Here is a 56,072-nt window from a genome sequence, read left to right on the forward strand (position 1 = left end):
ACAGGCGTATGCTCACCTGCAGATGACAGCCGGCCAATACCCGATTGCGGAAGAACTGGCCGCTACCAGCCTCAGCCTGCCCATGTGGCCCGGCATGACGGAGGAGCACGTACTGGTAGTTGCCGAAGCAGTCCGGTCGTTTTTTAATTAGATCATGGTGCCTACTCCCCAATTATTTCCGCTTAAAAAGCTAGGCGATGATTCCATCGGCTTTCTCAGCATAGCAGAAAATAAGGCTTTACCCTTCCCTGTTAAGCGTGTCTACTGGACTTACCTGACGCCTACTACTATTGTCCGGGGCCATCACGCGCACTATGAGCTGGACCAGTTGATTTTTGCGGTGAGTGGTTCTATCCGCTTTGAGTTGGAGTGGCCCGGTGGCCATAAGGCTTCCGTAGAGTTGACGGACCCGAGCCAAGGGTTACTGGTACCTCGGTTGTGCTGGCACACGATGACCTTTACCGAAGGCGCAGTGCTGCTTAGCCTCGCCTCAGAAGAATACCAGGAAGCCGATTACATCCGTGACTACGAGGTGTTCCGCGCATTGCCCCCTATCACTCAGTAAGCCTTTCCTATGGCCGATAAAACGCCTTATTACATTCATCCCAGCTCTATAGTCGATACCAAAGACATTGGCTCCGGAACTACTATCTGGGCGTTTGTGCACGTACTAGATGGAGTTCGGATTGGCGCAGACTGCAATATCTGCGACCATTGCTTCATTGAAAACGGGGTGGTAATCGGCTCCAACGTGACGCTTAAATGCGGCGTCTACCTCTGGACTGGTATTACAACCGAAGACAATGTATTCATTGGTCCTAACGTGGTGTTCACCAATGATGTACGGCCGCGTAGTAAAAACAAGGACTTTGTCTTGGCTAAAACCGTTCTCAAATATGGCTGCTCTTTGGGTGCCAATTCCACTATTCTGGCGGGCGTCACGGTGGGGCGCTACGCGCTTACCGGCATTGCCTCGGCGGTTACGCGGGACGTGAAAGATTATGCTTTGGTGTACGGTAACCCCGCCCGGCAACATGGCTGGATCGATGAGCAGGGGCAGAAACTAGTGGCGGCCGAGGAGTCCGGCTATTGGGTGTCGCCGGCTACGGGCCGGCGCTATCGTGAAGCTGCGCATGGCCTAGTTCCAGAAAGTCTGTAAATGATGAATTATCCCGTTGTCAGTATTGGTATTGGCTCTTATAACAACGCACGCTATTTAGTAACGTTACTGGATAGCGTACAGGCGCAAACCTATCCGGCAATTGAGCTGATTGTGGTGGATGATTGCTCTACTGATGATTCTGCTGAAGTAATAGAAAACTGGATCAAGCAAACCGGCTATCCGGTCATCTTCGTTCAGCACGAAAAAAACCAGGGCGTAGTCCGCACATTCAGCGACTGCACCCAATTAGCAAACGGGCAATACGTTTCGCTGGTGGGTTCCGATGATGTGCTTGATCCGGACCTTATTGCGCAGACGGTTGCGGAATTTGACCGCCGGGGCCCAAAATGCGGCGCTGTATACGCTGATTGCCGCTTGATTGATGCTACCGGTCAGGAAATAGCACCTAGCTTCCTGCGCTACTTTAATCCGACTTATGCTGATTCGCCACCCGAAGGCAATCTGATCGTGCCATTGCTACGGGGGCTGTATCTGCCTACGCTTACCACCACTGTGCGGCGGGAGGCATTAGAAGCGGTGGGGCCGCATGATGAGACGCTGTTTTCAGAGGACTTGGATATGTGGTTGCGCATTTCCCGCTCCTTTGATTTTGCTTACCTGCCGGCGGTACTGGGAGCGTATCGGGTACATGACCGTTCGGCTATTCATACTAACAAACTAGCCCTCAACGAAACTTATTTCCGGATCTACCGGAAAGGCTATTTTGAAGGTCCGGAAGAGTGGGCCGCTGCCCGGCACAGCTTGGCGGATCATGCCGAGCATTACTACGCCAGCCAGGGGCCGGAAGCCCCAGCCCGCCTGTGGTTTGCCTTCCAAGAAACCCGCCTGCCCAAAACGGCACTATTCTGGCTGATGGCGCGGCTTGGCGTAAAATACACGGCCCTGCGCCGCGCAACGGGCCGTTGAGGTCCGGTTGGGCTTCTGATTGTTACCAGTAGTTTTTCATGGCTGAAATTTCCCGTACCAAATCTGCCTTCTGGGGTACTGTCTCGACGCAGGCCTTCACCATCATTTCGATGGTGGTGTCTATCGTCAGCACACCTCTGATGGTAAAATACCTGGATAAGGATGCCTATGGGTTGTCTATTATCTTTTTTCAGATTGTTAACTATCTGGCCTTGTTTGACTTTGGTCTTTCCTCGGCCGTCATCCGCAACCTGGCTCTGCACCGGGGCGACGATGAGCACAACCGCCTGATGGTGAACCGCATTATGTCGACGGGGGTGCTAGTGGCGGCGGGATTCGGACTGCTGGTGGCCGTTCTGGGGATTAGTCTGGCGCCGTTGCTGCCCAAAGCTTACGACCTGCGGCCCGAACTGGCTGCCCCGGCCGTGCCCATCGTCATTACCCTGAGTTTGCTCGTGGGCGGACAGTTCATCCAGCGTGGTCTGGGCGGTATATTCTTTGCCCATCATCGGCAGGCGCTCATTGCCACGCCCATCTTTGCCGTCAACCTGCTCACCACTGGCCTGACACTGCTGCTACTGTGGCGCGGTGTGGGCCTGTGGACCTTCGTGTATGCCAACCTGTTTCAGCTGTTCGGTAACGGCGTAGTACAGATCTGGCTGCTGAAGCGGTACTATCCCAACGTGCGCATCAGCCCCAAGTTCTACGACAAGGCCCTGACACACTCCATGCTGGGCTACGGCTTCTTTATGTTTCTGCACGGACTGGCAACGCAGGTTATTCTGTACACCGACCGGCTGGTAATTGGTAAGGTGCTTTCCTTGACACTAGTGGCCGTGTTTTCGCTTACGGTACGGATTCCGGAAGTAGGGATGAACCTGCTGGGTCGCGTGACCGAAAATGCGCTGCCTGCCGTAGCCGAAATTGTGGTGCACGAAGGTTCCGCCCGGGCCCGCGTGTATTTCCACCGCATGATGCTGCTGATTGTGGTGATGAGTCTGGCGGCGTTCTGGCTAATGCTGGCCCTGGATGAGTGGTTTATCCGGTTATGGGTAGGGCCTGATTTTTTTGCCGGGCAGCAGGTGCTGGTGCTGGCGCTGATTATCATGGTGCAGCAGACTATCACCCGTACCGGGGTGTTTTTTCTGAACGCCAAAGGCATTGCCCGCCCTTTGAGCTTCGCCGCCATGATAGAAGCCGCCCTCAACCTGGTCTTGTCCATTGGGCTGGGTTACAAGATGGGCATGAGTGGCATTTTGCTCGGTACCATTCTGGCTGCTTTGTTTACCTCGGTGTGGTACGTGCCGTATCTGCTGCGCAAACACCTCGAAATTTCGATGATGGATTCCTTGGTACGCCCTATTCTGGGGCCTACGGTGGGTGTCAGCGCGGCAGGCATAGCCATTTACTTTCTGATCAGGGCGCTGGATGCGGTACCGTTCTTCAATAACTGGCTGTGGTTCCTGCCTATCGGGGCAGTCGTGTCGTTGCTAATGGGCATATTCGTGTGGCTGGTGTACCTGCGCAAGCCGATGGGCGAATACGTGCCGTTGCGTTTCCGCCGCTACCTGCTCGTTCAATCTTAACCATAACGGCCGCTCACGCGGCCGTTTTCTCGCCTGCTATGACCTCCGTTTCCAGCTTCCTCAACAAAGCCACCCGTACCGTACTCTGGCGTACCGGCCTGGGCCGCAAGGCGGCAGCCAGTTACTGGACCAACCGGGCCGAAGGCGCGGGCTTCCGCTACCTGTACCGCGAAACCGACGACGTATTTGCCAACGTGCCCACCCAGTTCGCCGATCCGGTGTTCACCAAGTTCATTGCCGAGGACAACAAGCGCTGGACTATGCAGGAAAGTTCTGTGGTGGAAGTGGACGATGTGCTGCTAGAGCCGGAACGGCTGCTGGGCATTCGGGCGGGGCGGGAAGTGGTGGAGCAAACCGTGGTGTACAAGCACGACCGGCAGTACCCGTACATTCTGCCCTACCTGCTGCGGCCGAGCAAAACCACGCAGCTGGCCACGGCCATCTGGTATGATGGCTCGGCAACGCGCAACTACTTCCACCATCTGGTAGATGCCCTCATCAGCCTGCAACAGCTGGAACGCAGCAAGCTGCCGCTGGATACACCCGTGCTCATCACCAAGAAGATGTACGACACAGTGTATTTTCAGTATCTGTACCAACGGAGCACCCAGTTGCGGCAGCTGAACTGGTACGTGGTGGGAGACCAGGAGTGGGTGCAGGTGAAAAAGCTCTACAAGCTGCAAACCGCGCCTTACAGTCCGGCCGCCTGGCGCACTATGCGCGAGCTGTACGCCATGCCCGACGTAAAGCCCTGGCGCAAGGTATTCCTGAACCGGGACCGGAACCGCTACGGCCGCTACCTCGACAACGAGCGGGAAGTGGTGGACATGCTCAAGCGCCACGGTTTCGAGGAAATGTTTGCCGAAAACCTCACTATCGAGCAGCAGGCCCAATTATTTCAGGAGACTGAGTACTTAGTAGCGCTGCACGGGGCCGGCATGATCCAGCAGTTCTTCATGAACTACGCCCACAGCCACGTCATCGAAATAATGCCCGGCAACTACCTGCAGCCGCTGTATTACTGGCAGGCCTACACGATGGGCCTGAAGTACTACGATGTGATTGTGGGCGGTACCATGCGCGACGGTAAAGAATACCCGGTGGATGTAGCAGCCGTGGAAGCGGCCGTGGAGCGGATGTTGAATAACCAGCACCCCGGGCGCGTGTATGGCCTCACGGAACTCCCGGCGGCCCCAGCTGTTTCCTAAGGCTATGAAAATCCTCATCGTTCTGGAAGATCTGCGCACCGGTGGCGCCCAGACTTTTGCCTTACGCCTGGCCCAGGCCCTGCACGTGGCCGGCCACCAGGTGCATTTGTATGACCAGTACGCGCACTTGGTTAACCAGAACCTGGTGCGGCAACTGGCCCCGGATGTGCCGGTGGTTTCCTACGGAGCCGCGTCGCCGGGACTGGATGCGGTGTTGCGCAAAGCCGCCGGGCTGGGCCGCCGCCTCGGTCGCCCCGACTGGCTGCGGGAGGAGCAGGTTATCCGCCACCTGCGCCAGACGATTCAGCGCCTGCAACCCGACGTGGTTAACAGCCACACCATTAAGGCCGATTACGTGGCCGCCAAGGCGGTGCAGGGGCTGGCGGTTCCGCTGGTCATCACCATGCATGGCTGCTACGAGCTGTTTCTGCACAAAACCGACGCGCCGGAAGTCACGCCCAAGGGCAACTTCGCGTTGCAGCAGGCGGCAGCGGTGGTGTATCTCACAGCCAAAAACCTGGAAATATTCGAACAGCAGGGCGTCCGGCCGTTGAATAAGCTGCTGAACCGCAAAATCTACAACGGCTTCGACGGCCAGTTCTCGGCCGAAAAGCCTCAGCACACCCGCGCCGCGCTGGGTATTCCGGCCGAAGCCAAAGTGTTCGGGATGGTAGCGCGGGGCATTCCGGAGAAAGGCTGGGCCCATGCCGTCAACTCATTTCTGGCCCTGGAGGCTGCCCACCCCGAGCTGCATCTGGTGCTGGTAGGGGAGAGTGACTACCTCACCCAACTGCGCGCCGAGCACCCGCACGAGCGGATTCACTTCACGGGCTTCTCGCGCAACCCCATTGATTGGGTTGATTTGTTCGATGTGGGGCTGCTGCCTAGCTACTTCCACGCCGAAAGCCTGCCCAACTCCATTGCCGAATACCTCTCGTGCGGCAAGCCCGTTATTGCCAGTCGCATTGGTGAGGTGCCGGCCATGCTGGAATCCGAGGCTGGTCTGGCTGGGGTAGTGCTGGACCAGGCCAACTGGCAGCTCACCGACCCCAACCAACTCACGGAAGCCATGCGCGCCTACCTGACGCAGCCGGCGCTGCTGGTTGAGCATCAGCACCGCGCGCCCCTGGCTTTCGAGAAATTCCGCATGAAGCACTGTCTGGCCGCTTACGAAGACCTTTTCCAGCAGGCCCGCGCCGCCCAACCCCAATCCGCATGAGTACACCTGCCTCCCCAAAGCCGGCCCGCAACCTGCTCCTTCTGATTTCGAACCTGGGCCTGGGCGGGGCGCAGCGCGTTTTCCACGACCACAGCGTGGAACTGGCCAAGCACTACCACGTCACGGAGGCCGTATTCAACATAGAAGGCGGCAATATGTACCCCAGCGGCAATGAAATGCTGAGTCTGGAGGTGGATGGCGGCGGCAGTCCGGCTGATAAAATCCGCAACTTCGGCCGCCGCATCGGGCGGCTGCGGGCCCTCAAGCGCCGCCTGCGCGCCGATGTGTGCGTGAGTCACCTGGAAGGCGCCGACTACGTGAATCTGCTCAGCAAAGGCTCCGAGAAAGTGGTGCTCTGCATTCACGGCTCCAAGCTGCACGACGGCAACATAACCGGCCTGGTGGGCTGGCTGCGCAAGAAAGTGCTCATGCCCGGCCTTTACAACCGCGCCGATAAAATCGTGACGGTGAGCCGCGACATCAACCCGGAGTTGATTGAGGGTTTCGGGGTGAAACCCGAAAAGCTGGTCACCATCAATAACTTCTTCGAGGTAGCCCAGATTGAGGCGAAGTCACGGGAGCCGCTGACGGTCCAGGAGCAGGCCGTGTACGATGCCGCGCCGGTCCTCGTCACCTCCGGCCGCCTCACCATCCAGAAAAACCAGGCCCCGCTGCTCGATTCGTTTGCCGCCCTCATCAAGCGGCGGCCGGCCAAGCTGGTGTTCGTAGGCGACGGGGAGTTGCGCGAAGACCTTACCCGCCATGCCCGCCAACTGGGTCTGCGCGTGTACGAAGCCTGGAACAAGGACGCCCTCACGCCCGACTACGACGTGTATTTTCTGGGCCTCCAGCAGAACCCGTTCAAGTACATCCGGCCGGCTTCTCTGTTCGTGTTTCCCTCGGCCTGGGAAGGCTTCCCGATGGCGCTCGGCGAAGCTATGATTTGCGGTGTCCCAGCCGTAACTACCGACTGCCCCACCGGGCCCCGCGAAATTCTGGCTCCCAGCACCGGCACGCCCCGCACCGGCATCCGGGCCGCCGAAAAGGCCGAGTTCGGAATGCTGATGCCTATGCTCAACCAGCCCGCCACGCTGGCCGCCGACCAGCGCGTGTGGACCGAAATGCTCTACCAGCTGCTCGGCGACGAAGCTGAGCGGGAACGGCTGGGCCGCTTGGCCAGCCTGCGCATGCAGGATTTCACCCGGGAAAAGATTTTCCGCCAGTGGGTGGCCGTACTCGAAGACGTACTCGCGAACTAATGCCTCAGCTGACTACCAAGCCCATTATTCTCATTGCCGATAACTCCACGGCCGTAACCGGGGCCCTCATGGCCATCCGCAACGCTACCGACCGGCTGCGCGACCAGTACGAGTTTGTGTACGTGCTGCCCACCGGGAGCCGGGGCCGCCCCGTGCTGGAGGCAGCGGGCTACCGGGTGCAGGAGTTGCCGTTCGTGGAAATCAGCAAGCGGGTGCGTAACCTGCTGCTGTACGTGCCCATGCTGCTGTTGAACGGCTGGCGGCTGGCCGCGCTAGTCCGCCGGGAGCGGGCGGCGGCCATCCACATGAACGACTTCTACAACCTGACCGGCGTAGTAGCCCGGCTGCTCACCGGCCGGCCGCTAATTACGCACGTGCGGTTTTTGCCCCACACCCAGATGCAGCCGTTGGCCCGCACCTGGCGCTGGGTAGCCGAGCATCTGGCCCAGCGGGTGGTGTGCGTGTCGCAGGCGGTGTATTCGTATTTTCAGCCGCTGCCGCACATCAGCGTTATTTTCGATCCGGTACCGGAGGGCGAAAAATATCCGCCCACCGACCTCACGCCCCGGCCCGATGGGAGCGTGCGGGTGCTGTTTCTGGGCAACTACATTCCCGGCAAAGGCCAGAATTTTGCCGTGGAGGCCTTCAAAACTGCATATGCCCAGCAGCCCAACCTGCGGCTGCACTTTGCCGGCGGCGACATGGGCCTGGAGAAAAACCGCGCGTATCGGCAGCAGCTGGAAACGGCCGTAGCCGCCGCTGGCCTGCAGGAAGTCGTGACGTTCGGCAGTTTCGTGCAGGATGTGGAAGCGGCCATCAAGCAGGCCGATATCGTGCTGAACTTCTCCGAGTCGGAGTCCTTTTCGCTCACCTGCCTTGATGCCCTGTATTTCGGTACGCCCCTGATTGCCACCGACTGCGGGGGACCCGCCGAACTGTTCGAGTCGGGCCGCTCCGGCCTGCTGGTACCCAACCGCGACGTGCCCGCTATGACGCAGGCCCTATTGCAACTGGCCGCCGATGCCGGGCTGCGCCAGCGGTTCGCCGCCGCCGGCCGGGAGTTCGTGCGCCACAAGTTCCGGCCGGAATCCAGCTATAAGCAACTCGGCCGGCTGTATGCCGAGGTGCTTAACTAGCTATCTGAAGGAAGTCGGAGGACTGATAAAATGCGTGAATAGCGGCCACTACTCGTTGTTGCTGCTCCGGGTGCAGATCATGGTAGAGCGGAAGTCGCACAAGCGTCTGGCCGAAACGGATGGCGTGGGGGAGGGGGCGTCCGTCGTGCCGGGCGGTGTAGTAAGGGCTGCTGTGGAGCGGCAGGTAATGGAAAACCGCTAGGATGTGCCGGGCCCGTAAATATGCCAGAAGCGCTTCCCGTTCGGTTTCCGTGCGGCAGAGCAACGCAAACAGGTGCCAGTTCGGCTGGCCTTCAGCAGAAACCGGGAGTAACTGAAAACAGCCAGCGGCTGCCAGCGGAGTCAGGGCCGACTCATACGTTTTCCATAGCCGTTGCCGCTGCTGCTGAATAGCCTGCCGGTTTTCCAGCTGTGCCCACAGATACGCTGCGTTCAGTTCGGAGGGCAGAAAGGAGGAACCCACATCCACCCACTCATAACGGGCGGCCTCGCCCCGGGCGAAGGCAGCGCGGTTGGTCCCTTTCTCCCAGATGATTTCGGCACGAGCGGCCAACTCCGGGTCGTTGACGGCCAACAGACCGCCTTCCCCGGCGCTCAGGTTTTTAGTTTCGTGGAAGGAAAACGCCGCTAGGTGCCCGAAGGTACCCAGTGGCCGGTTGTGGTAAGTAGCCTCAATAGCCTGGGCAGCATCTTCCACCACCCACAGACCGTGTTGCGCTGCCAAGGCCATAATCCCGGCCATGTTGCAGGCCGTGCCGCCGTAATGCACCGGCACGATGGCCCGCGTGCGGGGCGTAATGAGGGCCTCCAGGCAAGCTACATCCAGGTTAGGATGCTCGGGCAGGCTGTCGGCGAAGACAATACGAGCCCCGCGCAGGACAAAGGCGTTGGCCGTGGAGGTGAACGTGTAGCTGGGAACAATTACCTCGTCGCCGGGCTGAATATTGAGCAGTAACGCGGCCATTTCCAGAGCATCGGTGCCGCTGGTAGTCAGCAACGCTTTAGGGATACCGTACTGCTGCTCGAAAAACTGCTGGCACCGTTGGGTAAACCAGCCGTTGCCGGAAAGCTTGCCCGCTGCTACCGCTTGCCGGATATACTCCAGTTCCGGTCCTGCCAGGTGCGGCTGGTTGAAAGGAATGAAATCGGGTGGCAGGGGAGTGGGAATCATGCAGGCGTGGTGGTTTCGGCTACGACATACAGCGGTCGGTTACGCACGCCTTCAAACGTTTTGCCCACGTACAGCCCTACGATGCCCAGCACCGAGATAATAATGCCCGAAAACAGGCTGATGGACACGATGAGGCTGGCGTAGCCGGGCACCGTAATCTGGCCCAGCAGGTAGCGGCCCATCATTATAAGGCCCAGCAGAAAGGCACCACCCGAAAGTAACAACCCAAAATACACCGCCAGCCGCAGGGGTTTATCGGAGTACGTCAGTAGAATATCGAGGGCCAGCTGCAGGCGGCGCGCCAAAGAATAGGAGGAAGGCCGGCTGCCCGCTCCGTGGGTAACCGCCAGCGTAGTTTGCCGGAACCCGGCCCAGCGCACCATGGTAGGGAAGTAGCGCGTGCTTTCGCGCAGGCGCAATACCGTATCAATCAGCCGCCGGTGGTAGATGCCAAAGTTGCCGATTTCGGGGTCCTGTGGTTCGCCGGTTAGGTAGGCCAGTACCTGGTAAAATAACCGCGAACCGCCCCGTACAGGGGCTGTGTCGGTGCGGTGGCCGCGACGAGCCAGCACGGCTTCATAACCTTCCCGGGCCATAGCCAGCAGGCGCGGAATTTCCTCAGGCTGGTCCTGCAGGTCACAGTCCATCACCACTATCCACTCGCCCCGGCTGGTTTCCAGACCGGCCGTCAGGGCATGATGCTGGCCAAAATTCCGCGACAGACGCAGCCCCCGTACGCGGGTGTCCTGGGCGGCGTACGCCTGCACGAGCGGCCAGTCGGCGGGGTCAGGACTGGCATCGTCTACCAGCACAATTTCATACGCTTCTGTCAGCGGCTGCAGGGCTTGCTGCAGGCGTTGTAGCAGTACCGCCAGCACCGCACCGGCCCGATACACAGGTATCACAACGGAAAGCAGCGGGACGTGAGCAGGCATGGAGTAGGGTAAATAGGGCCAAATATAGCCACTCCGGCGTGGCAGCGTGCCTGACGGCTCCGCAGGACGCGGGAATAGTTTCGTACTTTTGTGGCGGGGTATCGTAAGAAGACCCCATTCTGTACCGGCTGAGTGTGAGCCGGCTACTCAGGTCTGCGGACTATTATCAGGTATGTTTTTCGAATGAAGATTCTTTTTTTGACCCCGTACCCGGCCGGGGAGGCACCGTCGCAACGTTTTCGGTTTGAGCAGTATTTCCCGGCTCTGCGGGAACGGGGTATTGCGTACACCGAGCGTTCCTTCCTCGATCTGGCTACCTGGCGAATTTTATACAAGCCTGGGCATCAGGCCGCCAAAATCTGGGGCATCGTGAAGGGCTTCGGACGGCGTGTGAAACACATGCTAGAAGTGCCCGGCTATGATTACGTGTTCATCCACCGGGAAATAACGCCCATCGGTCCGCCCGTTTTTGAGTGGATTGTGGCCAAGCTGCTGGGCAAGAAAATCATCTACGACTTCGACGATGCCATCTGGATGGCCCTCACCTCGAAGCATAACCAGATGGCCGCCATTGTGAAGTGGCACAGCAAAGTGGCTTCCATCTGTGGCTGGAGCTACAAGGTGAGCTGCGGCAATGACTTCCTCTGCGACTACGCCCGGCAGTTCAACCCCAGCGTGGTGCTCAACCCCACTACCATCGACACGGTACACCTGCATAACCGTACCAACCCGCAAACCAGCGAAAAAGTAGTGCTGGGCTGGACGGGTACGCACTCCAACATGGTGTATCTGGCTTCGTTGCTGCCCGTGCTGCGCCGCTTGGAGGAAAAGTACGACTTCACGTTCCGCGTCATCTCCAACCAGGATCCGCAGCTGGAACTCAAGAGCTTCGATTACGTGCCCTGGCAGAAGGCCACCGAAATTGCCGACTTGGTGCAGTTCAACGCGGGCGTGATGCCGCTGGAGGAGAAAGTCAGCCCGTTGTCGTTGGGCAAGTGTGGGTTCAAGGCCTTGCAGTACATGTCGTTGGGTATTCCGGCTGTGGCTTCGCCAGTGGGCGTGAATACCAAAATCGTGACCGACAACGTGAATGGCTTCCTCTGCGAAACTGAGGAAGACTGGTACCAGGCCCTGGCCCGGCTGATTGAGGATGCCGAGTTGCGCCGCCGCCTGGGAGCCAACGCCCAGCGCACAGTGCAGGAGCGGTATTCCGTGCTGTCGAACACCGAGAATTTTATCCGGCTGTTTTCAGCTGCTGGTGTCAGCTTGCCTCTAATAGCCGCCAGTGCAGCCCCCACGTCGGCAACTGCCCATCGGTAGCTGCGTAAGCGGGCCGGCTGCCGGCTGATAGTTCCCTTGGCGGCGCGTCCGTACCTTGCTGCTTCATTTTTCTCCGCTATGTTAGAAATCGGCCAGAAAGCCCAGCTTTCCAAAACCATTACCGACGCCGACGTGCGCGCCTTCGCCCAACTTTCCCTCGATACTAACCCAGTGCATCTGGATGAGGAGTACGCGCAGCAAAGTCTGTTCGGGCAGCGCATCAGCCACGGCATGCTCTATGGCTCGTTGATTAGTGCCGTATTGGGCACGCAACTGCCGGGGCCGGGTGCCATCTATATGGGTCAGACCTTCAAATTTCTGAAGCCGGTGTATCTGAACGACACCATCACCGCCCAGGTAGAAGTGCTGACGCTCAACGAAGAAAAGCACATTGCCACTCTGCAAACTACCTGCGTAAACCAGGATGGTAAGCTCGTCCTGACGGGTGAAGCCACCATGAAATACGCCTGATTCACCTGATTTACCCCTGGCCGGCTCCTTGGATGGATCCAGCCGTTGCTTGCATATATGCGCAAAGTCATTATCAACGCCGACGATTTTGGGCTTTGCAGCTCGGTTAACGCGGCTATTGTTGCCTGCTACCAGGCCGGCAACCTCACCAGCACTACCTGCATGGTAAATATGCCGGGAACAGTGGAAGCAGCCCAATTGGCTGCCGCCAACCCTGGCTTGGCAATCGGGCTGCATTTCTGCCTTACGGAAGGAAAGCCGCTTACGAGCAGTCCTTCTCTTACAGCTGCCAACGGTGAGTTTTATGATCGGGGGACGCTCATGCGCCGGATTGTGCGCGGCCAAGTGAAAACGCAGGAAATAGCGGCGGAATTCGCGGCCCAACTCGCCAAGCTGCGTAGCCTAGGTATTGCGCCTACCCACACCGATTCGCATCAGCACACCCACATGAACCCGTTTGTATTCCGGGCTATCCTGCCTCACATCCGGCAGCAAAAACTGCCTGTCCGGCTGGCCACGCCTCCGCAACTATCGACCAGTTTGCTGTTTACGCGGCCGGCTCGCTATGCCAAACAATGGGTGCTGCAGCAGATGAGCAACCTGTTCCGGAAGCAACTAAGCGTGGCTACGAATGATTGTCTGGTTTCGGTACACCAGCTGCCGGCTGCCGTGGTTCCGACGGCTGATACGTTCCGTCAGTTGGTAGCCACCGCCCCCGATGACTGTGTGGTGGAGTTGATGGTGCATCCCTACATTATGGGACCCGACGTGGCCGCTCTTTACCCGCACGATGCCGCTGCCCGGGAGCCCTTCTTCGCCAAGTGCGTGCAGGAATTCGAGGTACTTCGGCAGGTACCTGTTTTCAAAGACGACGCGCAGGTGCAACTCACTACTTTTCAATCATACTGAACGGCGCAGTTATAGCTACCTGCTTCGTTTCCCCTTTCGTAATTCATTGCCTTTCCCCATGGAACAGAATCTGCTTTTCAGAAGCATGCACAAGGATCCGCAGGATTACCGGCGCTTCAAGGAATGTTTTGACCGCAACGACTCGCCACGCGCCCTGGATAAGGTAGAGTGGCAGTACGACACTGGTTTCGCTGATGAACTGCTGGTAAATGTAGCCGTGGAGCCGACGCCCACCGACGAGGAAATTGCGGCTATTTACGCGGTGTTTCCGGTGCCGTTTTCCTTGCAGGGACAGGCAGTAAAAGCGGCTCAGTCGCTGGATACTATGACCGATACCCGGCACCAGGGTAAGGGCCTGTTCAAAAAGCTGGCCCAGCAGGTGTACACCCGGTGTCGGGAAGGGAATTACCGGCTGGTATATGGCTTTCCGAACGGTAATTCCGCGTATGCTTTCTTCAATCGGCTGGGCTGGAAGGAAGTAGCCGAAGTTCCCTTCATGATAGCTCCGCTGCGTACCAAGTATTTCCTGCAGCGCCTACCGGTTCTGAAGCACTTGGCGGCTGTGCTGCCGGATATCCAGTGGCGGGGTAAAAAGAGCGTGCCCTCTGTGTACAAAGAAGGTATCCGCCCCATTGAGCGGTTTGACGAGCAGGCAGAAACTCTATGGAAAAAGTTTGCGGCCAACATTCCGCTGGCCGTTACCCGCAACGCACAGTACCTCAACTGGCGGTTTCTGCAGAAGCCCGGCGAGAAATATGAGATGCGCGGATACTGGGAGAAAGGGGTGCTGACTGGCTACGTAATCTACGTGGTGAAGGAAAAGCATGGAGGCCGTATCGGCTACCTCATGGAACTGATTACCGATCCGGCCCAGCCAGCCTGTGGCGACGCCCTGTTGCGCACTGCCCTCAATGATATGGTAGCGCAGAAAGCCGATGCATGCCTAGCCTGGAACTTTGCACACTCGCCTAACAATGCGCTGCACAAGCAGAATGGCTTTTATCCCATGCCACCCAAATTACGGCCTATCGAACTGCACTTTGGGGTACTGGCTATGCAGGCCGAGGATGAACCGTTGCTGGCGGAGGAAAAGAACTGGTACCTGAGCTACTGTGATTCTGACACAGTATAACTAAGCCAGCCAGAACCTCAATAAAACGGTTTCCGCCCCAAACGCATTCGTTGTTTGGGGCGGAAACCGTTTTATTGAGGTCCTGATGTTCAACCCGGCTGACTAGCCAGCCGAAGCAATAGTCAGCTCTGGCCGCCGTATGGGCTGAACGACCCGGCGACGCTTTTTGCGGGCCACCGGAATGCCATCCTGCAAAACCATTAGACCCGTGACGTAGAAAGGCCACATGGGAATGCGGTAGCGCACCAGATTGCCAAAATTACCCGCGGTAGCAGCTGTCCCGATGGCAAATATTACGGAGAAAATTATGCAGAATAATGCCAGTGGTGTACTACCGATTCGCCCAAATGTGCGCAGGAAACCGGTTTTACGAAAGACTTGAAATGTGAGGTACGTAATCCACAGAATCTCAAATCCTGACAATAGCATTACGGGGTTGTTCACTTCCCACATAAAAGGCCGGAACAGACCAATAACAAATGCCTTGGGCGCTATTTTGGGAATATCCTGCGGCCCGGTAAAGTCTTCCATAGCATAGCCGGAGTTGCCCATGCCGCGGCCCTTATTAACCTCTGTATGGCTGATACTATTGTGGTAAGTGGAGGCAACGGTAGCGCGGTCCTCAATTTTGTCAAAGTCGTAGTTTTGGTTGCCCGCTGCTACTGATTGGCTGACTATGAACCCAATAGCTCCTCCCAATACAATCATGATGGGCATCGCCAACGCCCGTAACACCCCCGATTTAATACGGGCACTGTATTGCGTAGTGACCCACAGCATAACCGGCGGAATAAAGCTGATGAGGATGTAAATCTTTACCGATTTCAACACGAAGCCGGCAACGAGAATAGCTATAGCTGCCTGCAGCATCTGAGTGCGGGCTACCAGCAGGTTATAGAAGGCATAGAACATCCATCCCAAAGAACCCATGCATAGTGCATCTTTGGAAATGCCTGATCCCCAGAAGAATACGGAGGGAACGAAGAACACAGCAATGGCTAATTGCTTGTACAGACGTGGGTACAAGCGCAGGAACGTGGTGTATAACGCCCACACTCCACTAAAGCTGACAAAGGCAAACATCAATGCAATAACGGAATAGGTGTGAAAGCAGAACAGGCCGAAAAGGCCGGTTACTTTTACCACAAAGTATTCGGTTTCCGAGTGGAACCAGTGCATCTGGGCCACATACTTGGCCATCGATGCATCATACACGTTGTTGCTGGAAAGCAGAAGTTTGATGCCTATAGTCGGCGATTCAAAAAAAGCTTCGTGAATGGTTTTGCTCTCGTTATAGTAATTGAAAGTATCGCCGCCCCCGTAGTAAAACTGGTAAATAAGTCCCAGAGAAATAGCCCCCAAAAACTTTACTGAGAGGGCAGGAATAAAGTACTTTCGGGTAAGTGGATTAGTAAAGCGCTTGCGCAGGGCGAAGGCTAGGGCATAGAACAGGCCCAGATATAGCGGCGTCAGAAATAGATCTTTGAGTTCCATGCGCAGCGGGGCTTACTTCGTCTTCAAATATGCTTTGGCCTCCCGGTACTGCTCCGATTTGCGCTCGGATTTATCCAAGACCACTGTGTAGTAGCGGCGGGCTGCCGGAGCATCTTTGGCCTTATCGGCTAGGCGGGCCAAGGCCAGATTGGCAAACACGTAAAAACCGTACTTAGTTTCCCCATTCAGTTCCGCAAACACGATGCACCGCTGGTAGTATTCCTTGGCCTTGGTATAGTTCTTATACCTGTTCTGCATCAGATACCCCAGGAAATAGGTAGCATAGCGGCCACTGTTGGCTTCGTAGCCGGGCAGGCCCTGGTTCAGCTTCTCCAGCATATCCCGGCTTACCCGCTCACATTCCCGAAACTCACCCTGGCGGAAGCAGATGTTGGCATAGATTCGCTGGAAATAACCGTTGTCGGGATACGTGGTGGCTAGGTAGCGGGCCAGTGGCATGGCTTGCTCGGGCTTATCTTCTTCGTTGAGCAGAATGCGCATCAGGAATACGCGCGCTTCCGGCCCCACGTAGAAGCCGTTGTCGGCCACGTTACGGAGCTGCTGCAGCCCCAGCTGCTTATTACCTTTTGGGAAAAACAGCAATACCGGCTTGAGGAGTGGATAATTATCGGGAATCCAGACGGCGTAGTAGTTGAACAATGCCTGTCCGAACAGAAACTCCGGACTGAGGCCGTTAGCTTCTTTGCTTTTGTCGAGGTAATCCAAGGCCCGCTTGGCACTGACGGTGGCTTTGCGCCAGTCGTGGCGCTCGGCGTGCAGGCGGCCGTCGAAACCATAACCAGCCGCCAAGAAAAAACTGGCTTCGTAGTTCTGATTATCGGCTTTGTACATGGCTTCCCCCTTGGCAATGGTGGTATCCATGTAGGCGAAAAACTGCTTGTCGTAAAGCGTCGTTTGGATGCCGCTCGGCATAATTTTCCACCACGTACTCAGGCCCAGCAGAAAGTAGGGCATGGGGTGGTTGGGGTAGCGGCGGCGCAGGCTGCGGAACTGCCGCTCGGCCTTATCATACTTGAAATTGTACAGGTTATATACCGCTCCTTCCAGTTCCGTCTGGATATCCTTATCCATGAGCAGCCAGCCCTTGGTATCCACAGCGGCAGGAGCCACATCCACGTTTTCCAGGCGTACTTGCCGCACCGAATCGGGTAGGGCAGCGGGCCTAGCAGTGTCAGGTTGCTGGGCCCGGACTGCCAGCGGCAGCAACAGGAGAAGCAACAGGACAAATTGAACGCGTGGGAGCATAGGTATACTAAAGTTGCGGCTACAAACACTAACTGGATTATGCCCTACACCGCCCATACAGGCAGCTAAAGTAGGACATTTGTCCTAGTTTTGGACAAATAAGATACTACGTATGCAGCTTTTACAAGCCCTTTGTCAGATTTCCGCGCCTTCCGGTCACGAAGCTCCACTTACGGAATACTTACTTGACTACATCCGGACGCATCAGGCCGGCTGGCGCATCCAGCCAACCGTACTGGCGGGGGGAGAGTTCCAGGATTGCATTATTCTGGTATTCGGAAAGCCCCGTACGACTGTGTTTGCCCACCTTGACAGTATAGGCTTTACGGTCCGCTACGGTCGGCAGCTTGTGCGCATCGGTGGCCCTAACGTAGAAACCGGCTACCGGTTGGTGGGGCGGGATTTGCAAGGTGAAATCGACTGCACCTTGGTGGTGGATGAGGAAACCGGAGCGCTTAGCTACGACTTTCACCGTGACGTGGAGCGAGGCACGGAGCTAACGTTTTACTGTGACTTTCGGGAAACTCAAACAACGGTGCAAAGCTGCTACCTCGATAACCGCCTAGGCGTCTGGAACGCGCTGCGCCTGTGCGAAACCCTCGAAGACGGCATTGTGGCCTTCAGTTGCTGGGAGGAGCACGGCGGGGGCTCAGTAGCGTATCTGGCAAAATACATCTACAAAACCTACGGGGTGCGGCAGGCCCTAATTTCGGACATCACCTGGGTAACAGAAGGCGTGCGACCCGGCCAGGGCGTGGCTATTTCCCTGCGCGACTCCCTAATTCCGCGCCGCAGCTACGTGGAGCGCATCAGGTGTATTGCCGAGGCCGCCGGCATCCCGCACCAGCTGGAAGTGGAAAGCAGCGGCGGCTCCGATGCCAAAGAGCTGCAGCACGGTGCCCAGCCCTGGGACTGGTGCTTCATCGGGGCACCCGAGGACAACGTACATTCCCCGCACGAAATCGTGGATAAGCGCGACATCAGCAGTATGCTGGCATTGTATCAGGTGTTGATGCAGCAACTGTAGTTGTCGAATAAACTCAGACCTTTGCAGGGCATCAACAGTTCAGAATACGGCGTGAATCTTTCTACCCAACCGGTGGCCGAAAAGGCCCCTTTGCAGCACCTTACCTATCAGGAGCTAGATATTCTGCATGCATTGCGGGGCTTCTGCGCTTTTTATGTGGTGATTTTTCACGCCAAATTTATCCTGTGGTCGGGAGGGCGGCAGTACCTACAGGTGCATCCCCGAGCCACCTGGGGGGCGCTGGATTATCTGGCTTTTGGGGCCGATATGCTCAGCTCGGCCGGTTACGAAATGGTGATTTTCTTTTTCGTGCTGTCGGGCTTTTTTATCCGGTACGCGCAACTGCGTAAGCACCGGAAACCGGTGGCGTTTTACATCAACCGAATCGTGCGGATCTACCCACCGTTCCTGTTCGCCTCAGTACTGGCGGCTGTGGGGCTGTGGTGCGTGGCGCGTGGCATTCCGGTGGCAGTAGCTGCGGATAATGGCCGTGAGCTGAACACCACCCTAGCAGAAGCTTGGCATGAGCTGAGTACGCTAAACCTGGGCGGCGTGGTCCGGACGCTAGGTTTTTTGCAGGTTAATAAGGTGTACATCGGCTACAACGACGTGTACTGGTCGTTGCTGCCGGAGGCCATTTTCTACCTGGCCGTTCCCTTGGCGTTCTGGCGGATCTGGGTATACTACGGCCTTTCAATAGCTATACATGCGGTGGGCCTGCTCTGGACCCAGCACGGTCCGCTGAACCCGTTCATCGATTACCTGCTGACGTTCAACTTTTACTTCGCGGTAGGGGCCATGTTCTACGATGCGGTGGTACGCACGCCCTGGCTGACGTGGGCCCGCCGGGTGCCCGGTTGGTTGCTGCTGCTGCTGATGGGTGCTCTGTTTGGGGCCTTGTTGCTGCTGGCCGTGCTGAAGCTCAAGCCTATTTCCGGACTGGTGGCTACGCTGCTGGCCGTGCTGAGCATGACCACACTGCTGGCCGGCAAAGTCTCCGCGCAGAATCCGCTGATTCGGGGCTTGCACAAACTGGGTGTATTTAGCTTTTCGCTGTACCTCTACCATTTTCCGCTGCTGCTGCTCTGCTACGGCGGCCTAGTGTACCTCACGGGTGAAACCGTGTTCTATGCCCGCTATTACTGGCTGGCTCTGCCGCTGGTAACACTGGTGGCCTACGCCCTGTACTGGGTTACGGAGCGGGCTTCTGTGAATTATTTCCGCAAAGTATAAACGGCGGCGCAGGCAGTTCTGGGTCAGAGAGTTGGAGTTGCTGGTAAAACCTCTATTTTACCAGCAACTCTTGTGCTTTTTACTCTCCCCACCAAAACTCCATTCCCACCGTTTATGATGAACATTCTCTACGTAGTGCCGGTGCTGGGCGTACTGGCGTTGCTCTACACTTGGTTACGCGCGGGCTGGGTGAGTCGGCAGGATGCCGGCGACGCCAAAATGCAGACTATTGCCGGCTACATTGCCGATGGGGCCATTGCCTTCCTCAAAGCCGAGTACCGGGTGATGATGATTTTCGGGCTGATTGCCTCCGCTTTCCTGTTTTATCTGGGAAGCACCGGCGAGAAGTCGAGCCCGGTTATCGTCATTGCCTTTCTGATCGGGGCGGTTTTCTCGGCGCTGGCGGGTTTTATCGGGATGAAGATTGCCACCAAGGCCAACGTGCGCACGGCCCAAGCTGCCCGCACCAGCCTGAGCCAGGCCCTGAACGTGTCGTTTTCGGGGGGCTCGGTAATGGGGATGGGTGTGGCCGGCTTGGCGGTGCTGGGACTGGGCTCCTTGTTCATTGTGTTCTACCAGCTTTTCGTCGTTAGCAAAGGCGGCGGGGCCAACGGCATTGAGATGGAAACGGCCTTGGAAGTACTAACTGGCTTCTCTCTCGGGGCTGAAAGCATTGCGCTGTTTGCCCGCGTGGGTGGCGGCATCTATACCAAAGCCGCCGACGTGGGAGCCGACCTCGTGGGCAAAGTGGAAGCCGGCATCCCCGAAGATGACCCCCGCAACCCCGCCACAATTGCCGACAACGTGGGCGACAACGTGGGCGACGTGGCCGGCATGGGCGCCGATTTGTTCGGCTCCTACGTGGCTACCATTCTGGCCACTATGGTGCTGGGCCGGGAGGTAATAGCCACCGGCGACCAGTTTCAGGGCCTTTCGCCCATTCTGCTGCCGATGGTGATTGCCGGAATGGGCATTGTGGCCTCGCTGATCGGTATTCTGTGCGTGCGGGTGAAGGAGGGTGGCAACGTGCAGGCGGCCCTGAACCTGGGCAATTACGTGTCGGTGCTGGTGTCGGCGGTGGCTTCCTACTTCATCATCCGCTGGATGCTGCCTGCCGAGGACCTCACCATCCGGGGCATCACCTTTAGCGCCATGAGCGTGTTTTACGCCGTGCTGGTGGGGTTGGTAGTGGGTACGCTGATGAGCATCATCACCGAGTACTACACAGCCATGGGCAAACGGCCGGTGCTCAGTATTGTGCGCCAGAGCAGCACGGGCCACGCCACCACCGTTATCGGCGGGCTGGCTGTGGGCATGGAAAGTACCGTGCTGCCCATCATTGTGCTGGCGGCGGGGATTATCCTGAGCTTCGAGTGCGCCGGCCTCTACGGCGTGGCCATTGCGGCGGCCGGCATGATGGCCACTACCGCCATGCAGCTCGCCATTGATGCCTTCGGGCCCATTGCTGATAACGCCGGCGGCATTGCCGAGATGAGCGAGCTGCCCAAGGAAGTGCGCGAACGGACCGATATCCTGGACGCCGTGGGTAATACCACTGCCGCCACCGGTAAAGGTTTCGCCATTGCCTCGGCCGCGCTTACCTCTCTGGCCCTGTTTGCCGCCTTCATGGGCACGGCCAACATCACATCCATTGATATCAGTAATGCCCGCGTGCTGGGCGGGCTGTTTGTGGGGGCCATGATTCCGTTCATCTTCTCGGCCCTGGCTATTTCGGCGGTGGGGCGCGCCGCCATGGCCATGGTGCAGGAAGTGCGCCGTCAGTTCCGCGAAATTCCGGGCATCATGGAAGGCACCGGACGGCCCGAGTACGAGAAGTGTGTGGCCATTTCTACTCAGGCCGCTATCCGCGAAATGATGCTGCCTGGTGCTATTGCGCTGGTGGTGCCGGTGCTGGTAGGCTTCACCTTCGGGCCCGAGGTGCTGGGTGGTACGCTGGCAGGCGTCACCGTATCGGGTGTGCTGATGGCCATGTTCCAGAGCAACGCCGGCGGGGCTTGGGATAACGCCAAGAAGTCGTTTGAGAAAGGGGTGATGATTGACGGCAAAATGGAGTACAAAGGCTCCGAGGCACACAAAGCCTCCGTCACGGGCGACACGGTAGGGGACCCCTTCAAGGATACCTCTGGCCCCAGCATGAACATCCTCATCAAGCTCATGAGCATTGTTTCGCTGGTTATTGCGCCCCACATTGCCGCGCCCGAACGGGGTGTGGCGCAGCAGCCGGAGCAGTTGCCGGTGGTGAAATACGAGCTGACGGTTGATAGTCAGGAGGTGCTGGTAGGTTTTACCGCGAACAACCGCTAGGTACTGACGCCACGGCCAGCAACGATTCACCCACATTGCAAGAAGCCGCTTTCCTACCGGGAGGGCGGCTTTTTTCTGCTACCTTTGCCCCGCCCGCTCACCCACGGCCCAACCCCAAACGGATGAACCCGGACCATATTTCGCTGCATAACAAGCAGTTCGAACCGTACTTGTCGGCCGCTCAGCTTACGGCGGCCATCCGCGAGGTTGCTGCCCGCATCAATCAGGATTACGCCGGCCAGCAGGTGCTCTTCGTGGTGGTGCTCAACGGCTCCTTCATGTTCGCCGCCGATTTGCTGAAGGAAATTTCCCTGGATTGTGAAATCTGCTTTATCCGGGTGGCCTCGTACCAAGGCACCAGCAGCACCGGCGAAGTCAAGGAAGTGCTGGGCCTCACCGAGGAAATCCAAGGCCGCCACGCCATCATCCTCGAAGATATTGTGGACACCGGCCACACCATGCGGATGCTGCTGGATACGCTGGGTGCCCGGCAGCCGGCCTCGCTGGAAGTGGCCACACTGTTTCTCAAGCCCGAATGCCTGCAGCACGAACTGCCGTTGCGCTATATAGGCTTGAGCATTCCCAATGATTTTATTGTAGGCTACGGCCTCGATTTCGACGGGCTGGGCCGCAATTACCCCGATGTATACAAGGCGGTGTAACGCCCGACGAGCCGGATAGCGCAGCTAAAATTCGCCGGTCCGCGTAAAGGCTTTCCCGTTCCTTGCGTATCTTACCAAAACCCTCCCGTTTTCTCCTTCCCGCGTACTTGCGCGTAACCCCCCTAGCTACTCATGCTGAATCTCGTGCTCTTCGGCCCGCCCGGTGCCGGCAAAGGAACGCAAAGCCAGAAGCTGATTGCCCGCTATAATCTGGTTCATTTGTCCACCGGCGACCTGCTGCGCGCCCAGATTACCCAGGGCACGGAACTGGGTCTGCGGGCCAAAAAACTCATGGATGAAGGTCTGCTCGTACCCGATGAAGTGGTGATTGGCATGATCGGCTCGGCGCTGAAAACCAACAAACAGGCTTCCGGCTTCATCTTCGACGGTTTCCCGCGCACCGTGCCCCAGGCCGAAAGCCTCGACCGGCTGCTGGCCGAGCACGAAACCAAGGTATCGTGCATGGTGGCCCTGGAAGTGGCCGAGGAAGAGCTGGTGAAACGCCTGCTGGAGCGCGGCAAAACCTCCGGCCGCCCCGACGACCAGGACGAAACCAAAATCCGCAAGCGCGTAACGGTGTACAACACCGAAACCGCCCAGGTGGCTGGCTACTACGCCACCCAACAGAAATTCCACGCCCTGAACGGCATTGGTGCCATCGAAGACATCTTCGGCCAAATCTGTGGCATCCTCGACCAGCACCAGCCTGCCGCCACTGAAGGCAGCCGGCAGGCAACCGACGAAGTAAAAGCGTAACTTTGCCGCTGCTACCCGCCTGGGTAGTGGCAGAACCATCTGTCATCCTGAGCGGAGCGAAGGATCTTATCCCATCTGAGCGAGTCGTTACCACGACTATCGTTCAACCGGCATAAGGTCCTTCGCTTCGCTCAGGATGACAGCTGTTTTTCAGACAATTCACGATCTGCAGGCTGAACAATGGAGCACATCGGCTTCTGACTTCTAGCTTCTAATTTCTAACTTCTCAGAAGTGGCTTCCAATAATTTCATCGACTACGTCAAAATCAACTGTCGCTCAGGTAAGGGCGGGGCGGGTTCGCACCACTTTTTCCGGGCCAAGGGCCTGCCCAACGGCGGCCCCGATGGTGGCGACGGTGGCCGGGGCGGCCACATTATCCTGGAAGGCAGCACCCAACTCTGGACGCTGTTGCACCTGCAATACCAGAAGCACCTAATTGCCCAGGCCGGCGAAAACGGCGGCGAAAACCTGCGTTCCGGCAAGCAGGGTGAAGATATCATCATTCAGGTGCCCCTGGGCACGGTAGCCCGCGACGCTGAAACCGGCGAGAAAAAGCTGGAAATTACGGAGGAGGGCCAGCGCCTGATCCTGACGCCCGGCGGCCGGGGCGGCCTCGGCAACGACCACTTCAAATCGGCCACCAACCAGGCCCCGCAGTACGCCCAGCCCGGCGAGCCGGGTATTGACGAGTGGGTGATTCTGGAACTGAAGCTGCTGGCCGATGTAGGCCTGGTGGGCTTCCCGAACGCGGGCAAAAGCACGCTGCTGTCGGTGGTATCGGCCGCCAAACCCAAAATTGCCGACTACGCCTTCACCACCCTCACGCCTAACCTGGGCGTAGTGGCCTACCGCGACTACAAATCCTTCGTGATGGCCGATATTCCGGGTATTATTGAGGGCGCGGCCGAGGGTAAAGGGCTAGGTACCCGCTTCCTGCGCCACATCGAGCGGAACTCTATCCTGCTGTTTATGATCAGCTGCGACTCGCCCGACATCAACGCCGAGTACGGCGTGCTGCTCAACGAGTTGGAACAGTTCAACCCCGAGCTACTGGAGAAGCGCCGCCTACTGGCCGTTACCAAGTCCGACATGCTGGATGAGGAGCTGGAAGACGAAATCCGGGCATCGTTGCCCACGGACCTGCCGACGGTGTTCATTTCCAGCCTTGCCAACAAGAACATCCAGAAGCTGAAGGACTTGATCTGGGAGGCGCTGCACACGCAGGGGTAATATTCAGTATAGCTGCTAAAGCAGAATGTTGATGAGTCCGGCCACTGTCACGGCCGCCACGGCGAGTAGCTGGAAGCGCCTGGTCCCATTTCGGACTGCCAAGGCAAACACAGCAGTCAACGGCAAGCAAACGAAAACGGCAGTACGAAGTGCCGCCGCCGCGTAAGCTGCCGCTGAGGTGTAATGACTGCCGCCTTCTCCAAGCATTGATTCCGTTTCAAACTGGTAGTCGGCAATCTTTTCCTGATCGGCTATAATGCCGATAGTGTACCATTCCCACAGGAGGTAGAGCAGTCCGAAAGAGCATAGCACCAGTCCGAGTTGAGTGAACCAACGCAGATAAGGAGTTGCTTCAGCAGGTGAAACAGGTCGGTGCTTGCTGACTTCCATCGTTTGCTGCTCAGGTTCTGGTTGGAGGAAACATTTGGTATGAGGGTGGGAAGATACTCCGTAAGTCCGTGCCAAACTGACAGCCGCCGTGCCTTTGGCAAACTCCTTGCGCCTTATTGCTAGCCCAACGGCAAATCCCGTGAAAAACCCATTTCGACGAATATTTAACAAGATGGCTGACGATAACAACCTGCCCCAGGACGACAACCTGTCGGTAGATGCCGACCTGACGGCTGGCGAAACGACCGAGGAAACCACCGATGCACCCGAAACGTCGGAGGAGGCTACCGGCTCTAAAACCGAAGCTGAGCTGGCCGACCTGAAGGACAAGTACCTGCGTCTGGCCGCCGAGTTTGAGAACTACAAGCGCCGCACCACCAAGGAGCGCGCCGACCTGTTCAAAACCGCCAACCAGGAGTTGATGGTGGCTTTGCTGCCGGTTCTCGATGACTTCGACCGCGCCCGTCACCACACCAAGGATACCGAAGATGCCGGGGCCGTGCGCGAGAGTGTGGAAATTATTTACAACAAGCTCAGCAAAACTCTGAGCCAGAAAGGCTTGGTGACGATGGAAGCCAAAGGCGGCGACTTCGACCCCGAACTGCATGAGGCCATTACCCAGATTCCGGCCCCGTCGGAAGACCTGAAGGGCAAGATTGTGGACGAAGTGGAGCGCGGCTACTACCTCGGCGACAAGGTAATCCGCCACGCTAAAGTGGTGTTGGGCAACTAGTATTGAGTAGTAAGTACTGCGTAGTGAGATGCCTTGGTGTGTCAAGCTGCGCAGTATTTGTCTCACTACTCACTACATAATACTCTGTACTGAGAACCATGGCAACGAAGCGAGATTATTACGAGGTGTTGGGCGTAGCCAAAAACGCGGCGGCCGATGAGCTGAAGTCGGCTTACCGCAAGCTGGCTATCAAGTATCACCCCGATAAAAACCCCGATGACCCGTCGGCGGAGGACAAGTTCAAGGAAGCCGCCGAGGCCTACGAGGCGCTTTCGGACCCCAATAAGCGTGCCCGCTACGACCAGTACGGCCACCAGGGCATGGGCGGCAACGGCGGGGGTGGCGGCCCCAGCATGGAGGACATCTTCAGTCACTTCGGCGACATTTTCGGGGGCGGTGGCAGCTTCTTCGGCGGGGGTGGCCAGGGCGGCCGGCGCGTGCGTAAGGGCTCCAACCTGCGCATCAAGCTGAAGCTGGACCTGGAGGAAGTGGCCAACGGCGTCGAGAAGAAGATTAAGGTGAAGCGCTACGTGGCCTGCAACACCTGCTCGGGCACCGGCGCCAAAAACGGCACCGACCTTAAAACCTGCGGCACCTGCCAGGGCCAGGGCCAGGTAAAGCGCGTGGTAAACACCATGCTCGGCCAGATGGTGAGTGCCTCGACCTGCCCCACCTGCGAAGGCGAGGGCAAAGTGGTAACCAGCAAGTGCGACGTCTGCCACGGCGATGGCCGCCAGCTGCATGAGGAAGTCATTCCCATTAACATTCCGGCCGGCGTGGCCGAGGGTATGCAGCTGAGTATGAACGGCAAGGGCAACTTTCCGGAGCGCGGCGGCGTGCCCGGCGACCTGCTCATTCAGATTGAGGAGGAGCCGCACGAGTCACTTAAGCGCGACGGTAACAACATCATGTTCGAGCAGTATATCTCGTTCGTGGATGCTGCGCTGGGAGCCAGTATTGAGGTGCCTACCATTGAGGGCAAAGTGAAGATTAAGGTGGAGCCAGGTACCCAGCCGGGCAAAATCCTGCGTCTGCGCGGCAAAGGCATTAAGGACATCAACGGCTACGGCCGTGGCGACCAACTCATCCATCTTAGCGTATGGACGCCTAAGAACGTGACCAACGAGGAGCGGGAGTTGCTGGAAAAGCTCCGCGACGCCCGCAACTTCACGCCTAATCCCGGCAAAAACGAGAAAGGCTTCTTCGAGAAAGTGAAGGAGTATTTCCAATAAGCCCGGATTTATCGGATTGCACGGATTCGTTCCGGAGCGCCGGACCAGCCCGCCCCGCTAAAAGCGGGGCGGGCTTTTTTTGTGCTGACCAACGTTGAGCATTTTTTTGCAGCAGCTCTGTAATGCCGGGGCGCAACTCCCGATATATCCGGCAAACTTCCCCACCGTATGCCCGCCGCGTCCCCGGATTTTCTGCGCCTGTTGAACGAGCACCAGCCTTTACTGCGCCGGGTAGCGCGCCTGTACTGCGCCGATGCTGACGACCGGCAGGACCTATACCAGGAGATTGTGCTGCAGTTGTGGCGGGCGTGGCCGCAGTATCGGCCGGGCGTGGCTAAAGTCAGTACCTGGCTGTACCGGGTGGCTTTGAACGTGGCAATTACTGATCTGCGCCGCCGCACCCGCGCTCCCACGCCAGCCCGCTTCGGCGGGGTAGGGGTGCCCGATCTGCCCGCCCCGCCACCCGATGGCCCCGATGCCGACGATCTGGCCCAACTCTACCGCGCCATCGAGCGGCTTTCCCAGGTGGAAAAGGCCTTCGTGCTGCTGTACTTGGAGGAGCGCACCTACGAGGAAATGGCTGATATCCTCGGCATCACCCAGAACAATGTGCGCGTGAAAATGCACCGCGTGCAGGATAAACTCCGCCAACTTCTTCCCCTCGTTGCCTGATGGAACTCGATGATTTTCGCCGGAAGTGGCAGGCCCCGCCCGCTCATCCCACTGATTCTTTCACTACCGAACAAACCCTGCGCGCCATGCTTGCTTCTTCCACTTCCACTAATCCCTTATTTCGGCTAAGAAGAAATGCGACTAAAGAGTTAAGCTGGGTAATTATGGCCTTTATACTGAGCGGATTTAATGCATTGATCTTCGGCCGGCACGAAGTGAACCTGCAACGGTTTGCCGTATGCGTTATGCTGATGCTGGTTGTAGTGGGGGTAATTGTGTACCGGCGTCTGCAGGTACTCAAGGAAATGGAGCAGCAAAACGATAGTCTATACAGCTTTCTGAAAAGTCGGATTTCCAGATTTCGCCGGCTGATGCGCATGCATGACTATGTAGGCGTTGTATCCCTGGTTATGCTGGTCGTTATAGTACTGGTTGTTCGGGCTGAATATGTGCTGGATTACCTGAATCCGGCTCATGCCGCCTGGAACTGGCATGTGGCCACTGCGCTGGGGGTAGGGGTAGGAGTAGGGGCGGTCATCTACGCTAGCTACACCATCGGAAAAAAGGAGCACCAACGCCGCTACGGCCGCCACCTCGACCAGCTTGAGGCGGCCCTGCGCGAGCTGGAAGCGCCCGAATAACACCCGTTCAGGTAGCCTTTCCGACAGTTCAGGCTACCAAATTGCCGGTTGGTTGGAATTTCGCTGGCTTCTGTATCGGGTTCCTGTAATATTACATCAACAATCTACCTGTCTTTCTGCGCTGTGAAAACACCTATCCTCGAAGTCCGCGACGTGCGCAAGCAGTACGCCGCCCACACGGCCCTCGATGGCGTGAGCCTCGTGGTGCCCGAAGGCTCCATCTTCGGTCTGCTGGGCCCCAACGGAGCCGGCAAAACGTCCCTGATCCGCATCATCACCCAGATTACCGGGGCCGACTCGGGGCAGGTGCTGTTCCGGGGCGAGCCGCTGAACCCTTCCCACATCGGCCGCATTGGCTATCTGCCCGAGGAGCGGGGCCTGTATAAGAAGATGAAAGTGGGAGAGCAGCTGCTGTACCTAGCCCAGCTCAAGGGCATTCCGAAGGAGGAAGCCCGCGTGAAAATTAAGAGCTGGCTGGAGCGGTTCGACATCAAAGGCTGGGCCGACAAGAACATTGAGGACCTGAGCAAGGGCATGCAGCAGAAGATTCAGTTTATTGCCACCGTGGTCCACGACCCCGAGCTGGTGATTCTGGATGAGCCGTTTTCGGGTTTCGACCCCATCAACGCTAACCTGCTCAAGGACGAGATTCTGGCCATGCGCGACCGGGGTGCCAGCATCATCTTCTCTACCCATCGCATGGAATCGGTGGAGGAAATGTGCGACCATATCGCCCTCATCAACCGCTCGAAAAAGGTGCTCGACGGCCCCGTGCGTGAGGTGCGCGACGCCTACCGCACCCAGACCTACGAGGTGGAGGGCCGGGGCCGCCTGATGGTGATGCACCCCGATTTTGAGGTGATCAAGCACCAGGAGCGCGAAAACGGCCACTTCTATGACATCATCCGGCTGCACGCCGGGGCCGTGCCTAACGATTTGCTGCGCTACCTCATCGGACCGGGCAACGTGGAGGTGCACGCCTTCCGGGAGATGATTCCGAGCATCAACGACATCTTCATTCGCCGGGTGCGCGAAACCCACCCCGACTACGTGCCCACGGAGGAGGAAATGGCCGTGAAAGGGTAGAAGCCAGAAATTGTTTCTGGGCTCTGCCGCTAACTGATTTTTCTTTCCTCCTGACTTCCCGCATCTAATTTTCTCCATTCCCATGTCCAAGACCTGGCTGATTGCGCAACGCGAATACCTCACGCGGGTACGCAAAAAGAGCTTTATCATCATGTCGTTGCTGGGTCCGCTGATTACGGCCGCCATCTTCGCCGTGCCGGTGCTGATTGCCACCATGTCGGATAACAACAAGGTGGTCGCCGTGGCCGACGCCGGCGGGCTGTTCACTCAGAAGCTGCCCGAACCCAAGGACGATATCAGCTTCATTCGTGTATCGCCGGACTTGGCGACGGCCAAAACCGAGTTTAACAAGGCCAAATACGACGCCTTGCTTTATGTGCCCACGCTGGATCTGGCCACGCCAGCAGGCTTCCAGGTATTTTCGCGCAAGGGGCTGGGCATGACGTTGCAGCGGGATATTGAGCGGGCCGTGGAAAACGCTGTAGAAACCCAGCGCCTGAGCAAAGCCGGCCTCGACCGGGCCGTACTCGATAACATGAAGGCCGACGTAGACCTGCAGACCATCAGCCTGAGCGACGACGGCGAGCGAAGCTCCAGCACCGGCGTAAGCACCGGCGTGGCCTACATCTGCGGTTTCCTGATCTACATGTTCATCTTCATCTACGGCATTCAGATCATGCGTGGGGTGATGGAGGAAAAAACCAACCGCATCGTAGAAGTGGTCATTTCCTCCGTGAAACCCTTTGAGTTGATGATGGGCAAAGTGCTTGGCATTGCTGGTGTAGGCTTCACGCAACTGGCTCTGTGGGTATTGCTGTCGTTGGGGATTACCTCCGTAGTGACCGGCTCCGTGAGTCCCGAGAAAATAGCGCAGAATCGAGTGGAGCAGGTGAATAAGTCGGCTGGCACTACCACAAGCGTGAAAGCCAAAGAAACCAAGAACGAAGGCGGCGCTATGATCCAAGCCTTGAAAACTGCCGATATCAATGTGCCGCTGATAGTGGGCTGCTTCCTGTTCTATTTCCTGGGCGGCTACCTGTTCTACGGGGCGTTGTTCGGGGCCATCGGCTCGGCCGTGGATAGTGAAACCGATACTCAGCAGTTCATGCTGCCCGTGACGATGCCGCTGGTGCTGACCTTCGTCATTGCCCAGGCTACGCTCATGACCAACCCCAATGGGCAGGTGGCCTTCTGGATGTCGATGATTCCGTTTACCTCGCCCATTGCCATGATGATGCGCCTGCCCTTCGGGGGCGTGCCCATGTGGCAGCTAGGCCTCTCCATGCTGCTGCTGATTGTGGGCTTCATCGGTACCATCTGGCTGGCCGCCCGCATTTACCGCGTCGGCATCCTGATGTACGGCAAAAAGGTGACGTACGGCGAGCTGTCGAAGTGGCTGTTCTATAAAGGCTAGAAAGTCTAAATTTTCCTCCCCTCAGATTGCGCTGTAGCTGCCCCGGTCCCGCAAGGAGCCGGGGCAGTTTAGTGTCGGCTATTCCTGTATCTTCGGCACCAATACCAGGTCGGGTTTCGGCCGTTACGTTTACTAGTTATACTGCATGTTAGCACACGTAAAACACTGCGCCATGTGGCTGGGAGCCGCTGGATTACTGCTGGCGGCCACTGGCTGCCAGGATGAGGTAGAAAAGCTCAACGACACCGTGCAGTTCAAGGTGGCTTTGCGCGTGAAGGGCGAAAAGCTGCAGGGTCTCGGAGCCGGGATGGAGTATACCACGACCCGCGACACCAATACAGCCAGCCCTAAAACGGAGCCGACCGTGCGCTACACCTACGCGGCAGCCGTGGACACTACCTACCAGCTGGGCGACTACAGCCCGTACGACGATTTGGCGGCCACTATCAGTATGAACCGGGTTACGTGCGCTACTACACCCAAGCCCGGCTCCGGCAGCTACCTGCGCTTGGATATCCTGGTGAACGGTAAGGTGTACGAAACCCAAACCCTGGGTGGTACGGCCCCACCACCCAGCGTCTGTTCGCCCTTCTGGCTGATTCTGATGGGGCCCGCAGCAAGTGGGGATGACTGGGATGATTAACCGCGTACTATACATGCTGCTGGTCGGGCTGCTGGTCAGCCTGAGCCTGCACGCCCAGGACCGGCCCGCCTACCGCCTGTTCACGGCTACCGGTAAACCCGCCGGCTACGACAAGATGCTCCGGGAATTGGCCGCCGCCGACGTGGTGTTTTTCGGAGAGCAGCACAATGACCCCATTGCCCACTGGCTGGAATTGCAGCTTACCAAAGACCTGCTGCGCCTACGCCAGGGCCAACTGGTGCTGGGCCTGGAAATGTTTGAACGCGACGTGCAGCCCCTCGTGGACCAATACACGACCGGTGAGCTGGACGACAAAGGCTTTGAAGCCGATAGCCGCCCTTGGCCCAATTATGCCACCGACTATAAGCCGCTGCTGCAGCTGGCGCGGCAGCAGAAGTTCCGGGTGGTGGGTACCAACGTGCCGCGCCGCTATGCCTCCCAGGTGGCCAAAGGCGGCCTGGAAGCCCTGGATGCGCTACCCGCCGCCGAAAAAGCCTGGCTGGCCCCGCTGCCGCTGACAGTGGATTTCGCGCTGCCCGGCTACCAGAATATGGCCAAGATGTTTGGTGGCGATGCGGCCCACGCGGTGGGCGTGCAGAACATCATCCGGGCTCAGGCCCTCAAGGATGCTACCATGGCCTACTTCCTGAATCAGGCCCGCCCCGAAGGCCATTTGCTGCTCCACCTTAACGGTGCCTACCACTCCGATAACCACGACGGCATTTTGGCCTACCTGCGCCAGCAAAACCCGAAGCTGAAAGTACTTACCCTTAGCACAGTGGCCCAGGAACAGCTGGATAAGCTGGACAAAGAGCATCAGCAGCAAGCGGATTTTGTGCTGGTAGTGCCCCAGGACATGACCAAAACATATTAGGACCAGTTTACGCCAGTTTTCCGTCGCCCAGGCAGGCTGCGTCGTGCAGCGTGATAAGGGTTTCGGCTCCGGGGCAGACGTGGCTGCTGCCGTACTCACCCACCCATTGGCACACCGCAAAAGTCTCGCTCCGGGCATGGTACTGCTGCTCCCATTCCTGTTGCTGCAGGCGTTGCTCGGCCGTATCATGGGGGAAAGCGTGGGCCGGGCGCATCCAGCCAATGCGCCAGGGTTTCGGGCTCAGGCGGGCGCGGTAGCAATCCTGTTTTTCACACAGGCGCACATAGAGACTGTCGGTGCGCATTGCCGCAAAAACCGCTTGCGCCTCTGGGCTGTCGGGAGCCAGGAACTGGTGCGTAACAATGAGACGAAACCCTAGGCGAGTGCGGTACAGCCTGAAGTTCCACTCAGGATGCAGCTGAAGCCAGGACGCCAGACGTAGCTGCAGCTGGTCGTGCGCATCGGGCAGGGGCAGGGGAGCGAGTGGGGGCGGTGGGTTGAAGAGGTTGCGGAGAAAACGACTGAAACTGAACGGCACTGTACTGGGCTGCCGGGGCATTGCCTGCCGCAGGTCGTAGTCGTCCACATCCAGGATCATCAGGCGCGGTGCATTGAGCACGAGGCTGCCGTACCGGTTACGGGTTATCGCCCCTAACTCCTTACCCTGAGGGTCATATACACGCCGGATAAGCTGTTCGCGCAGGGGTACGGAGCCGGTTGGGTACTCCCCTAATTCGCCATTACCCAGCAAGCGGGCCTGCCGGGCCTGTAGCAGCTGGTCAGCTGTTTGCCGGGCGGCGTCCGGGCTGGTGTCACTACCTGCGTAAGCAACCAGGTGGTAGAAATTGCCATCGGCATCGTGGCAGTCGAGCGTGGCCCGGACCCAGTAGGAATACAGCTGCATGAAGAAATAAAAAAGCCAATGTAACGTATCAGTCCTACTTTCGGCCCACCAAACCGGCTCCCGACCTCCTTCCTCTTCTCGCCCATGATTTCCACCCTCGACCTTACCCGACTGCCCGACGCGGCCACTTTGCAACGCCTTTGCCAGTCGCTGGCCGCGCTGGATGCTATCAACTCACCCGACCCGGAGTTTCGCTATTACACCTACAACCCGGTGTGGGATGTGCAGGAGGCCCTGTTTGAAATGAGCGACGGGGAAGGCGACCAGATGCTGGTGCTGTTCCGGCCCGAAGGGTGCTGCATCAACGGCTTTCTTTCGGAGTACAACCAAGCCGAAAAAGGCCAGGTAACGCGTGGATTGCCCGAGGCCTTTGAAGAATTTATCTTCGGCGAGCCGGTCGCCTCAATTGGTACTACGTTCTGCATTTGGTACACGCCCGCCCACGGCTGGCAGACTGGCGTGGTCGACGGTGAGGATGATGGCTCCGAAGAGCTGCTTTACATCTTCGATAATGACCCCGAAACCTACGCCGATTGGGCCAACGAATACTACCTTGATGAAACCGAGCGGGAGCCGCTGGCTACCGAAGCCGTAGCCGCCGTGTACCAACACGAACCTCTCACGAAAACCGCCGCCCTGGCCCTCAACAACGAGCTGACCGACTGGCCCCAGCTGGCCGCCGACCTGATGGCTATTGGGTATCCTCAGGAGCTGAGCGAAGTGAACTAAGAAATTCCGGAACGTAGCATCGCATCACCTGCCCAGAATATGCTCTACCGCGTTGCCCATCCAGCCGATATTCCCGCCCTGACGGAAGTCCGCTTCGCCGTGCGCGAAAACGTATTGCGCAACCGCGCCCTCGTCACGGCGGCCGATTACCTGGACTATCTCACGCGCCGCGGCCAGGGCTGGGTAGCCGAAGATGCGGGCCGCATTGCGGGCTTTGCCATTGCTGATGCGCAGGACCACAGTATCTGGGCCCTGTTCGTGCATCCCTACTTTGACCGGCAGGGAATCGGTAAAACGCTGCATCAGCTTCTGCTGACGTGGTACTTTACCCAAACCGACCATTCCATCTGGCTCAGTACCGCGCCCGGCACCCGCGCCGAAGAGTTTTACCGCCGCCAGGGCTGGCAGGAAACCGGCCGTACCAGCAGCGGAGAAGTACGGTTTGAGCTGACGAAGCAGCAGTGGATACAGTAAACCCATGGAAACGACTAACTACCTACTGAAACGGGCCGCCGCTGGCGACGCCGATGCTTCGTTCCGCCTGGGGTACCGGCTGGCTTTTGGCCGGAACAATCCCAAGCCAATTCCCTGGACCAAGGTAGTGGCACATTGGCGGGCCGCAGCGGTACAAGGGCATTTCAGGGCTATGTTTTATCTAGGTACTTGCTACGACTACGGCCGAGGCGTACCCAAAGCGGTGGACCAGGCATTCGCATGCTACAAGCAGGCGGCGGAGGCAGGGGAGTTGGCTGCCGCCTACAATGTGGCATTTTGCCTGCTGCACGGCGAAGGAGTAGCACCGGATAGTAAGGCTGCGGTGGCCTGGTTACTGTATGCGGCTAAACGCGGAGACGAATCGGCGCAGCGGGACTTGGGGTATTCCTACCTGATGGGTCATGGAGTAGCAGAGGATCATCACCAAGCAGTTTACTGGTACCGAAAAGCCGCGCGCCAGGGCGATACTAAGGCTCAGTTCAATTTGGGTCTGTGCTACGTGGCGGGCGAAGGGGTGCCGACGTCAACTCGCTGGGCCCGTTATTGGCTCCAGAAAGCGGCCGGCCATAGGCACCGGGGTGCCCGTGCTGAATTGCGGAAATTGCAGGGGCAGTCTTGATTCGCAAGTGGCAAAAACTGATGCAACGGATGAAGGAACGCCCCGGCTGTCGTAACCTTACACTATGAAGAAGTTGCTTCTCCTTATACTTAGTAGCGGCTGCGCATGGGCGGCAACTGCCCAGCCCGCTTTTACCGTTATTCCCCTCGGAGTAAAGGGCGGGATGACGGAAAATAACCTCTCGGCATATCTGGTAGCCCCAGCCGGTTCTCAGTCCTACGTTTGTCTGGATGCGGGCACGGTGTATAACGGCGTGGAAAAAGCGGTAGCAAATAAGGTGCTGGCCGGCCCCGTAGGCGAAGCGGTGCGCACCAACATTAAAGCCTACCTGATTTCTCACGCCCACCTCGACCACGTAGCCGGCTTGTTGCTGGGCGCGCCCGATGATGCACCGAAAAGCATCTACGGCCTGCCTGGTTGCCTAGCGACTATTCAGAACGACTACTTCAACTGGCGGTCCTGGCCCAACTTCGGGCCCGGCGGTACCCCACCCGCGCTGGGCAAATACCAGCTGTGGGAACTAACGCCCGGCCCGGAAATGCCCCTCGAAAACACCTCATTGAGCGTGCAGACCTTCGTGCTCAGCCACGGTCGGCCTTTCCAGAGTGCCGCGTTTCTGATGCGTAGCGGCCTCAGCTACCTACTATACCTCGGCGACACCGGGGCCGATGCCGTGGAGCAGACTGATAATCTGCGTACCCTGTGGCAGATGGTGGCTCCGCTGGTAAAAGCCGGCCAGCTGAAAGCCATTTGCATAGAAGCCTCCTACGCCAATGCCCAGCCGGAAAAACAGCTGTTTGGCCATCTTACACCGGCTTTACTGATGCGTGAAATGGCGGTGTTAAGTCAGCTGGCCGGTCCCGGGGCGGTACGCGGCTTGCCCGTCGTCGTCACCCATATCAAGCCCACAGCCGGCAACGAGGAGGCCATCCGCCGGCAGCTGCAGGAGGCAAATACGCTGCAGCTCCGGCTGGTTTTTCCGGAGCAAGGACAACGACTGGATTTTTAAACGCCTCTACTTACCTGTATACCAGTAACGCATTTTTCATTTCTCCTTTTCTCATCTGTTATGGTTGATGTAGCAATTCAAGGCGACGACGTGCATTTCCACGTTAAAGGCCTGCATAAGCTCTGGGCCTTCAAAAGTCAGTTACAGATTCCGCGCCGCCACATTACCGGGGCCCGGCAGGATGCCGAGGTGCTGAAAGGCTGGTGGAAGGGCTGGCGCATGCCCGGCACCCACATTCCCGGCCTGCTGGCCGCCGGCACGTTTCTGCACGAAGACAAACGCATTTTCTGGGACGTGCACAACGCCGAGCAGGCCGTCATCATTGATCTGGAGCACGACGAGTACGACCAGCTCATCATTGAGGTAGAAGATCCGGCCGCCGTGCTGGCCCTGCTCAACGGGCCAGCCTGAAGAAAATGCTGAAAACAGAAAAAGCCCCCGACTGCAAGGTAAGGGGCTTTTTCATCAGAGCCACCATTTATCAGCAAACGATGATAGATAACCCCAGTGATACATTGCTCGGATTCTACCTCTCACACTTGGGGCGGTTCGATTTACGACTGAACTCCACCAACAGGCTGTTCGCCATCGAAAATGGAGGAGCAGAAGTCAGAACAGCAGGGCATACTGTAATGATCAGGCAAATGCCTCTTCCGCAGGAGTGGCTATCCTCTGACAGAGTAGAGGCAGCAACAGCGTGGCTGTTTTATGTCAATAAGCACAACGCAAGTGAAGAGCAGCTAACCTTCAGCATAGAATTACAACCTGAAACTGACCTTATCGGGGAGGTTGGTACAGGACAGCGGCTGTTTACCGCAGAATTTAAGAATGGTATCAGGCAGCTTCACCTAGGTACGGAGGATGAGGAAGCAATGGCACAACGAGCGTATGCGGAAGACGGGATGCCATCCCGCTTGATTTCACTACTGACTAGTCCTACTATTGAATTAGCCAAGCTTAGTCCCGATAAACGGGGAGTGCGCACCCAAATACCGCAACTGTATGCCGGCGAGCAGTTCTATTTCCATTATATCTTGGCAGAAAACCCATATCGTGAATCAGTGGACTATCCTGGGGAAATAGATATAGCCACTTGGGTCACTGTTGATCAGCCAAAGCATCGATTAGAAAAGGCTTGGCAAGAGCACACAAAAAAGCTCTGACTGTAAAGTCAGAGCTTTTTTGTGTGTTGTGAAATTGGTACTGCTTACGACGAGAATGACGAGCCGCAGCCACAGGTGCTTTTCGCCTGGGGGTTGTTGAAAACGAAGCCCCGGGCGTTGAGGCCGTCCTGGAAGTCAACTTCCATGCCCAGCACGTACATGGCGTGTTTCTTATCCATGATGAGCAGTACGCCATCCAGATCGAAGGTTTCGTCCTGATCTTTGGGCTTGTCGAAACCCAGCAGGTAGCTCATGCCCGAGCAGCCGCCGCCCTGCACGCCAACGCGCAGGCCGTATTCGCCGGGGACGTTTTTCTCAACCAGAATATTCCGTACCTCGTCCAGCGCGCGGGAAGTGAGGCTGATGGGAGCAAGTTTCGTGGAGACGGCCGTTGCCATAGTGAGTTCGTGTTTAGGAAAGTAAGGCGACAAAGATACGAAGCGGTTGGCAGTAGCAGGCGGTTAGCGGGAAAGCCATTGCCGTACTACGCCGAGCGTCTGCTGCGTTTGGTCGTATAACAACACCTTGGGGCCTCCGGTTCACGGCCTATCTTTGCTCCGGTACTGCTTCTCGCCGGCGTTTCGCCACTTCTTTTTCTTCCATGGATTCAACTGCGTATATCTTCGACCTGCTCAAAATTATTCTGCCGGCACTCATTGTGGCCGGGGCTATCTATTACCTGTTTCAGCAGTTTCTGGAGCGGGAGCAGCAGCGCCGCCTCATTGAGATGCGCCTAGAAGCCAGCAAAACTACTTTGCCGCTGCGGCTGCAGGCACTGGAACGCGTGACGCTGCTGCTGGAGCGCATCAGCCCCAACAACCTGCTGGTGCGCGTAAACAGCGCCGGCCTGCCCGCCGCCGACTACCACCGCTTGCTACTGCAGGAAATCAGGGCCGAGGTGGAACACAACCTGAGCCAGCAGCTCTACATGCAGCCCGAAACCTGGGCGGCAGTGAAACAGGCGCAGGAAACGGTAGTCAACCTTATCAGCACCCAGTTCCGCAGCTTGCCCAACCCCCAGGAAGCCCGGGGACCGGAGCTGGCCCGCCGGGTGCTGGAACGCCTCATGACCGACGAGCCCGATCCTACGGCCGCCGCACTGCAGGCCGTAAAACGCGAGGCGGTGGCGATGTTCTAAGTAACTGTCATTGCGAGCAGTCTGCCGCAAGCTGTCCTCCACGAGAGGCAAGCCTTGAAAGGCAAAAGCCCCTGACGTCCGTGCTGGCGCCAGGGGCTTTTGCATAGGACGGAGCTTTGCATTGCCTGTAGGACGGATTAGATGCGCTGTCCTCTGGGTGCTTCGCCTCCGGCTCGTAATGACCAGGTTTCTCTTCTCCCCTACGCCGTTACCAGAGCTGCCGCAATGGCGCGCTGGTAGCAGGCTTCATAGAGCGGGACGATATTCTCCACGGCGAAGGTTTCGGCGTGGGCGCGGGCAGCGGCTTTAAAGCGGGGCAGGTTCTCATCTTCCAGCACAAACAGGGCATTTTTTACCATGTCGGGCACGTCACCGATTTCGCTGGTCATGCCGGTGATACCGTGCTCGTTCAACTCCGGGATACCGCCGGCGTTGGTGCTGACTACGGGCACCTCGCAGGCCATAGCTTCCAGTGCGGCCAGCCCAAAGCTTTCCTTTTCGGAGGGCATCAGGAACAGATCGGCAATGCTGAGGACTTCCTCCACGGCCTCCAGCTTACCCAGAAACCGGATATCGTCGCAATACCCTATTTCGCGGCAGAGCTTCTCGATGCGCGGCCGGTCGGGACCGTCACCGACGAGCAGGAGCTTGGCGGGAATCTGCTTGCGTACCCCGGCAAAGATCTGTACCACGTCTTCCACCCGTTTCACCGAGCGGAAGTTGCTGGTGTGTACCAGCAGCTTCTCCCCATTCGGTGCAATGGCGGCCTTGAAATGGGCTTTGTCCTGCTTCTGAAAACGCAGCAGGTTGATGAAGTTCGGAATCACCTCAATGTCCTTCTCAATGGCGAAGTACTCGTAGGTTTCCTTGCGCAGGTCAGCCGAAACGGCCGTTACCCCGTCCGACTGGTTGATGCTGAACGTGACCACCGGCTCGTAGCTGGCATCTTTGCCCACCAGGGTAATATCGGTGCCGTGCAGGGTGGTGACGACTGGAATGCGAATGCCGCGAGTGAGCAGAATCTGCTTGGCCATGTAGGCCGCCGAGGCGTGCGGAATGGCGTAGTGCACGTGCAGCACGTCCAGCTTCTCATTCTGCACAATGTCCACCATTTTGGAGGCCAGGGCCAGCTCGTAGGGCGGGAACTGGAACAGCGGGTAGGGCGGAATGTAGACCTCGTGGTAGAACAGGTTCTCGTTAAAGAAATCGAGACGCACCGGCTGGCTGTAGGTGATAAAATGCACGCGGTGGCCGCGCTGGGCCAGGGCTTTGCCCAACTCAGTGGCCACCACGCCGGAGCCGCCGAAAGTAGGGTAACAGACAATGCCGATGTTCATGAGAGCGGTAGCTTAGGCTGAGGTGCCATTCGGCGGAGCAAACGGACCCGAGAGGAAGATGAGAGGAGGGAAGCAGGAAGCTTCAGACGAGAAGGACGACAAAATCGGCGGCAAGTCGCTCCAAGGAACGCCCTACCGCCGATTGCGGAATCAAAGAAACGGAAAAGCCGGACAACAGGTCATGTCTTCTGCAGCGACTTGTAGATGTGGCCGCTTGTCAGCGGTATTTGTCCGGTGTAAAGCCGCGAATGGGTAGTTTTGTTTTATGACTTCATCTGTATTCGTCAACCAACAAACTATCAGAATGATACCCGTGCTTAGATGCTTTTTGATAGTAGTTGGATTGATGGGCGTACAGTCTATTGCTCAGGCGCAGCAAGGATGGTTCGATGTTGATGTTGCCCGCGAAATAGGTATTGAAACCTGTGCGACTTGTGCTCCGCCTAATTATGACATAGAAACATATCGGCACAATGGTGCCGCGTTTCATTCTGTGCTTGTAGCGTATTTTGATACAACCGCTTCATGGGTGAACGGCCGAATCGTGGACCGCATTACGCACAAACCGATTTCCGGTGCGGTTATTCAACTTCGATTCGGCGACTTCCAGCCTAAATCATGCGATGTAAAAATGGCCGCTACTGATGACAAAGGCTTTTTTCGCCTAGGCTGGGTCGGAAGCGCAGGGCCGTATAAATCGGCTAACAGGCAACTAACAATTCAGGCTGAAAACTATAAGTCTGTGATGACCGACCAAGTAAAGATTGGTGCCCTCATGTATCTCCACATTGAGTTGCTACCACAGCAGAAGCGCTAGGTCTTCTGCAGCGACTTATAGATAACGTCGTGGATGCGTGTGCGGATGTTGTACTGCACCAGCTTCTTGTTGCCAGCGTCGGGATACACGCGGTTAGAAAGAAAGATGTAGAGGATTTTGTTTTCGGGGTCCATCCACACGCAGGTGCCCGTGAAGCCGGTGTGGCCGAAGGTACTGGCCGGGGAGAGGTTGCTGGTGGGGCCTTCGGGCTTAGTCGGGTCGCCCCGGTCCCAGCCCAGGCCGCGCCGGTTGCCGGCCTCGGTGTTGCGGGCAAACTCCGTTACGACGGGCGTCTGGAAGTAGCGCTGCCCACCGTAGCGGCCGTTCTGCAGGTTCATCTGCATGAGCACGGCCAGGTCGTTAGCATTGGAGAATAGGCCCGCGTGGCCACCCACGCCGCCAATCATAGCCGCCGTCTGATCGTGCACGGTGCCCTGCAGCTGAGTCCGGCGGAAGTACGTGTCATTCTCGGTGGGTGCAATGCACGACTTGGGAAATTTGCTGAGCGGGTTGTACGTCATCGTGCCCAGGCCCAGCGGCTGGAAAAAGTTCTTCTGCAGAAACTCGTCGATAGGCTGCTTCAGTACTTTTTCGGCCACCCGCTTCAGAATCATGAAGCTCAAATCGGAGTACTCCACCGGGTACTTGCCCTTTACTTTGGGCAGCAGGCCGGAGCGCTGCACCCAGGTCCAGACAGAGTCTTCGGAGGTGCGCAGGCTGTATAGGTCGGGGGTTACCTCGCGAGAAAAATCGGCCGATTCGGTGCTGGCGTAGAAGGTGGGCTTGGGGCCGGTTTTGGTGATAGTTTTCTCCCAGGTGGGAATGCCCGGCTTAAGGCCGGCCTGGTGCATGAGCACGTCGCGCACCGTCATATCCTTCTTGTTGGTGCCTTTCAGCTCGGGCAGATAAACAGCTACTTTGTCATCGAGGTTGAGCTTGCCCTGGTCCTTGAGGTACATGATGGCCTGCAAGGTGCCGGCTACTTTGGTTACCGAAGCAAGATCGTAAAGGGTAGTATTGTTAACGGGTTGCTGCTTGTCGTACGTAGCGTAGCCGTAACTTTTATCGAACACCACCATGCCATCCTTGGCCACCAGTACCTGGCAGCCGGGGGCGGCGGCATAAGCCACGGCTTCCAGCGCCACGTTGTCAATCTGGGCCAGAATGCGCGAATCCAGACCGGCTTCTTCCGGAGTGCCGTAGCGCAGGCGCTTGAAGTCGGGTGTGGGCAGGCCGGTACCGGCTTTCAGGTTCTCAGATACCGTAACGGGCAGACGGCCCCTGGCCGGCAACGCTCCAAACAGCACCTGCGGCACCACCAGTTGGGCTGGGTAATTGTCCTCGTAGCCGCACACCAAGTTGCGGTTTTCCTCCAAGTACTTCAGCGAGTAGGCGTTGCCGAAGGTGACCACCACCGTTTTGAGGTTGGGATTGGCGCGCAGCTCTTTCAGGAATTTCAGGGTGGCCTCCCCAATGCCGTAGCTGTGGGTGGGCGTGTTGTTCATATTGTGCAGGCTCACCACCACCACGTTGTAGGGCGCGAGCCGGCTGCTGATGCGGGTAAAAGTAGAATCGGGGGCGTAGCGGTTGGGCACGCTGAATACCGGTCCGCCCTGATACTTGCCCATAATTTCCTTGTAAGTAGGCGCATCGGAACCGATGGTAACGGCGGCAATCCGTAAGGTATCGAGGCGGTGGAAGGGCAGGATATCGTCCTCGTTTTTGACCACTGTGGTGGCGTGCTCATAGATTTCCTGCTGCACCATGCGGCTCAACGGCCGGTTCAGGTTCTGCATCAGGTTGGGCACATCAATGGGGCGGTACTTGTTGAGGCCGGCCCAGAACTTGGCCCGCAGAATCTTGCGCACCCGCTGGTCCACGTCGGCCTGGTCGATGGTGCCGGCGGTAATGGCCTCCTTGATTTTCGTGAGGGCCATCGGTACGTCCTCTGAGAACAGCAGCACGTCGTTGCCGGCGGCCAGGGCCAGCGCGTCCAGCTCTCCGGCCTTGTACAGGCTCGAAACGCTCTTCATGTTCAGGGCATCGGTAAACACGAGGCCCCGGTAGTTCATCTTTTCCTTCAGCAGCCCGGTCACCAGGTTTTTCGACACCGTGGCCGACAAGGTCCGCACCGTATCGAACAAGGGCATGTAGAGGTGGCCCACCATCACGCCCATCACGCCTTCCTCAATCGACTTCTGGAAAGGATATAGGTCCACGTTGGTCAGGCGCCCCATATCGGAGTTGATAACCGGTAGAGCTACGTGCGAGTCCACATCGGTGTCGCCATGGCCGGGGAAGTGCTTCACTACGGCCATTACGCCGTGGTCCTGCAAACCCCGAATGTAGCGGATGCCCCGGGTGGCTACCTGCTCCTTATTTTCGCCGAACGAGCGGTTGCCGATAACCGGGTTATCGGGGTTGGAGTTCACGTCGAGCACCGGCGAAAAGCTCACGTGCACGCCCAGCGTCTTCATCTTGAGGGCAATTTCGCGGCCCATCTGGTACACGTACTGGTCGTCATCCATAGCGCCCAGGGTCATGCCCTTAGCGAAATGCATGCTGGAGTCGAGGCGCATATCCAGACCCCATTCGGCATCCATGGCCACCAGCAGCGGTACTTTGGCGGCGGCCTGGTAGCGGTTGGTGAGGTTGGCCTGGCGGCGGGGGCCACCCTGCAGGAACATCAATCCCCCAATTCCCTGCGTACGAACCAGTCCTTCAATGGCCTGCGCGTGGCGCTTATCCTTATTGGAATAGGCGGCCACCATAAACAGCTGGCCCAGGCGCTGATCGGGGGTAAGGGAGCTGAATACGCTGTCCACCCAGTTCTGCTCGGCGGCCGACATCGGGCGAGCCCCATCTTCACGCGGTGCCGAGGAGGAAACGAGCAGGCCTGCAAAGGCCAGTACTAACAGGAAGAGGCCAATCCGAAAGTCTTTGAGCATCTGCTCCGGTGGTTCGTGCTGAGGGGTGATTGAGAAATAGAAGGCGAGCCGAAAAGCTCTACTTTTGCCCCTCCAAAAAGGGTGCCGGGTAGGCTCGTCAGCCGGGTTAGGGGCCGTTGTTGATGGCCTTTGAATCCCTGCCTGCCTCACCTTCCAACGCAGGAACCAGAGAATATGTCTCCTCTGGTACACACAAAAGTTGGCCGCAAACTTACGGATAAATTCCCGAGCCCGGTTGTTATCAGGCGGATAGCTCGCCGAAACCTATTGCTGGCTACCTTTATTTTTCTTCCGTTTTTAGCTTGTCTATGGCCGATATCATTCAACTTCTTCCTGAATACCTGGCTAACCAGATTGCCGCCGGCGAGGTGGTGCAACGGCCGGCTTCAGCCGTGAAGGAACTGCTGGAAAATGCCGTGGATGCCGGGGCCACCCAGGTGCAACTCATCGTGAAAGATGCCGGCAAACAACTAGTGCAAGTGGTGGATAACGGCCAGGGCATGAGCCCCACCGATGCCCGCATGAGCCTGGAGCGCCACGCCACCAGCAAAATCCGCACGACCGAGGACCTGTTCCGCATTCGTACCCTGGGGTTTCGGGGCGAGGCGCTGGCTTCCATTGCGGCCGTAGCCCAGGTGGAGCTGCGCACCAAGCAGCCCGATCAGGACACGGGCACCCTGCTGCTGGTGGAAGGCTCCCAGATTACCAGCCAGCAGCCCGTGGCCTGCCCCGATGGTACCAGTATTAGCATGAAGAATCTGTTCTTTAACGTGCCGGCTCGCCGTAACTTCCTCAAGAGCAACGCGGTGGAAATGCGCCATATCCTGGATGAGTTTCAGCACGTGGCGCTGGCCAACCCGCAAATTGGCTTCTCGCTGTTTCAGAATGATCTGGAGGTGTTTAATCTACCGGCTGGCAAGCTCAGCCAGCGCATTGTGGCCCTGCTGGGCAACGGGTACAAGGAGCAACTGGCCCAGGTGGAAGAGGTAACCCCGTTTTTAGCCGTACGGGGCTTTATCGGCAAGCCGGAATCGGCCAAGAAAAGCAGGGGCGACCAGTTCTTCTTCGTGAATAACCGCTTTATCCGCTCGGCCTACCTTAACCACGCGGTGCTGACGGCCTACGAGGGCCTGCTGCCCAAAGACACCCACCCGTTTTACGTGTTGTTTCTGGAGTTGGACCCCAAGTCCATCGACATCAACGTGCATCCTACCAAAACGGAAATCAAGTTTGAGGATGAGAAAACGGTGTACGCCATTGTGCGGGCCGCTGCCAAGCAAAGCCTGGGCCTGCACAACATGGCCCCCTCGCTGGATTTCGATGGCAACGTAAACTTCGCGCCCATTCAGCCGCTGCGGCTTTCGGGCAACGAGAAGAACCCGTTCGATGATAGCTACCAACCCGATGCGCTGGCTTCGGCGGCCCGGGCCGCTGCCAGTAACCCCGGCCGCCCGGCCAGTCAGGATGCCTACGAGCGGCAGTTGCCGCCCCGCCCCACCGAGCAGGCCAAGCGCGAACTGGAAGCCTTTTACAAGAGTCTGAGCCAGATCAGCGTCCCCGATGTGGAACACGAAGCCACCGCCGTGGGTGTGCCCGTACCTACTGCGCCCGACCTGCTGACCCCGGAACTGCCCGTTGCCGGGTTACTACCCGACGAAGACCTGCCCGCCGGCCTCGATCTGCTGGCCGGGCAACCCACCTCCGGGCCCGCGCCGGAATTTCAGCCGCTGGTGTTGCCAGGTACCGCTGCCACCGCCTCACCGGAGCTGCCCTTGCGGGAATCGAGCACCGGGCCGGGCAATAAGGTGCTGCAACTGCATCAGCAGTTTCTGTTAGTGCCGGTGAAATCGGGGATGATGCTCATTGACCAGGTGGCGGCCCGGGAGCGGATTCTGTTCGAGCAGTACGCCCAAAATCTGGAGCGCGAGGTGAGTGCCTCCCAGACACTGCTTTTTCCGCGCACCATCACGTTCACCCCCCAGGATTTCGCCATCCTGCGGGAGGTGGAGGAGCCGCTGCGGGCGTTGGGGTTCCGGTTTACCGATTTTGGAAAAAATACCATAGCCGTGGAAGGAATTCCGGCCGATGTACCGGCCCGCGACGAAAAGGAGTTGCTGGAAGGCCTCATTGAGCAGTTCCGTAACTCCGCTGGCTCCCTGAAGCTGGACCGCCGCGAGCAGATGGCCCGGGTCCTGGCTCGTCGGGTAGCCACGAGTGCCGCCGGGACCCGCCTTTCGGAGCGCGAAATGACGGCTATTGTGGACAAGCTGTTTGCCTGCTCCGTGCCCAACTATGCCCCCGACGGCCGCCGCACCATCGTGATGCTGGAGCTGGGCCAGTTGCAGGAGCTGTTTCGGAAGTAAGACGTGTACCCGGTCCAGCAACTGAAAGCTGTCGGGTCGGTTGTTGTTCGGTCCGTTTGAACCATATCGTAACAACGTCAGCAACCGGGGGGCACCGCCCCTGGCTTATCCATTCCAGCCGCGCTTACGTAGCTTCAGGCCGGCAATCTGCCCGCTTACCTTTTCAGCGTCAACCCGCTTTGTATGTTCCAGCTTACCCCCATGGTTCGCAATCTGCTCATCGCCAACGTGGTGGTGTTTATTGCGAGTAAGTACCTGTTGCCGCTTGATTTTCTGGCGCTGTATCCGGTCGGTTCCCCCGCGTTTGGCGTGTGGCAGGTCGTGACGTACATGTTCATGCATGCCAATGGGGCGCACATCTTCTCCAATATGATTGGCCTGGTGTCGTTGGGGCCGCTGTTGGAGCAACGCTGGGGCGCCAAGCGGTTCCTGACGTTCTGGCTGATTTGCGGGGTAGGAGCGGGCGTGCTCTACGACGGGCTGCGGACCTACGAGGTGCACCGCATGGGCCAGCAGTTGGAAGCCTTCCGTGCTGCCCCCACGGATCTGAACCTGCTAGATTTCGTGGAAACGAACATTCCGCAGTTAGTAGATACGTACAAGTCCTCGGCCTACGAGCTGCATAAAAACCCGGGCAACACGTACGTAGTCCAGCAAACCCTGGCGCAGTTCGATAGTCTGTACCAAGGCAGCCTGAACGGGCCGATGGTGGGGGCTTCAGGCGCGCTGTTCGGGATTATGCTGGCCTTTGCCTGGCTGTTTCCGAATACTGAGCTGGTTGTGTTTCCGATTCCCATTCCCATCAAGGCCAAGTACTTTGTAGTACTCTACGGGCTCTACGAATTCGCTTTCGGTATTCACCGCGTGCCCGGCGACAATGTGGCGCACTTTGCCCATCTGGGCGGAATGCTCGTTGGTTTCCTGGTGTTGCTGGTGTGGCAGCGCAACCGAAAACGCCTGTACTAGGTTGTCAGGTGTGGGCCGGGTGACGCCGCTTGCACGAAAATTGTGGACATTCCTTCCCGATTCCTTTCCACCCGGTCTGTTTTCCCTACCCGCCCTTCTCAATGAGCATTGCCAACGATATCCGAACCGCCTTTAGCCGCCGCGATAATGCCCTGAATCAGCTGCTGCTGATCAATGTGCTGGTGTTCGTGTTTCTGGTGCTGTTTCGCACGGTTATGTTTGTGCTAACCAAAAACCGGGACGCCCACCTGCTGCTCATGGATTGGTTGGCGGTGCCTTCGGTGCCGACGCTCCTGCTTACCCGCCCCTGGACGCTGCTCACGTACAGCTTCGTTCACATCAATTTCTTCCACATCCTGTTCAATCTGATTAACTTGTATTGGTTTGGCGGGCTGGTGCGGGAGTACTTGGGTGACCGGCGTCTGGTGAGCCTGTACGTGCTGGGGGCGCTGTCGGGGGCGCTGATTTACCTACTGGCGTTCAACTTTATTCCCGCCTTCCGGGTAGGGCCGGCCATCCTGTACGGGGCTTCCGGCAGCGTTACGGCTGTTATCCTGGCCGCTGCCACGCTCCTGCCCGACTACACGTTCTCCATCATTCTGCTGGGGCCGGTACGCATCAAATACATTGCGGCGGTGGTAGTGCTGGTAAGCATTGCGGGAGTGAATGGCGGTAATGCCGGGGGCGACATAGCGCACCTGGGCGGGGCCCTACTCGGCTTCCTGTTTGTGAAGCAGCTCCAGGCTGGCCGCGACTTGGGCCGCCCCATTCAGGCCGTGGGCGATTGGGTTGTCCGCCTCGTGACGGGGCGGCCTAACCTGCGCGTAACCCACCGTAGTGCCGCCGCTACAGCCGCCGCACCGGCTGTCAAGAAAGGTCCGGCCACCCAACCCGGCCAAGATGAAATCGACCTGATTCTGGACAAGATTTCGCACTCCGGCTACGAAAGTCTGTCGAAGGACGAGAAGCAGAAACTGTTCCGGGCCAGTCAGAAGTAAGCTTCAGACCCAACTCTCGGGGCAAGTAAAAAGCCCGCTGAAAACTATGCAGCGGGCTTTTTACTTGCTTAAGTGCCAGTGTCGCCGGACAGGCGGCAGCCGCTCAATGGCGTAGCGCAGGGTGGTACGGGGTAGCTGGCCCCGGTGGTCTGTCAGGAATTCTTCCAAGGCTGCTTCGTTGCGCTTGCCTACTTCCCGCAGCATCCAGCCGGTAGCTTTATGAATAAGGTCGTGGCGGTGGGACAGGAGCAGCTCCGCCATGGCAAACGTGTCCTGAAACTGGCCTTTCCGAATGAAAGCCAGCGTAGATACAATGCTCATCCTTTGGCTCCACAGGTGGTTTTCAGCCGCCAGCTCGTAGAGCGGTGCCCGGTCTTTATCCAACAGATAAGTCCCCAGAATTCCTGGGCAGGTGATGTCTACCAAATCCCAGTTGTTCACAAAGTGCCGGTTGGCCAGGTACTGCGCATAAATGGCTTTCCGCTGGCGAGCTCCAGCTTTAGCGAACTGCAATGTCCAGATAACCAGCGCCACCGATCGGCATTCGTGCCAGGGGCTATGCAGTAGCTGTAGTATCTCCGGTTGCGGTAACTGCTGAAACTCCCGGGCCAGGAGGCGTTGCTGTGGCATGGTCAGACCCAGAAACTGGTCTCCTTCGCCGTACTCACCGGGGCCTGTTTTGAAGAAGCGCGCCACCGCTACTGCCCGCTCCGGATTGGCCAGGGCATGCATGCGGGCGAGTACATCATGGGCGGTGAGCATGCTGCGGGTAGTTTATGGAATGTCGTACCTAATGTCGGAGTGGTTATGGGTGTAGAAGTAGGCGTAATTACCGCACATTTCCTCCCAACCAGCCACGGTGGCATGTTTCCGGTGCTGCACGTCCTCCCAGGCAAGGCGCATCTGGCGGGCGCATACCAAGGGTCTTACCTGTCCCACGCCCGTGCCTAGGCCCGGTATGGCTACCGTGTGCACCACCTCCTTTACCAAACGACCATCGGGCAGGCGGCCGTGCTCCAGCAAGAGCAGTAATGCTCGCATACTATGGTACACATTGGGGCCCCGCGTGATGGTCATGGGTGTGCGCATGGTAGGGGCCGCAATCAGGTAGGGAAACTGCGCGTGGCCGGTGGGCAGAATTTCGGCTTGTCCCACCAGCAGCTCCCCGTAGTACTTCTCCCGGATGATGTGCTGCAGGTCTTTTTCTAGGTGCCAGCCCAGGGTTTTGGAAATGGCGAAGTCGATGCCGCCGTTCATGTAGCCGAAGCTGTTGGCCGGACTCACCAGCGCATCGGCGGGCACCTCGAAAATGGAGCCGTGCCGGACGGTTACCTGCGGTACACCGGCGAAAACGTGATGCCAGGCGTCGGTGATTTCTGAGTTGGTATCCGTGAAGTAGAAGTGCATAGAAGGGTTTACGGCCGTAAAGTACGCATTCCGGCATCCCTTGGTCACAAAAAAACAGGCCGCCCTGCTTGCGCAGAACGGCCGGTTTCTATCGGAGGCTGGAGAAGCTTAGGCCGAAGCCTTGCTCATGTTGTCCAGCGCGTCCATTACTTCTTTTACGTGGCCGCGCGAGGTTTCCAGCAGGGCCTTCTCCTCGTCGTTGAGCTGCAGCTCGATTACTTTTTCGATGCCGTTTTTGCCCAGGATAACCGGAGCGCCCAGGTACACGCCATCAATGCCGTACTCACCTTCCAGCTTGATGCATACAGGGAATACGCGGCGCTGGTCGCGCACAATGGCTTCTACCATCTGGGCGGCAGCCGCGCCGGGCGCGTACCAGGCCGAGGTGCCCATGAGCTTCACCAGCTCGCCGCCGCCCTGCGCCGTGCGCTGCACGATGGCGTCGAGAGTGGCCTTATCAATCAGTTCGGTTACGGGAATGCCGCCCACGGTGGTGTAGCGAGGCAGGGGCACCATCGTGTCGCCGTGGCCACCCATGAGGACTGCCTGAATGTCTTTGGGGCTCACGTTGAGCGCTTCGGCCAGGAAGGCACGGTAGCGGGCCGTGTCCAGGATACCGGCCATGCCGAATACCTTTTCGCGGGGCAGGCCGGAGGTTAGGTGAGCCTGGTAGGTCATCACGTCGAGCGGGTTGCTCACGATGATGATGATGGCGTTAGGCGAGTATTTCACCACCTGCTCGGTTACCGATTTCACGATGCCGGCGTTGGTCGAAATCAGGTCGTCGCGGGTCATGCCGGGCTTGCGGGGCAGGCCGGAAGTAATCACCACCACGTCGGAATCAGCGGTGCGGGCATAGTCGCTGGTTACGCCCACGGTGCGCGAGTCGTAGCCAATGATGGGAGCCTTCTGCCAGATATCAAGCGCCTTGCCTTCGGCAAAACCTTCTTTAATGTCAACCAACACAATTTCGTTGGCAATTTCGCGGGTGGCCAGTACATCGGCGCAGGTCGCGCCTACGTTGCCGGCTCCAACTACGGTAACTTTCATCAGTGGATGGAATTGGGTGTGAACTATGGGATGCGCGTAAAGCTAAGGCATAGAAGCGAGAGGTAGGACATAGAAACGGAGACTTTTCCCATTGGCATTCTCCGCTGCCTACATCCGCTTCACCACCAGCACCCGCTCCGTATTCTCCGTTACCTTGAATCGGTCATCGGGCCGGAAACCGACAACCCAGGCAATCTTACCATCGGCTGATACCAGCACCTGCACGTTGTCTTTGAGGTTGAGGGGCACTTTCTGGTCGATGAGGAAATCGGAGAGCTTCTTTTTGCCTTTCATGCCGATGGGCATAAACCAGTCGCCTTCCTGCCAGGGGCGCACAGTGAGCGGGAATTTGAGCACGTCGGCATCCAGGGCCGCCACGGCCTTACCCTTCGGCACCTCGTAGCCCTCCGTTACTTCCAGCAGCTCGGTGCGCAGGTGCAGCCCGTCGATTTTGAGGGCTTCCTGCCCGGCCTGCAGCTGGTGGGTGCCGAACTTCTGGAGCTTGCGTGGGGTGATAACCAGCTGGTCGCGGTCCTTCACCAGCTGGTGCGTCGGCGACTCGAAGCGGCGGCCAGGCTCGGCCCCGAAGCTCTGCACAATGTCCTTGGTGACGAGGTAGCTGAAGCCGAAGGGCCGCAGCAGCTCGTGCAGGACCAAAGCCGTGGCGGCCGTTTTCTGGAGCAGGCGAATGTCGAGGTAAGTGGCTTCGGGCTCCTGGTGCTGGGCCTGGGCGGCGGTTTCCTCCACGTAGCGGCGCACAATTTCCTCGGCCGCGCCCACCCGCTCGGCCGTTACGCTCATGGTGTGGTCAAGCGAGGGGTTGATGTCGCGCAGCACGGGCAGTACCTCCAGGCGCAGGCGGTTGCGCTGGTACACCGGCGAGTCGTTACTGGCATCCTCGCGCCAGATGAGGCGGTTTTCCACCACGTAATCATACAGATCGGGCTTGCTCACGGCCAGCAAAGGGCGCACTAGGTGGCCGGTTTTGGGTCGGATGCCGTGCAGACCGGCCAGGCCGGTGCCGTGGGTAAGGTTGAGGAGCATCGTTTCGGCCGTGTCGCGCTGGTGGTGGGCGGTGGCAATGGCAGCGTAGCCCTGGCTGGCCCTGGTCCGCTCAAACCACTCATATCGCAGGGCGCGGGCCGCCATCTGCGTCGATATGCCTTCCTGTTCGGCAAACTTCTTGGTCTGGAAAAACTCCACGAAGTACGGGGCCTCATATTTATCGGCCAGCTTGCGCACGAATTGCTCGTCGGCGTCGGCTTCCTCGGCCCGCAGCCCGAAGTGGCAGTGCGCCACCGCGAATTTCACACCCAGCCGGTGCAGCACGTCGGCCAGCACCACCGAGTCGAGGCCACCGCTGACGGCTACCAGCAGTTGGTCGGTGGGGGAGAAGAGGGCGTGTTCCTGAATGAAGGCTTGAATCCGGTCGAGCATGAGGTAGAGAGGCTGTTGGCTATTAGCTGATGGCTGCTAGCTTACTTATGGAAGCGGAACGTGGGGAGGAACGTTCTGTCTAATAATTCACAAAGAAAGCCGTTATGCGGCTGATAAAAGCCGGATTGAGGTGCAAATGACCGTAATTCCTTACCCCGAAAGCTAACAGCTAACAGCCAACAGCCAGTAGCTTCCATGCTTAGCAACCGCCCTTCTGTACCTTTGCGCCGAAATGTCGTTCCCGAAGCCTCTTTTTCTTCTTTGGCTGCTGCTCCTGCCGGCCCTGGCGTGGGCCCAGCAGCGCCCGGCCGCGCGGCCCGGAAGCCAACCCGCCCCCGTTCAGGGCCAGCGGATTGAGCTGCTGACTGCCTCCGAATTGCAGGGCGGTGATTTCAACGGGGTGGAAATCCGCAAGCTGATTGGCAACGTGAGCTTCCGGCAGGGCACCACGCTGCTCTACTGCGACTCGGCCTATCAGTACACCGAGCGGAATGCGCTGGAGGCCTTCAGCAACGTGCGCATCATTCAGAACGACACCATCACCATTACCGGCGACCGGGGCACTTACGACGGCGACACCCGCAAGGCCCGCATGACCGGCAACGTGACCATGCGCGACCCGCGCATGACCCTTACCACCCAGCTGCTCGACTACGACCTGAACAACAACTTGGCTTACTACAGCACCGGCGGCCACCTCCAGGACCCCGAAAACACCCTCGACAGCCAGTTTGGCTATTACAACACGGTGAGCAAGGTGTTCAGCTTCAAGCGCAACGTGAAGCTGGTGACCAAGGAAAATACCATCGACACCGACACGCTGCAGTATAACACCGTCAGCAAGATTGCCTACTTCTTCGGGCCGACGCGCATCAAGGGCAAGCAGGGCAACCTCTACGCCGAAAACGGCACCTATAACACCGCCACCAAGATTTCCAACTTCGCCCGCAACGCCAAAATCGAAACGCCCAACTACCTGCTGGGCGGCGACAAGCTGTATTACGACGAAGCCCGGCAGTATGGCGTGGCCACCGGCCGGGTGTCGATGACCAGCAAAAAGGACAACCTCGTGATTCGGGGCGACGTGGGGCGGTACTGGCGGGCCCAAGGCCGGGCCAAGGTGTACGGCAGCCAGCCCGTAATGCGCAACATCTCGGACAAGGACACGCTGTATCTGTCGGCCGATACGCTGGTGAGCGTGGAGGGCCGTCCGCCCCAGAACAAGGCTGGCGTGATTTACGCTTACCGCAAGGTGCGCATCTTTCGCTCGGACCTGCAGGGCCGCTGCGACTCGCTCACCTACGACCGGCAGGACTCCATCATCTACCTCAGCCACGACCCGGTGCTCTGGAACAAGGGCAACCAGCTCACCGCCGACTCGATGCAGATCCAGCAGCGGCGCGGTAAAATCGACCAGATGCGGCTGTTCGGGCACGCGTTCAGCATTGGGGAGGACACGCTGGGCAACTTCAACCAAGTGAAGGGCCGCAACATGGTGGCTTACTTCGGGGAGAAGGCCATAAAAAAAATTGATGTGCTTGGCAACGCCGAGAGCCTCTACTATGCTCTTGAGGGCGACACGGCCGTGTCGGGCGTGAACAAAAGCGTCTCGGCCACCATGGCCCTGCGGTTCCAGGACAGCAAGCTCCAAACCATCAGTTTTCTCACCAACCCCGAAGCCCAATTCATCCCGCCGAACGAGTTGAAACCGGAAGATGCTAGACTAAAGGATTTCAGCTGGCGTCCCACGGAACGGCCCACCCGCCGCCAGACGTTAGGAAAACACTTTGCGCCACTGCCCAAACCCAAAAAGAAGGCGGCCCCCGCGAAAAAAACGACAACCAAAAAAGCTACTCCGGCCCGCAAAAAGCCGGTGGCTCCTAAATTGAAATCAACTTCTAAATCAGTGAAGAAATAACGCGCGGAGGCAGCTATCTACTGTGTTTTGAGCTTCCCGGGAAATATCGAAACAACGTCCTGCTGAGCCAGCAATAGTGTTTCTGCCCCGGCAACTGGCCACAGATAGCCAACAACTGATTTGCCTCGCCGATTCTTCTTACCTTTGCGCCCCTTATGCTGTCTTTCCGTCCTGCCTTCTTTGTTCTGTTATTGAGCACCTTGCTGCTCGGCTCCTGCACCGGCTATCAGAAGCTGCTCAAGAGCACCGACGTGAACAAGAAGTACGAAGCTGCCATTCAGTACTACGATAAAGGCGACTTCTTTAAGGCTGGTACCCTGCTCGAAGAGCTGATTCCGCTGCTCAAGGGCCGCCCGGAAGCGGAAAAGGCCCAGTTTTATTTCGCCAACACCAACTTCCGGCAGCGCAATTATACCCTGAGCGCCTACTACTTCAAGACGTTCTACGAAACCTACCCCAACTCTACGTACGCTGAGGAAGCCGCTTTCATGCAGGCCAAATCCCTGTTCCGCGACTCGCCGGAGTTTCAGCTTGACCAGACCAACACGTACTCGGCCATTGAGGTAATTCAGGATTTTCTGAACCGGTTTCCCGAGAGCCGCTTCCGCGCCGAAACCGAAGGTATGTCGCAGGAGTTGCAGAAGAAACTGGAAAACAAGGCGTTCAACGGCGCCCGCCTGTACTACGATTTGCGCTACTACCAATCAGCTGTAACGGCTTTCACCGGTTTTCAGCAGCAATACCCCTCGTCGGCGTACGGTGAGCAGGCGGCTTTTCTGAAGCTGAATGCCCAGTTTGATCTGGCCACCGAAAGCGTGGAGGAAAAGCAGCGGGAACGGTATCTGGAAACTATTGCGTTCTACCAGAACTTCATCGATGCTTTCCCGCAAAGCAAAAGCCTCAAGGAAGCGGAGCGGATGTACGATACGGCCCGCAATGCTGTAGCAAAGCTCAAACCCGCTGACCCCACGGCAGCTAAATAACCTGTCGATTGTATAAGTTGCTGTTGTACCGGCTAAGTGAAGAAATCATTTACGACCAGTACCATCATCTAACACTGCAAGTTGGCACAGTTCCTCATCAGTAATCAGCACATCAAACTCATATGAAGACTCCTAACAACGTTTCGGCCTCTATTGTAACCCGTAACATGTCGGATTTCACCCACGAAACCGGCAACGTGTACGAGAGCCTGGCCATCATCTCGAAGCGCGCTAACCAGATTTCGGTGAAGCTGAAGGAAGAGCTGAACGGCAAGCTGGCAGAATTTGCTACCACCGTGGATAACCTGGAAGAGGTGTTCGAGAACCGTGAGCAGATTGAAATTTCCAAGCACTACGAGCGGCTGCCCAAGCCCACCAACCTCGCTATTGAAGAGTTCCTGGAGGGCAAGGTGCATTTCCGTACGCCGGCCGAAGAAGAAGTAAAAGGCTAACCTGCTGTTTTGCCTGACCGCAAAAACGCCATGCCCAACCCACCACGCTTTTTGCAGGGTTGCGCATGGCGCTTTTGCGTTCAACTGATCCTGTTTTCACGCATCGTCCTTCACTATTGTATTTTTCCCTATGCTACAGGGGCGGAAAATTCTACTGGGAGTATGCGGCAGTATTGCTGCCTATAAATCGGCTTTGCTGGTACGGCAACTGGTAAAGGCCGGTGCCGACGTGCAGGTGATTCTAACGCCCGCTGCCGTTGCTTTCGTCACGCCCCTAACGCTGTCCACGTTATCGAAGCAGCCGGTATTGCAGGGCTTCCTGAAAGATGAACAGGCCGGCGAGTGGCACAACCATGTACACCTGGGCCTCTGGGCCGACGCGCTGGTGGTAGCTCCGGCCTCGGCCAATACGCTGGCTCATTTGGCTAACGGATTCTGCGACACGTTGCTCGATGCCGTGTACCTCTCGGCCCGCTGCCCTGTGTTCGTGGCCCCTGCCATGGACTTGGATATGTATCAGCATCCGGCCACGCAGGCTAATCTGCGCCGCCTGCGCGAGTATGGCAATACGGTGTGGGAGTCGCCGGCCGGCGAGCTGGCCAGCGGCCTGAGCGGCCCCGGCCGCATGCTGGAACCGGAGGATATTGTGCGGGAGTTGGAGCAGTTTTTTGAGTTAAAAAGGAAGAATTAAAAAGTAAAATCCGCCAAGAAATTGCCGTAGTAACGCCGCACAAGAAGATATCAAGAGCGCACTACGGAACTGCCCCTTAATTTTTAATTCTTCCCTTTTTAATTGAAAATGCGCGTCCTCATTACTGCCGGCCCTACTTACGAACCGTTGGACCCGGTGCGGTTTATCGGCAACCACAGTACCGGCAAAATGGGCTACGCGCTGGCCGAGACGTTTGCGGCGGAAGGCGCGGAGGTAGTCCTCATCAGTGGCCCAACCAACCTGCCCGACCCAACCAGCCCCACCATCCGGACGGTGCGGGTGCAGACGGCGGATGAGATGTACCGGGCGGCCGCAGCCGAAGCTGCTGCCACCGACGTATGGGTATTTGCGGCCGCCGTGGCTGATTACAAGCCGGCGCACGTTGCCGAAAACAAGATCAAGAAGGCCGGTGACACGCTTGTGCTGGAACTGGTGAAGAACGTAGACATTGCCGCCGAGCTGGGGAAAACCAAGCGGCCCGGACAATTTTCCGTGGGTTTTGCGTTGGAAACG

Annotated in this window: 56 protein-coding genes (2 of these 56 cut by a window edge); 43 read left to right on the forward strand and 13 right to left on the reverse strand. The window is 57.9% G+C overall.

Going from position 1 to position 56,072, the window contains the following annotated elements:
* The 9 genes in view from HSW_RS05385 to HSW_RS05425 are tightly spaced (at most 38 nt apart) and all read left to right on the forward strand, a layout consistent with a single transcriptional unit that may run on beyond the window.
* Positions 1-151, forward strand: the final stretch of a protein-coding gene (locus HSW_RS05385; RefSeq protein ID WP_044001123.1) for a DegT/DnrJ/EryC1/StrS family aminotransferase. It extends 953 nt beyond the left edge of the window; only the last 151 of its 1,104 coding nucleotides appear in the window; the start codon falls outside the window, past its left edge; the stop codon is at positions 149-151.
* A gap of 3 nt (positions 152-154) precedes the next feature.
* Positions 155-565, forward strand: coding sequence for a sugar 3,4-ketoisomerase (locus HSW_RS05390; RefSeq protein ID WP_044001124.1), 411 nt, complete (start codon positions 155-157; stop codon positions 563-565).
* A gap of 9 nt (positions 566-574) precedes the next feature.
* Positions 575-1,159 carry an acyltransferase gene (locus HSW_RS05395; RefSeq protein WP_044001125.1) on the forward strand — a complete coding sequence of 195 codons (585 nt, stop codon included), beginning with the start codon at positions 575-577 and terminating at the stop codon, positions 1,157-1,159.
* A 3-nt stretch (positions 1,160-1,162) separates the two neighbouring features.
* Complete coding sequence (locus HSW_RS05400) at positions 1,163-2,089, forward strand: glycosyltransferase (RefSeq protein WP_197031945.1); 927 nt, start codon at positions 1,163-1,165, stop codon at positions 2,087-2,089.
* A 38-nt stretch (positions 2,090-2,127) separates the two neighbouring features.
* The gene (locus HSW_RS05405) at positions 2,128-3,675 is read left to right on the forward strand and encodes a lipopolysaccharide biosynthesis protein (RefSeq protein ID WP_044001127.1); all 1,548 of its coding nucleotides are present in this window, start codon (positions 2,128-2,130) and stop codon (positions 3,673-3,675) included.
* A 38-nt stretch (positions 3,676-3,713) separates the two neighbouring features.
* On the forward strand, positions 3,714-4,883 hold the full coding sequence (locus HSW_RS05410) for a glycosyltransferase family 61 protein (RefSeq protein WP_044001128.1): 1,170 nt from the start codon (positions 3,714-3,716) through the stop codon (positions 4,881-4,883).
* A gap of 4 nt (positions 4,884-4,887) precedes the next feature.
* Positions 4,888-6,102, forward strand: coding sequence for a glycosyltransferase family 4 protein (locus tag HSW_RS05415; RefSeq protein WP_044001129.1), 1,215 nt, complete (start codon positions 4,888-4,890; stop codon positions 6,100-6,102).
* Positions 6,099-7,361: a glycosyltransferase gene (locus HSW_RS05420; protein ID WP_044001130.1), complete on the forward strand. Its 1,263-nt coding sequence runs from the start codon at positions 6,099-6,101 to the stop codon at positions 7,359-7,361. The genes HSW_RS05415 and HSW_RS05420 overlap by 4 nt, the downstream gene beginning before the upstream one ends.
* The gene (locus HSW_RS05425) at positions 7,361-8,497 is read left to right on the forward strand and encodes a glycosyltransferase family 4 protein (RefSeq protein WP_044001131.1); all 1,137 of its coding nucleotides are present in this window, start codon (positions 7,361-7,363) and stop codon (positions 8,495-8,497) included. Before HSW_RS05420 ends, HSW_RS05425 begins: the two co-directional genes overlap by 1 nt.
* Here HSW_RS05425 and rffA read toward each other — a convergent pair.
* Both rffA and HSW_RS05435 read right to left on the reverse strand, forming a co-directional pair.
* Positions 8,490-9,668 (reverse strand): dTDP-4-amino-4,6-dideoxygalactose transaminase, encoded by a 1,179-nt coding sequence (rffA, locus tag HSW_RS05430; RefSeq protein ID WP_044001132.1) that lies wholly within the window; start codon positions 9,666-9,668, stop codon positions 8,490-8,492. The two genes, HSW_RS05425 and rffA, sit on opposite strands and share 8 nt — an antisense overlap.
* On the reverse strand, positions 9,665-10,603 hold the full coding sequence (locus HSW_RS05435) for a glycosyltransferase family 2 protein (RefSeq protein ID WP_044001133.1): 939 nt from the start codon (positions 10,601-10,603) through the stop codon (positions 9,665-9,667). The genes rffA and HSW_RS05435 overlap by 4 nt, the downstream gene beginning before the upstream one ends.
* Before the next feature lie 183 nt (positions 10,604-10,786).
* On the opposite strand from HSW_RS05435, the gene HSW_RS05440 reads away from it, so the two are divergent.
* The 4 genes from HSW_RS05440 (at position 10,787) to HSW_RS05455 (ending at position 14,435) form a co-directional block, all read left to right on the forward strand.
* Positions 10,787-11,923 (forward strand): glycosyltransferase family 4 protein, encoded by a 1,137-nt coding sequence (locus tag HSW_RS05440; protein WP_071883066.1) that lies wholly within the window; start codon positions 10,787-10,789, stop codon positions 11,921-11,923.
* Between the two features lie 78 nt (positions 11,924-12,001).
* A complete protein-coding gene (locus HSW_RS05445) occupies positions 12,002-12,394 on the forward strand; it encodes a MaoC family dehydratase (RefSeq protein WP_044001134.1) in 393 nt (130 codons plus the stop codon).
* A 57-nt stretch (positions 12,395-12,451) separates the two neighbouring features.
* Positions 12,452-13,303, forward strand: coding sequence for a carbohydrate deacetylase (locus HSW_RS22540; protein ID WP_052346145.1), 852 nt, complete (start codon positions 12,452-12,454; stop codon positions 13,301-13,303).
* A gap of 85 nt (positions 13,304-13,388) precedes the next feature.
* On the forward strand, positions 13,389-14,435 hold the full coding sequence (locus tag HSW_RS05455) for a GNAT family N-acetyltransferase (protein ID WP_044001135.1): 1,047 nt from the start codon (positions 13,389-13,391) through the stop codon (positions 14,433-14,435).
* Positions 14,436-14,537: 102 nt separating this feature from the next.
* Here the strand turns inward: HSW_RS05455 and HSW_RS05460 are convergent, their stop codons facing one another.
* On the reverse strand, positions 14,538-15,929 hold the full coding sequence (locus tag HSW_RS05460; protein ID WP_052346146.1) for a hypothetical protein: 1,392 nt from the start codon (positions 15,927-15,929) through the stop codon (positions 14,538-14,540).
* A 12-nt stretch (positions 15,930-15,941) separates the two neighbouring features.
* Positions 15,942-17,195 (reverse strand): hypothetical protein, encoded by a 1,254-nt coding sequence (locus HSW_RS05465; RefSeq protein ID WP_044001136.1) that lies wholly within the window; start codon positions 17,193-17,195, stop codon positions 15,942-15,944.
* A gap of 112 nt (positions 17,196-17,307) precedes the next feature.
* Here HSW_RS05465 and HSW_RS05470 point away from each other — a divergent pair, with 112 nt between their 5' ends.
* From HSW_RS05470 to obgE, 6 genes are all read left to right on the forward strand, one after another.
* On the forward strand, positions 17,308-18,222 hold the full coding sequence (locus tag HSW_RS05470) for a M20/M25/M40 family metallo-hydrolase (protein ID WP_044001137.1): 915 nt from the start codon (positions 17,308-17,310) through the stop codon (positions 18,220-18,222).
* Positions 18,223-18,273: 51 nt separating this feature from the next.
* Positions 18,274-19,455 (forward strand): acyltransferase family protein, encoded by a 1,182-nt coding sequence (locus tag HSW_RS05475; protein WP_197031946.1) that lies wholly within the window; start codon positions 18,274-18,276, stop codon positions 19,453-19,455.
* Between the two features lie 114 nt (positions 19,456-19,569).
* On the forward strand, positions 19,570-21,780 hold the full coding sequence (locus tag HSW_RS05480) for a sodium-translocating pyrophosphatase (RefSeq protein ID WP_044001139.1): 2,211 nt from the start codon (positions 19,570-19,572) through the stop codon (positions 21,778-21,780).
* 122 nt (positions 21,781-21,902) lie between these two features.
* Positions 21,903-22,442 carry a hypoxanthine phosphoribosyltransferase gene (gene hpt / locus HSW_RS05485; protein WP_044001140.1) on the forward strand — a complete coding sequence of 180 codons (540 nt, stop codon included), beginning with the start codon at positions 21,903-21,905 and terminating at the stop codon, positions 22,440-22,442.
* Between the two features lie 132 nt (positions 22,443-22,574).
* Positions 22,575-23,198, forward strand: a complete 624-nt coding sequence (locus HSW_RS05490; RefSeq protein ID WP_044001141.1) for an adenylate kinase — start codon at positions 22,575-22,577, stop codon at positions 23,196-23,198.
* Between the two features lie 232 nt (positions 23,199-23,430).
* Positions 23,431-24,429, forward strand: a complete 999-nt coding sequence (obgE, locus tag HSW_RS05495; RefSeq protein WP_044001142.1) for a GTPase ObgE — start codon at positions 23,431-23,433, stop codon at positions 24,427-24,429.
* 15 nt (positions 24,430-24,444) lie between these two features.
* Here the strand turns inward: obgE and HSW_RS05500 are convergent, their stop codons facing one another.
* Positions 24,445-24,990: a hypothetical protein gene (locus HSW_RS05500; protein WP_155832834.1), complete on the reverse strand. Its 546-nt coding sequence runs from the start codon at positions 24,988-24,990 to the stop codon at positions 24,445-24,447.
* 1 nt (position 24,991) lies between these two features.
* Between HSW_RS05500 and HSW_RS05505 the strand changes: the two genes are divergently transcribed.
* The 8 genes from HSW_RS05505 (at position 24,992) to HSW_RS05540 (ending at position 32,114) form a co-directional block, all read left to right on the forward strand.
* Positions 24,992-25,552 carry a nucleotide exchange factor GrpE gene (locus tag HSW_RS05505; protein ID WP_044001144.1) on the forward strand — a complete coding sequence of 187 codons (561 nt, stop codon included), beginning with the start codon at positions 24,992-24,994 and terminating at the stop codon, positions 25,550-25,552.
* Between the two features lie 98 nt (positions 25,553-25,650).
* On the forward strand, positions 25,651-26,784 hold the full coding sequence (gene dnaJ / locus HSW_RS05510) for a molecular chaperone DnaJ (protein ID WP_044001145.1): 1,134 nt from the start codon (positions 25,651-25,653) through the stop codon (positions 26,782-26,784).
* A 168-nt stretch (positions 26,785-26,952) separates the two neighbouring features.
* Positions 26,953-27,456 (forward strand): RNA polymerase sigma factor, encoded by a 504-nt coding sequence (locus HSW_RS05515; protein WP_044001146.1) that lies wholly within the window; start codon positions 26,953-26,955, stop codon positions 27,454-27,456.
* Positions 27,457-27,620: 164 nt separating this feature from the next.
* Complete coding sequence (locus HSW_RS05520) at positions 27,621-28,097, forward strand: hypothetical protein (protein ID WP_155832835.1); 477 nt, start codon at positions 27,621-27,623, stop codon at positions 28,095-28,097.
* Between the two features lie 123 nt (positions 28,098-28,220).
* On the forward strand, positions 28,221-29,183 hold the full coding sequence (locus HSW_RS05525) for an ABC transporter ATP-binding protein (protein WP_044001148.1): 963 nt from the start codon (positions 28,221-28,223) through the stop codon (positions 29,181-29,183).
* Between the two features lie 82 nt (positions 29,184-29,265).
* Positions 29,266-30,597 carry an ABC transporter permease gene (locus tag HSW_RS05530; RefSeq protein WP_044001149.1) on the forward strand — a complete coding sequence of 444 codons (1,332 nt, stop codon included), beginning with the start codon at positions 29,266-29,268 and terminating at the stop codon, positions 30,595-30,597.
* A gap of 145 nt (positions 30,598-30,742) precedes the next feature.
* Positions 30,743-31,240 (forward strand): hypothetical protein, encoded by a 498-nt coding sequence (locus HSW_RS05535; RefSeq protein ID WP_155832836.1) that lies wholly within the window; start codon positions 30,743-30,745, stop codon positions 31,238-31,240.
* Complete coding sequence (locus HSW_RS05540; RefSeq protein ID WP_231501357.1) at positions 31,233-32,114, forward strand: ChaN family lipoprotein; 882 nt, start codon at positions 31,233-31,235, stop codon at positions 32,112-32,114. Before HSW_RS05535 ends, HSW_RS05540 begins: the two co-directional genes overlap by 8 nt.
* A 7-nt stretch (positions 32,115-32,121) precedes the next feature.
* Here the strand turns inward: HSW_RS05540 and HSW_RS05545 are convergent, their stop codons facing one another.
* Complete coding sequence (locus HSW_RS05545; protein ID WP_044001153.1) at positions 32,122-33,018, reverse strand: hypothetical protein; 897 nt, start codon at positions 33,016-33,018, stop codon at positions 32,122-32,124.
* Between the two features lie 84 nt (positions 33,019-33,102).
* On the opposite strand from HSW_RS05545, the gene HSW_RS05550 reads away from it, so the two are divergent.
* The 6 genes from HSW_RS05550 (at position 33,103) to HSW_RS05575 (ending at position 37,033) form a co-directional block, all read left to right on the forward strand.
* Positions 33,103-33,747, forward strand: coding sequence for a hypothetical protein (locus HSW_RS05550; RefSeq protein ID WP_044001154.1), 645 nt, complete (start codon positions 33,103-33,105; stop codon positions 33,745-33,747).
* A 39-nt stretch (positions 33,748-33,786) separates the two neighbouring features.
* On the forward strand, positions 33,787-34,221 hold the full coding sequence (locus HSW_RS05555; protein WP_044001155.1) for a GNAT family N-acetyltransferase: 435 nt from the start codon (positions 33,787-33,789) through the stop codon (positions 34,219-34,221).
* Positions 34,222-34,225: 4 nt separating this feature from the next.
* A complete protein-coding gene (locus HSW_RS05560; RefSeq protein WP_081768266.1) occupies positions 34,226-34,861 on the forward strand; it encodes a tetratricopeptide repeat protein in 636 nt (211 codons plus the stop codon).
* A 64-nt stretch (positions 34,862-34,925) separates the two neighbouring features.
* Positions 34,926-35,870 (forward strand): MBL fold metallo-hydrolase, encoded by a 945-nt coding sequence (locus tag HSW_RS05565; protein ID WP_044001157.1) that lies wholly within the window; start codon positions 34,926-34,928, stop codon positions 35,868-35,870.
* Positions 35,871-35,930: 60 nt separating this feature from the next.
* On the forward strand, positions 35,931-36,281 hold the full coding sequence (locus HSW_RS05570; RefSeq protein ID WP_044001158.1) for a hypothetical protein: 351 nt from the start codon (positions 35,931-35,933) through the stop codon (positions 36,279-36,281).
* A gap of 5 nt (positions 36,282-36,286) precedes the next feature.
* Positions 36,287-37,033, forward strand: a complete 747-nt coding sequence (locus HSW_RS05575; protein ID WP_155832837.1) for a hypothetical protein — start codon at positions 36,287-36,289, stop codon at positions 37,031-37,033.
* A gap of 44 nt (positions 37,034-37,077) precedes the next feature.
* Here HSW_RS05575 and HSW_RS05580 read toward each other — a convergent pair whose 3' ends face one another.
* Positions 37,078-37,431, reverse strand: a complete 354-nt coding sequence (locus HSW_RS05580) for a HesB/IscA family protein (RefSeq protein ID WP_044001160.1) — start codon at positions 37,429-37,431, stop codon at positions 37,078-37,080.
* Between the two features lie 203 nt (positions 37,432-37,634).
* On the opposite strand from HSW_RS05580, the gene HSW_RS05585 reads away from it, so the two are divergent.
* Complete coding sequence (locus HSW_RS05585) at positions 37,635-38,171, forward strand: DUF7935 family protein (protein WP_044001161.1); 537 nt, start codon at positions 37,635-37,637, stop codon at positions 38,169-38,171.
* Between the two features lie 200 nt (positions 38,172-38,371).
* Here the strand turns inward: HSW_RS05585 and bshA are convergent, their stop codons facing one another.
* Positions 38,372-39,508 (reverse strand): N-acetyl-alpha-D-glucosaminyl L-malate synthase BshA, encoded by a 1,137-nt coding sequence (gene bshA, locus HSW_RS05590; RefSeq protein ID WP_044001162.1) that lies wholly within the window; start codon positions 39,506-39,508, stop codon positions 38,372-38,374.
* Between the two features lie 265 nt (positions 39,509-39,773).
* Between bshA and HSW_RS05595 the strand changes: the two genes are divergently transcribed.
* On the forward strand, positions 39,774-40,325 hold the full coding sequence (locus HSW_RS05595) for a hypothetical protein (RefSeq protein ID WP_155832838.1): 552 nt from the start codon (positions 39,774-39,776) through the stop codon (positions 40,323-40,325).
* Here the strand turns inward: HSW_RS05595 and HSW_RS05600 are convergent.
* Entirely contained in the window at positions 40,322-43,273 is a 2,952-nt protein-coding gene (locus tag HSW_RS05600) for a glycoside hydrolase family 3 N-terminal domain-containing protein (protein WP_044001164.1), read from the reverse strand. The genes HSW_RS05595 and HSW_RS05600 overlap by 4 nt on opposite strands.
* Before the next feature lie 308 nt (positions 43,274-43,581).
* Here HSW_RS05600 and mutL point away from each other — a divergent pair, with 308 nt between their 5' ends.
* The 3 genes from mutL (at position 43,582) to HSW_RS05615 (ending at position 47,600) form a co-directional block, all read left to right on the forward strand.
* Complete coding sequence (gene mutL / locus HSW_RS05605) at positions 43,582-45,636, forward strand: DNA mismatch repair endonuclease MutL (protein ID WP_044001165.1); 2,055 nt, start codon at positions 43,582-43,584, stop codon at positions 45,634-45,636.
* A 183-nt stretch (positions 45,637-45,819) separates the two neighbouring features.
* Positions 45,820-46,602: a rhomboid family intramembrane serine protease gene (locus HSW_RS05610; protein WP_044001166.1), complete on the forward strand. Its 783-nt coding sequence runs from the start codon at positions 45,820-45,822 to the stop codon at positions 46,600-46,602.
* A gap of 101 nt (positions 46,603-46,703) precedes the next feature.
* Positions 46,704-47,600 (forward strand): rhomboid family intramembrane serine protease, encoded by an 897-nt coding sequence (locus HSW_RS05615; protein WP_044001167.1) that lies wholly within the window; start codon positions 46,704-46,706, stop codon positions 47,598-47,600.
* Between the two features lie 60 nt (positions 47,601-47,660).
* Here the strand turns inward: HSW_RS05615 and HSW_RS05620 are convergent, their stop codons facing one another.
* The 4 genes from HSW_RS05620 to tilS form a co-directional block, all read right to left on the reverse strand.
* Entirely contained in the window at positions 47,661-48,362 is a 702-nt protein-coding gene (locus HSW_RS05620; protein ID WP_044001168.1) for a DNA alkylation repair protein, read from the reverse strand.
* Positions 48,363-48,374: 12 nt separating this feature from the next.
* Complete coding sequence (locus tag HSW_RS05625) at positions 48,375-49,007, reverse strand: macro domain-containing protein (RefSeq protein ID WP_044001169.1); 633 nt, start codon at positions 49,005-49,007, stop codon at positions 48,375-48,377.
* Positions 49,008-49,115: 108 nt separating this feature from the next.
* The gene (gene mdh, locus HSW_RS05630) at positions 49,116-50,057 is read right to left on the reverse strand and encodes a malate dehydrogenase (protein ID WP_044001171.1); all 942 of its coding nucleotides are present in this window, start codon (positions 50,055-50,057) and stop codon (positions 49,116-49,118) included.
* Between the two features lie 108 nt (positions 50,058-50,165).
* Positions 50,166-51,494, reverse strand: coding sequence for a tRNA lysidine(34) synthetase TilS (tilS, locus tag HSW_RS05635; protein ID WP_044001172.1), 1,329 nt, complete (start codon positions 51,492-51,494; stop codon positions 50,166-50,168).
* Between the two features lie 232 nt (positions 51,495-51,726).
* On the opposite strand from tilS, the gene HSW_RS05640 reads away from it, so the two are divergent.
* The 5 genes from HSW_RS05640 to HSW_RS25165 form a co-directional block, all read left to right on the forward strand.
* Positions 51,727-53,412, forward strand: coding sequence for an OstA-like protein (locus tag HSW_RS05640; protein ID WP_052346147.1), 1,686 nt, complete (start codon positions 51,727-51,729; stop codon positions 53,410-53,412).
* A gap of 155 nt (positions 53,413-53,567) precedes the next feature.
* A complete protein-coding gene (locus tag HSW_RS05645) occupies positions 53,568-54,395 on the forward strand; it encodes an outer membrane protein assembly factor BamD (RefSeq protein WP_044001173.1) in 828 nt (275 codons plus the stop codon).
* Between the two features lie 122 nt (positions 54,396-54,517).
* Positions 54,518-54,847 carry a DNA-directed RNA polymerase subunit omega gene (locus HSW_RS05650; RefSeq protein WP_044001175.1) on the forward strand — a complete coding sequence of 110 codons (330 nt, stop codon included), beginning with the start codon at positions 54,518-54,520 and terminating at the stop codon, positions 54,845-54,847.
* 130 nt (positions 54,848-54,977) lie between these two features.
* Complete coding sequence (locus HSW_RS25160; RefSeq protein WP_044001176.1) at positions 54,978-55,538, forward strand: flavoprotein; 561 nt, start codon at positions 54,978-54,980, stop codon at positions 55,536-55,538.
* A gap of 108 nt (positions 55,539-55,646) precedes the next feature.
* On the forward strand, positions 55,647-56,072 hold the 5' portion of the coding sequence (locus HSW_RS25165) for a phosphopantothenoylcysteine decarboxylase domain-containing protein (protein WP_044001177.1). Its footprint extends 228 nt past the window's final position; only the first 426 of its 654 coding nucleotides appear in the window; the start codon lies at positions 55,647-55,649; the stop codon falls past the right edge of the window.

The organism is Hymenobacter swuensis DY53 (genome assembly GCF_000576555.1).
Lineage (GTDB): Bacteria > Bacteroidota > Bacteroidia > Cytophagales > Hymenobacteraceae > Hymenobacter > Hymenobacter swuensis.

Coding starts and splice junctions, on each gene's coding strand:
- HSW_RS05455 (WP_044001135.1), top strand. CDS start 13,389: ATGCACAAGGATCCGCAGGATTACCGGCGCTTCAAGGAATGTTTTGAC.
- HSW_RS05470 (WP_044001137.1), top strand. CDS start 17,308: ATGCAGCTTTTACAAGCCCTTTGTCAGATTTCCGCGCCTTCCGGTCAC.
- HSW_RS05465 (WP_044001136.1), bottom strand. CDS start 17,195: ATGCTCCCACGCGTTCAATTTGTCCTGTTGCTTCTCCTGTTGCTGCCG.
- HSW_RS05620 (WP_044001168.1), bottom strand. CDS start 48,362: ATGCTCACCGCCCATGATGTACTCGCCCGCATGCATGCCCTGGCCAAT.
- HSW_RS05390 (WP_044001124.1), top strand. CDS start 155: ATGGTGCCTACTCCCCAATTATTTCCGCTTAAAAAGCTAGGCGATGAT.
- mutL (WP_044001165.1), top strand. CDS start 43,582: ATGGCCGATATCATTCAACTTCTTCCTGAATACCTGGCTAACCAGATT.
- hpt (WP_044001140.1), top strand. CDS start 21,903: ATGAACCCGGACCATATTTCGCTGCATAACAAGCAGTTCGAACCGTAC.
- HSW_RS05545 (WP_044001153.1), bottom strand. CDS start 33,018: ATGCAGCTGTATTCCTACTGGGTCCGGGCCACGCTCGACTGCCACGAT.
- HSW_RS05515 (WP_044001146.1), top strand. CDS start 26,953: ATGCCCGCCGCGTCCCCGGATTTTCTGCGCCTGTTGAACGAGCACCAG.
- HSW_RS05435 (WP_044001133.1), bottom strand. CDS start 10,603: ATGCCTGCTCACGTCCCGCTGCTTTCCGTTGTGATACCTGTGTATCGG.
- HSW_RS05585 (WP_044001161.1), top strand. CDS start 37,635: ATGGATTCAACTGCGTATATCTTCGACCTGCTCAAAATTATTCTGCCG.
- HSW_RS05535 (WP_155832836.1), top strand. CDS start 30,743: ATGTTAGCACACGTAAAACACTGCGCCATGTGGCTGGGAGCCGCTGGA.
- HSW_RS05490 (WP_044001141.1), top strand. CDS start 22,575: ATGCTGAATCTCGTGCTCTTCGGCCCGCCCGGTGCCGGCAAAGGAACG.
- HSW_RS05445 (WP_044001134.1), top strand. CDS start 12,002: ATGTTAGAAATCGGCCAGAAAGCCCAGCTTTCCAAAACCATTACCGAC.
- HSW_RS05440 (WP_071883066.1), top strand. CDS start 10,787: ATGAAGATTCTTTTTTTGACCCCGTACCCGGCCGGGGAGGCACCGTCG.
- HSW_RS05555 (WP_044001155.1), top strand. CDS start 33,787: ATGCTCTACCGCGTTGCCCATCCAGCCGATATTCCCGCCCTGACGGAA.
- HSW_RS05540 (WP_231501357.1), top strand. CDS start 31,233: ATGATTAACCGCGTACTATACATGCTGCTGGTCGGGCTGCTGGTCAGC.
- tilS (WP_044001172.1), bottom strand. CDS start 51,494: ATGCTCGACCGGATTCAAGCCTTCATTCAGGAACACGCCCTCTTCTCC.
- HSW_RS05565 (WP_044001157.1), top strand. CDS start 34,926: ATGAAGAAGTTGCTTCTCCTTATACTTAGTAGCGGCTGCGCATGGGCG.
- HSW_RS05595 (WP_155832838.1), top strand. CDS start 39,774: ATGACTTCATCTGTATTCGTCAACCAACAAACTATCAGAATGATACCC.
- HSW_RS05395 (WP_044001125.1), top strand. CDS start 575: ATGGCCGATAAAACGCCTTATTACATTCATCCCAGCTCTATAGTCGAT.
- bshA (WP_044001162.1), bottom strand. CDS start 39,508: ATGAACATCGGCATTGTCTGTTACCCTACTTTCGGCGGCTCCGGCGTG.
- HSW_RS05650 (WP_044001175.1), top strand. CDS start 54,518: ATGAAGACTCCTAACAACGTTTCGGCCTCTATTGTAACCCGTAACATG.
- HSW_RS05600 (WP_044001164.1), bottom strand. CDS start 43,273: ATGCTCAAAGACTTTCGGATTGGCCTCTTCCTGTTAGTACTGGCCTTT.
- mdh (WP_044001171.1), bottom strand. CDS start 50,057: ATGAAAGTTACCGTAGTTGGAGCCGGCAACGTAGGCGCGACCTGCGCC.
- HSW_RS05505 (WP_044001144.1), top strand. CDS start 24,992: ATGGCTGACGATAACAACCTGCCCCAGGACGACAACCTGTCGGTAGAT.
- HSW_RS05625 (WP_044001169.1), bottom strand. CDS start 49,007: ATGCACTTCTACTTCACGGATACCAACTCAGAAATCACCGACGCCTGG.
- HSW_RS05610 (WP_044001166.1), top strand. CDS start 45,820: ATGTTCCAGCTTACCCCCATGGTTCGCAATCTGCTCATCGCCAACGTG.
- HSW_RS05570 (WP_044001158.1), top strand. CDS start 35,931: ATGGTTGATGTAGCAATTCAAGGCGACGACGTGCATTTCCACGTTAAA.
- HSW_RS05420 (WP_044001130.1), top strand. CDS start 6,099: ATGAGTACACCTGCCTCCCCAAAGCCGGCCCGCAACCTGCTCCTTCTG.
- HSW_RS05460 (WP_052346146.1), bottom strand. CDS start 15,929: ATGGAACTCAAAGATCTATTTCTGACGCCGCTATATCTGGGCCTGTTC.
- HSW_RS05480 (WP_044001139.1), top strand. CDS start 19,570: ATGATGAACATTCTCTACGTAGTGCCGGTGCTGGGCGTACTGGCGTTG.
- rffA (WP_044001132.1), bottom strand. CDS start 9,668: ATGATTCCCACTCCCCTGCCACCCGATTTCATTCCTTTCAACCAGCCG.
- HSW_RS05410 (WP_044001128.1), top strand. CDS start 3,714: ATGACCTCCGTTTCCAGCTTCCTCAACAAAGCCACCCGTACCGTACTC.
- HSW_RS05425 (WP_044001131.1), top strand. CDS start 7,361: ATGCCTCAGCTGACTACCAAGCCCATTATTCTCATTGCCGATAACTCC.
- HSW_RS05405 (WP_044001127.1), top strand. CDS start 2,128: ATGGCTGAAATTTCCCGTACCAAATCTGCCTTCTGGGGTACTGTCTCG.
- dnaJ (WP_044001145.1), top strand. CDS start 25,651: ATGGCAACGAAGCGAGATTATTACGAGGTGTTGGGCGTAGCCAAAAAC.
- HSW_RS05615 (WP_044001167.1), top strand. CDS start 46,704: ATGAGCATTGCCAACGATATCCGAACCGCCTTTAGCCGCCGCGATAAT.
- HSW_RS05580 (WP_044001160.1), bottom strand. CDS start 37,431: ATGGCAACGGCCGTCTCCACGAAACTTGCTCCCATCAGCCTCACTTCC.
- HSW_RS05575 (WP_155832837.1), top strand. CDS start 36,287: ATGCTGAAAACAGAAAAAGCCCCCGACTGCAAGGTAAGGGGCTTTTTC.
- HSW_RS22540 (WP_052346145.1), top strand. CDS start 12,452: ATGCGCAAAGTCATTATCAACGCCGACGATTTTGGGCTTTGCAGCTCG.
- HSW_RS05550 (WP_044001154.1), top strand. CDS start 33,103: ATGATTTCCACCCTCGACCTTACCCGACTGCCCGACGCGGCCACTTTG.
- HSW_RS05520 (WP_155832835.1), top strand. CDS start 27,621: ATGGCCTTTATACTGAGCGGATTTAATGCATTGATCTTCGGCCGGCAC.
- HSW_RS05530 (WP_044001149.1), top strand. CDS start 29,266: ATGTCCAAGACCTGGCTGATTGCGCAACGCGAATACCTCACGCGGGTA.
- HSW_RS05645 (WP_044001173.1), top strand. CDS start 53,568: ATGCTGTCTTTCCGTCCTGCCTTCTTTGTTCTGTTATTGAGCACCTTG.
- HSW_RS25160 (WP_044001176.1), top strand. CDS start 54,978: ATGCTACAGGGGCGGAAAATTCTACTGGGAGTATGCGGCAGTATTGCT.
- HSW_RS05415 (WP_044001129.1), top strand. CDS start 4,888: ATGAAAATCCTCATCGTTCTGGAAGATCTGCGCACCGGTGGCGCCCAG.
- HSW_RS05560 (WP_081768266.1), top strand. CDS start 34,226: ATGGAAACGACTAACTACCTACTGAAACGGGCCGCCGCTGGCGACGCC.
- HSW_RS05640 (WP_052346147.1), top strand. CDS start 51,727: ATGTCGTTCCCGAAGCCTCTTTTTCTTCTTTGGCTGCTGCTCCTGCCG.
- HSW_RS05400 (WP_197031945.1), top strand. CDS start 1,163: ATGAATTATCCCGTTGTCAGTATTGGTATTGGCTCTTATAACAACGCA.